The following is a 57301-nucleotide window of genomic DNA, read 5'->3' as shown; positions in this document are numbered from 1 at the left end:
GTCGGCCGTCATCACCGAACAGCACAACACGCGGCTCTCCGTCGAGGAGGCCTGCCAGGAACTGGCCGAGGTCCTGGAACACCTCACCGCGCACGACTCCCCGGCCGGGCGCGCCCCGCCGGAGGCGGCGGAACCGCGGGGCGAGCGCGGCACCCGGTGACCGACGCCCGGGGGACCGGGCGAGCAGCCCGGTCCCCCGTGGAAAAATGCCGGTCTGTGCTCAGACGGTGCCGCTCGCCGTGATCTGGACCTTGGCCTTGGGGCTACCGCTCTGGGAGCCGTAGCTCTCGATCTTGTCGACGATGTCCTGGCCCTCGACGACCTCACCGAAGACCACGTGCTTGCCGTCCAGCCAGGACGTCACGACGGTGGTGACGAAGAACTGCGAGCCGTTGGTGTTCCGGCCCGCGTTGGCCATGCTCAGCAGGTACGGACGGTCGTGCTTGAGGTTGAAGTTCTCGTCCTTGAACTTCTCGCCGTAGATGCTCTTGCCGCCGGTGCCGTCGCCGCGGGTGAAGTCACCGCCCTGGAGCATGAACTGCGGGATGATCCGGTGGAAGCCGGAACCGGCGAACCCGAAACCGTGCTGCCCGGTGGCGAGCTCGCGGAAGTTGCGGGCCGTGTCGGGCACCACGTCGTCGAACAGGCTGAACACGATCCGGCCGGCCGGCTCGTTGTTGATCGAGATGTCGAAATAAACGTTGTCGCTCATGCAGGTCAACCTATCGCGAACCGTCCCACGGGGCCGCACAGCCCGGGGTGTCGGGGCGACGGGAGGCCGCGCAGGGGCCCGCCAGGGTGTGCAGGAGCTCTTGGCCGACGGGCCAGTCACCGAGCCCGCTCGCGGAGTTGAGGTGCCCGTGCGCGCCGACGGAGCGCCACGGCGCCCGCCAGTCCGCTGCCAGCGCGGCGGAGGCCGTGGCATCGGCGTAGGGGTCGTCCTCGCTCGCCACCACCAGGGCGGGACCGGGCAGCGGACGGGCGGACAGCTCCCGGAACGTCGGCGCGGCCGTGGCCGGGAACGCCGGTCCCCGAGGATCGGGCGGAGCGGCCAGGAACGCCGGGACCCCCCGGGGCCGCGCCCGCGCCAGCCACTCGGTCGCCGCCCAGCAGCCGAGGCTGTGCGCCACCAGCGCCACCAGCGCCACCCGGCCGTCCGCCCCGCCGTCCCCCTCGCCGTCCACTGCGCCGTCCACCCGGCCCGTCCGCGCGGCGGCGACGTCGTAGGCGGCCTGCACCGCGGCCACCCAGTCCCGCAGCTCGGGCCGGGTCCACGACGCCGGGGCGATCCGCACCGCCGCGTCGCCCCAGGCCTGCTCCCACCGGCTCTGCCAGTGCCTGTCGTCCGACCCGTCGATCCCGGGGATGATGACGTACGCGACCACCGCCGACCGCCCTTTCCGTCGTGCCCCGGCGCCTGCCGGGTCCGTCCTGCGGGCGATTCTGGACGGACCAGTGGCGGCGGCGCGGCCCGGCAAGTGATCCAGAGGAAAGCGGGGACGAGGACGATGGAATCACTCGACGACATCGACCGGGCCATCCTGGAGCTGCTCCAGACCGAGGGCCGGCTCACCGGAGCCGAGGTCGGACGGCGTGTCGGACTCTCCCAGCCGGCCGCGGGCGCCCGGATCCAGCGGCTGGAGAAGAACGGTGTCATCACCGGCTACCGGGCCGTAGTCGCCCCCGCCGCGCTCGGGCTCAACATCCACGCCGTGGTCCGGCTGCGCACCACCCACGCGCGGCTGCCGATGGCGCTCGCCCTCGCCGCCCGGACCCCGGAGGTCGTCTCGACGCTCCGGGTGACCGGCGAGGACTGCCTGCTCTTCGACGTGCACTGCACCCACGCCGAACGCCTCGAGGAGATCGTGGACTCCCTGGCCCGGCACGGCCCGGTCACCACGTCCCTCGTCCTGCGCGGCTACCCGCCCAAGCCGCTGCCCGCGAACCCCTGAGCGGGGCCGGTTCGACAGCGCCCTGAAGGGGCGCGGGGCCGTATCCGGTATGCGGCTACCGCCGCGATGGGGGTCCCCCCGGTTCGAGCGAAGCCGAGACCTTGGGGGAGCGACCAGCCACGACGGCGCCGCAGCCGACCGACGGCACAGCGCGGCTCTTCCGGCGGAGCGCTCAGTGGCGCCGCTCCAGCCGCTCCAGCACGGCCTGGGCCATCGCCGCCTCGCCCTTGGCGTTGGGGTGGGCCGGGGCGGCCGGGGAGGTCGGCTGGAGGGGTTCGATCCAGCGGTCGGCGGGGGCCTTGCACATGTCGTGGCCGACGGTCGGGCCGTAGGTGTCCACGTACCGGGCGCCGTTCCAGGCGGCGACCATGCGCAGCATGAGGTTCAGCCGCTTCCCGGTGTCCCGGAGGTAGGGGAAGTCCTTGGCGGCGAACGGGACCGTCGGATAGCAGCCGCTGCCGTCGTCGGGCAGCAGGTCGGGGTAGCCGACGACCAGGATCCGGGCGTGCGGGGCGCGGGCGCGGATCGCCCGCAGCACCTTGTCGACCTTGGGCGCGGTCTGCGCGATGTCGACCGTCAGCTGATCGGTGCCGGACGCGTTGTAGTACTGCTGGCAGGGATTGCCCGTCAGGTCCTTGGAGCTGAGGGCCACGCAGGTGCCGATGATGGAGCTGAAGCCCACGTCGTTGCCGCCGATCTGGAGCGTCACCAGATCGGTGTCCCGCTGCACGGCGTCCAGCTGGGGCCCGTTGGTGCCCTGTGCCTTCCACATCTCCGCGGTCGTCGCACCGGAACAGCTCACGTCCTTGAACGCGCTCACGTGCCGGGCCGCCGCCACCAGCGAGGGGTAGTTGTGGTCGGAGCGGGCGCAGTTCGCGTCGACCTGTGTCGGGATGACCGGGCCCGAGGTGTAGGAGTCGCCGAGCGCCACATAGCTGGTGCCGCGGTCGTGGCCGGGGCCGGAGCCGCCGCCGTGCGCCGCGGCCGGTGTCGTGGACGCGGCCACCAGGGCGCAGCCGCCCAGCGCCGCCGCCACGGTGGCCTTCCGCCGGTGCCGTCTCGCCGAACCGTCGGACGGGATGCCGTACGCCATGGAGATCCCCCCAGGAACCAGGACGCGCACGGAACCGGTCCCGACGGGCGGCCCGCACGCGTGTGTCGGGGGTCTGTATACCGCCCGGTAGGAGTCCGTAGCCAGAGGTCGGACGCAAGGAACTGGATCGAGTAACCCGCCCTGCCCGTAAGGGCATCCGGTCCTGCCCGCGCCCGCCTGGCCCCCTCCGCGATTGAAGCTGGAAACCGATCGGTTTACGATGGGCGGGACCCGATGGAAACCGATCGGTTTTCCATCTCTTCGCATGCCTGGAGCGTGAGTGTCATGACCGCGATCAAAGACTCCGTCGTCCTCGTCACCGGCGGCAGCCGAGGCGTCGGAAAGGCGCTGGTGGAGGAGCTGTACGCGCGCGGCGCCGGCAAGGTCTACGCCACCGCCCGCGACCCGCGCACCGTCACCCACCCCGACGCCGTGGCGCTGGCTCTGGAGGTGACCGACCCCGCCTCCGTGGCCGCGGTCGCGGAGCAGGCCCAGGACGTCACCATCCTGGTCAACAACGCCGGGGTCGCCTCCGGAACCCGCTTCCTGACCTCCTCGCTGGACGACATCCGCAGCGAGTTCGAGACCAACTTCTACGGCCCGCTGCTGCTCGCCCGCGCCTTCGTGCCGGTCATCGAGCGCAACGGTGGCGGCCACATCCTGAACGTGCACTCGGTCCTGTCCTGGGTCGCCGAGGGCGGCGCCTACAGTGCCTCCAAGTCGGCGCTGTGGTCGCAGACCAACAGCCTGCGCCTGGCGCTCCAGCCGCGCGGCATCGGCGTCACCGGCCTGCACATGGGCTATGTCGACACCGACATGGCGGCCCACGCCGACGGCCCCAAGGCGAAGCCCGAGGACATCGCGGCGGCCGCCCTCGACGGCATCGAGTCGGACGCGTGGGAGGTGCTCGGCGACGACCTCACCCGCTGGGCCAAGGGCGCCCTGTCGGGCGACCTCGCCGCCATGTACCAGCAGCTCGCCCGGTGACGTGAACTCCGCATCCGAACGGCGCCGCTCCCCTCCGTCCCGGTCTCCGGGTGGGCGGCCCGTTCGGCGGAGGTTCGAGGCCGGTCGTTGAGAAATCCGCTTCCGAAGGGTTGTCGCCCGGTTGCCTCACCACTTAAATCAAATCCTGAACTAAGCAGTGGGGTGCGTCGGTTGGACGTGCCCCCTGCCCACCTCAGGGAGCCGCTGATGAGACTGAGATCCTTGGGCGTAGCGCTCGCTGCAATGGCAGCGCTGCTGGCCCTCCCCGTCGCGCACGCGCCGGCGGCGCAGGCCGCCGACACACCGTTGTCCCAGGGCAGGACCGCCACCGCCTCCTCGGAGGAGAACGCCGGGACCGCCGCCGGGAACGCGGTGGACGGCAACACCGGCACCCGCTGGTCGTCCGCCTTCACCGACGACCAGTGGCTCCAGGTCGACCTCGGCGCCACTGCCCAGGTCAGCCAGGTGGTCCTCAACTGGGAGACCGCCTACGGCAAGGACTACAAGGTCCAGATCTCCTCGGACGGCAGCAACTGGACCGACCTCCAGTCCGTGACCGGCGGCGACGGCGGCACCGACACCCTGTCCGTCTCCGGCCAGGGCCGCTACGTCCGGATGCTGGGCGTGCACCGCGCCACCCAGTGGGGCTACTCGCTCTGGGAGTTCCAGGTCTACGGCACCACCACCGGCACGCCCCCGGTGCAGGGCGGCGGCGACCTCGGCCCCAACGTGATCGTCGTCGACCCGTCCACGCCGAACCTCCAGGCGACGTTCGACTCCGTCTTCGCCCAGCAGGAGTCGGCGCAGTTCGGCACCGGCCGCTACCAGTTCCTGCTCAAGCCGGGCACCTACAACGGCATCAACGCCCAGATCGGCTTCTACACCTCGATCTCGGGCCTCGGCCTCAACCCCGACGACACCCAGATCAACGGTGACGTCACGGTCGACGCCGGCTGGTTCAACGGCAACGCCACCCAGAACTTCTGGCGCTCGGCGGAGAACTTCGCCATCACGCCGTCCAACGGCACCGACCGCTGGGCCGTGGCTCAGGCGGCCCCCTTCCGTCGGATCCACGTCAAGGGCGGCCTCAACCTCGCCCCGAACGGCTACGGCTGGGCCTCCGGCGGCTACATCGCCGACTCCAAGATCGACGGCACCGTCGGCCCGTACTCCCAGCAGCAGTGGTACACCCGCGACAGCTCGGTCGGCGGCTGGACCAACGGCGTGTGGAACATGACCTTCTCCGGAGTCGAGGGCGCACCCGCGACCAACTTCGACAGCGGCCCGTACACCACGCTGGACACCACCCCCGTCTCGCGGGAGAAGCCGTTCCTCTACCTGGACGGCAGCGCCTACAAGGTCTTCGTCCCGGCCAAGCGCACCAACGCCCGGGGCGTCTCCTGGCCGGCGAACGCGGGCACCTCGATCCCGCTGGACCAGTTCTACGTCGTCAAGCCCGGCGCCACGGCCGCCACCATCAACCAGGCCCTCGCCCAGGGCCTCAACCTCCTCTTCACCCCGGGCATCTACCACCTCGACCAGACCATCAATGTCACCCGCGCCAACACCGTGGTCCTCGGCCTGGGCCTCGCCACCCTGGTCCCGGACAACGGCGTCGACGCCATGCACGTCGCCGACGTCGACGGCGTCAAGCTCGCCGGGTTCCTCATCGACGCGGGCACCGTCAACTCCGACACCCTGTTGCGGATCGGCGACCCCGGCTCCACCGCCGACCACTCCGCGAACCCCACGTCCATGCAGGACGTGTTCGTCCGCATCGGCGGCGCCGGACCCGGCCTCGCCACCAACTCCGTGGTCGTCAACAGCAACAACGTGATCATCGACCACACCTGGCTCTGGCGCGCCGACCACGGCAGCGGAGTCGGCTGGACGACCAACCGCGCCGACTACGGCCTCAGAGTCAACGGCAACGACGTCCTCGCCACCGGCCTGTTCGTCGAGCACTTCAACAAGTACGACGTCTACTGGAACGGCGAACGCGGCCGCACGATCTTCTTCCAGAACGAGAAGGCGTACGACGCCCCGAACGCCGCCGCCATCACCCACGACGGCGTCGTCGGCTACGCGGCCTACAAGGTCGCCGACACCGTGACCACCCACGAGGCGTGGGGCCTGGGCAGCTACTGCAACTACACGGCCGATCCGACGATCGTGCAGTCGAACGGCTTCCAGGTGCCGACCGGTTCGGGGATCAAGATGCACGACCTGCTGGTGATCTCCCTCGGCGGCATGGGCCAGTACGCCCACGTCGTCAACACCACCGGATCACCGACCTCGGGGACCAGTACGACCCCGTCCAAGGTGACGCAGTTCCCGTAGCCGGTCAGGTCCGGCCAGATCCGGCTAGGCCGTCCGTCGCCGTGCCGTACGCCGTAGCAGCAGCTGTCGCGCGGGCCGTTCCACGCCTTCGTACAGGAGCCAGGACAGGCCCAGCGACACGGTGAACGCGACGGCGGCGACGGCCGCCCCGGTGAGCAGGTCGAAACGCGGGCGGGTGCCGAGCAGATGGGTGCCCGCCCGCAGCACCAGCAGATGGACCATGTAGAACGCGAACGACAGTTCGCCGAGCCGGACCAGCCGCCGACGCCGCCACAGCGACGGCAGGCCGTGCAGGTCGGCGAGGGCCGCCGCCGGGATGAGCAGCGCGAAGCCCGTGATGGTGCAGGCGGTCGCCGCGTACTCGGCGGTGACCTGCGGGACCAGGAAGTAGCCGATGACCGCCAGCGCCAGCGAGGCCTCAAGCCCCGGACCGCGCCACCGGCCGAGCAGCACCAGACGTGCGGTGGCCGCGCCCAGTACGAACTCCGGCAGCCGGGCGGCAGGGAAGGAACTGATCGGCTGCGTCCACCAGTGGTGCGCGTCCGTCCAGGCCAGCGCCAGCACCGTCAGCACGGACAGCGCGGCCAGCGCCGTGGCGCCCCGTCCGCCCAGCCGGCGCAGCACCAGCGCCAGCAGCGGGAACGCGGCGTAGAAGAACGCCTCGCAGGCCAGCGACCAGCTGACCGGGTCCAGCGTCTGCCACCACGGGCGCCACCAGGAGTGCACCAGGAAGACGTCGGCCAGGCCCTGCAGCAGGGTCGGCCTCGGCTGGCGGGGCAGCGTGCACACCATGACCAGCGCGACGGCGACGGTGACCAGGTGCACCGGGTAGACGCGGGCGATCCGCCGCCACCAGAAGCGCGTTGCCCGGTCGCCCGGCCGCGCGGACCACATCAGGACGAACCCGGAGAGGACGAAGAAGAACGACACCCCCGAGGCACCGGCCTCGAACCCCCAGGTCACGATGCGGCCGCCGGTACCGCCGAAATAGCGGAAGTTGTGCACGTGCAGCCCGAAGACCAGCACGGCGGCCATCCATCTCAGTCCGGTCAGGGAGGGCAGCGAAGGGGCGGGGGCGGACGGCAGGGTGCGGGCGGGTGGCGCGGCGGTCGGAGCGGTCGGAGCGGTCGGAGGGGCCTTGGTCGCCGTCGTCATCGAGTCACCTGCCGGAGGGTTCGCGCGTGGAGCATGAAACGGAGCGTTGCCCGTTCCACAGCTTTCATTCCGGCCTCGTACGAAACATCACACCAACGCCGAGGCGCGGCCTCCGCCATCCGGGCCGCGGCCCCCGCCGGGCTCCACATGCGCCGGAGTGGCGTCTTGACCCGCGCCTTTGGGACGCGGGCGGTGCGCCGGAAGACGGGGGCACGGACGGATGACACCGGCCGCCGCCGCGTTGACGCCGTCAGCGGGTCGGGCAGCGCCTCGCAGGGGCGCGGGGAACTGCGCGACCGGCCACGACGGCGCCGCGGACGATCGACGACATGACGCGGCACTACCCGCGGAGCGCTCAGCGGGCGGTCGCCGTGGCGACGGCGCTGGGCCGGTCCTCGGACGGGATGTCCCGTACCGCCGACGGGGTCGCGGACGGGGCCGCCGACGATTCCCGGGTGGGAGCCTGGGTGGTCTTCCGTCGTGTGGGCGCGACACTCGGGCTCGGACGGGGCGTGACCGGTGCAGGGGATCCCGAGGGGTGGTGCGGGGCGGTGGGGCTGACGGCCGGCGGTGCGAGGGGCAGCTGTGGAGTAGTCGGCGCCGCGGGGGCCGCCAGATGCAGTGACAGGGCGATGCAGGCGGCGACGGCGCAGGTCACCCCGGCTCCGGCCGCCGTGCGGACGAGCCTCCGGCGGCCTGCGGCCCGGCGGATCTCCTCGTAGCGGCCCGGCGGCGGACCGAGGTGCGCGGTCGGCGGACGGAGGATGACGGCCAGCGGGTCGTCGGGGCCGTCGAACTCGGGCTCGTCGTCAAAGCGTGTGGTCAAGGCTTCTCCTCAGATGGCCGCGGAGCAGTTCTCGGGCCGCGTGCAGATCGGCCTTGACGGTTCCTTCCTTGCGCCCGGTCAGCTCGGACACCTCCCGGATCGGCATGTCAGCGTAGTAGTGCAGCAGGATCGGCACCCGCAGCCGCTCGGGCAGCGACTGCACCAGCAGCCGTACCGAGGGATCCGCCTGCTCGGTGTGCGGCCGTGTCGCGGCCTCCGAGCCGGCGCGGCGCACCGCACGGCGCTCGCGCTCCAGCTTGCGCCAGTGGTCCCGGACGAGGTTGGCCGCGGTGACGTAGAGGAAACCGCGCGGCTCCTCCACCGACGTCCACCGGGCCCACAGCCGGGTGAAGGCCTCCGAGGCGATCTCGTGCGCCGTCTCGTCGTCGTCGACCAGACGGCGGCACCAGCCGGCCAGGCGCGGGTACAGGGCGGCGAAGAGCTCGGAGGCCGCCGTGTCACGGGACCGTTTCAACGTTCTCCAGGGTCGATGGGGCTCGCTCGTCGGGGAGGATGCGGGACCGGCGGCGTACGTTCCACCGGTCCCGCACCCGTTCCGGCGGGTCAGGGTTTCGTGCCGGTCGTCGTGCCGGTCAGCGTGGCGAAGACGATGACGTTGTCGAGGTAGCCGTCGCCGCCGCGCGGTCCGCCGCAGGTGATCAGCCGCAGCTCAGGCCGGTCCACGTCCCCGTACACGTCCTCGGTCGGGAACGCGGCCTTGGCGACCGTACGCACCTCGTCGACGGTGAACACCGCGGACCTGCCGTTCTCCAGGCGCACCACGGCCTGCTCGCCCCGGCGCAGCCCGGCCAGCCGGCGGAACACGCCGTCCCCGTAGGCGCCGACCGTGACATGGCCGAGGATCACCGACGGGCCGGTCTGTCCCGGGGTGGGGGAGTGGCGGTACCAGCCCGCACGGTCGTGCGCCGTGACCGGCGGCACCTGCACCGTGCCGTCGGCCGCGAGGCCCAGCCGCAGCAGCGGGGTGTCCACCCCGATCGCCGGGATGCGCAGCCGGACCGGCACGGAACGCCCGAGCGCGGCGGGCGTGGCGGACCCGGACGAGGACACGGACGAGGACGCCGACGTGGACGGCGAGGACGCCACCCGCCGGTGGGCGGCCGGTGCCGTCCGGTCCGGGGCCCGGCCCGCGCAGCCCGCCAGCAGCGAAGCCGTCGCGGCGGTGACGAAGGCGCGCCTGGAGAGCGGGGTCATGCCCCGGTCGCCCGGCGGCGGCGGACGGCGAAGACCGTCCCGCCCGCGGCGATCAGGGCCGCCGCACCTCCGCCGATCAGCGCGCCCTCGGCGCCGGAGTCCGAGGACGGCTCCGTCACACCGGTGTCGGGCGCACCCTGCGGCACCGCCGCGACCTGGTGCGAGTCCCGCGTCGGCGCGGGGGCCGCGGTCCGGCTGGGCACGGCGGACGGCGCCTCGGACGGGACGGCGGACGGTTCCGCCGAGGGGGCGGCGGACGGCGCCACGGTGGGGACCGGGCTCGGGGTGGTGCCGTCGGCGAACGCGGGCACGGTGCCCGCCAGGACGGCGGTGCAGGCGAGTGCCGTGGCGCTCAGGACAGTTCGGCGCATGAGGACGCTCTCTTTCGTCGGCCCGTCGTGGTCGGGGCGGGCTGAGTTACGGATCGAGCGGAGAGACGACCCGGCACCCGGACAGGTTGTAAAGGAATGGCAAAGTCGAGCGGCGGTGGCGAGTGGGGTGGGTGTTGTCCGGTTCGCCACCAGACTTGAGTGGTTTGTTTTCTTGAACCACTCGTGTTTAAGGCGATAGGTTGGCGCCATGACCGCATCCCAGCCCCCGACGACCGCCGCTGAGCTGCGTGGCGCCGGCCTGCGGGTGACGGCCGCCCGCGTCGCGCTGCTGGAGACCGTCCGCCACGGCGACCACCTCGACGTCGAGGCGATCGCCTCGGGCGTCCGTGAGCGCGTAGGCCACATATCACTTCAAGCCGTGTACGACGCGCTGCACGCGCTCACCACGGCAGGACTCATACGCCGCATCGAACCGGCCGGCAGCCCGGCCCGGTTCGAGGGACGCGTCGGCGACAACCACCACCACGTCCTGTGCCGGTCGTGCGGTGTCGTCGCCGACGTCGACTGTGCGGTCGGCGACGCTCCGTGCCTGACCGCTTCGGAGGACCACGGCTTCGCGATCGACGAGGCCGAGGTCATCTACTGGGGCCTGTGCCCCGCCTGTTCCACCGTCAGTATTTCCTGAGTACGTCCTGTATTTCCTGAGTACGTCCTGTAGTTCCCGAGTACGTGCAGTAGTTCCTGAGTACGTCGATCCGCCCATTCCGGAAGGATTTCCCCCATGTCTGAGACCCAGGAGAACGCCGCGGGCCAGTGCCCGGTCGCGCACGACCGCGCACCGCACCCCACCCAGGGCGGCGGCAACCGCCAGTGGTGGCCCGACGGGCTCAACCTGAAGATCCTTGCCAAGAACCCCGCCGTCGCGAACCCGCTCGACGAGGGTTTCGACTACGCCGAGGCGTTCCAGAACCTCGACCTCGCGGCCGTGAAACGTGACATCGCGGAGGTCCTCACCACCTCGCAGGACTGGTGGCCGGCCGACTTCGGCAACTACGGCCCGCTGATGATCCGGATGGCCTGGCACAGCGCGGGCACCTACCGCGTCTCCGACGGCCGCGGCGGCGCCGGCGCCGGCCAGCAGCGCTTCGCCCCGCTCAACAGCTGGCCGGACAACGGCAACCTCGACAAGGCGCGCCGTCTGCTGTGGCCGGTCAAGAAGAAGTACGGCCAGGCCATCTCCTGGGCCGACCTGATGATCCTCACCGGCAACGTGGCCCTGGAGTCGATGGGCTTCACGACCTTCGGCTTCGGCGGCGGCCGCGAGGACGTCTGGGAGCCGGAGGAGGACGTCTACTGGGGTCCCGAGAAGATCTGGCTCGACGACCGGCGCTACACCGGCGACCGTGACCTGGAGAACCCGCTCGGCGCCGTCCAGATGGGCCTGATCTACGTCAACCCGGAGGGCCCCAACGGCAACCCGGACCCGATCGCCGCGGCCCGCGACATCCGTGAGACGTTCCGCCGGATGGCGATGAACGACGAGGAGACCGTCGCGCTGATCGCCGGTGGCCACACCTTCGGCAAGACCCACGGCGCCGGCCCCGCCGAGAGCGTGGGCGCCGACCCCGAGGGCGCGCCGATCGAGCAGCAGGGCCTGGGCTGGAAGAGCACCTACGGCACCGGCAAGGGCGGCGACGCGATCACCAGCGGTCTGGAGGTCACCTGGACCACCAAGCCCACCCAGTGGAGCAACGACTTCTTCAGCATCCTCTTCGGCTACGAGTGGGAGCTGAGCGAGTCCCCGGCCGGCGCCAAGCAGTGGGTGGCCAAGGACGCCGAGGCGATCATCCCCGACGCGCACGACCCGTCGAAGAAGCGCCTGCCCACCATGCTCACCACCGACCTGTCGCTGCGCCTCGACCCGATCTACGAGCCGATCTCGCGCCGCTTCCACGAGAACCCCGACCAGTTCGCGGACGCCTTCGCCCGCGCCTGGTACAAGCTGACCCACCGTGACATGGGCCCGAAGTCCCTGTACCTCGGCCCGGAGGTACCGGAGGAGACCCTGCTGTGGCAGGACCCGCTGCCGCAGGCCGAGGGCGAGGCCGTCGACGCCGCCGACGTCACGGCCCTCAAGGCCAAGCTCCTCGACTCCGGCCTGACGGTCTCCCAGCTGGTCTCCACCGCCTGGGCGTCGGCCTCGACGTTCCGCGGCAGCGACAAGCGCGGCGGCGCCAACGGTGCCCGCATCCGCCTGGAGCCGCAGCGCGGCTGGGAGGCCAACGACCCCGACGAGCTCGCCCAGGTCCTGCGCGTCCTGGAGGGCGTCCAGCGGGACTTCAACACCGGCGCCAAGAAGGTCTCCCTGGCCGACCTGATCGTCCTCGGCGGTGCCGCCGCCGTGGAGAAGGCCGCCAAGGACGGCGGCGTCGACATCGAGGTGCCCTTCACCCCGGGCCGGGTCGACGCGACCGACGAGCACACGGACGCCGAGTCCTTCGCGGCCCTGGAGCCGACCTCGGACGGCTTCCGCAACTACCTCGGCAAGGGCAACCGCCTGCGCGCCGAGTACCTGCTCCTCGACCGCGCCAACCTGCTCGGCCTGAGCGCCCCCGAGCTGACCGTCCTCGTCGGCGGTCTGCGCGTCCTCGGCGCCAACCAGGGCGGCTCGAAGCACGGTGTCCTGACCGAGACCCCGGGCGTGCTGACGAACGACTTCTTCGTCAACCTGCTCGACTACGGCACGGAGTGGAAGTCGACCTCCGAGGACCAGACCACCTTCGAGGGCCGTGACCTGGCCACCGGCGCGGTCAAGTGGACCGGCACCCGTGCCGACCTGGTCTTCGGCTCCAACTCCGAGCTGCGCGCCGTCGCCGAGGTCTACGCGAGCGACGACGCCAGGCAGAAGTTCGTGAAGGACTTCGTCGCCGCCTGGACGAAGGTCGCCGACGCGGACCGCTTCGACCTGGTCTGACCTCCCGGCACCTGATGCCCGGGCCGGCTCCCCGCGAGTCGGCCCGGGCACTGCCGTCTTTACGGCCCCTTGGGCAACTCCCCACCGGGGCAAGGGCGTAGTGCGCTGCACATGATGCGTTCTTTACCCCACCATGACCTCGACTCCCGTTGTTCACGCGACCTTCGCAGACTCTGCACGTCCTGAGTCCCCCCGTACCGGCCGCCCACGGGAGTTCCGCACATGAGCCACGGTCACAGCCACGACCACGGTCACCCTCACCACCATCACCACCACGGGGACGGCGACGCCGCGTCGTCGCTGCCGCCCGCCCTCGACCTGTCCGTCCCCGACGCGGAGCTGACGCCCGGTCAGCTCTCCCGCCGCTCGATGCTGCGCCGCACCGGCCTGCTGGGCGCCGGCCTCGCGGCCGGCAGCGTCCTCGGCGGGGCCGGTCAGGCCGCCGCCGCGGTCTCCTCGGCCCACTCCCAGAGCGGCCGTTCCGGCGGCTACCTGTGGCTGGCCGGCGACCACCACATCCACACCCAGCACAGCTCCGACGCCAAGTACCGGGTCATCGACCACGTCCGGCAGGCCAACGCGCACGGCCTGGACTGGATGGTCATCACCGACCACGGCAGCGAGACCCACGCCAAGATCGGTGTCGAGAAGGTCAACCCGGACATCGTCGCCGCCCGTGACCAGATCGACGACACGCTGGTCTTCCAGGGCCTGGAGTGGAACATCCCGGCCGCCGAGCACGGCACGGTCTTCGTCCACCCCGGCAAGAACGAGGTCGCCGTCCTCAAGGAGTTCGAGAACTCCTTCGACGGCTCGGTGAAGGGCGCCTCCGCGAGCACCCCCGCCAACGAGGCGCTGGCCATCTCCGGCCTCAACTTCCTCGCCGAGCAGGTGCAGAGCCGCAAGGTCAAGGACGCGCTGTTCCTCGCCAACCACCCGGCGCGCAAGGGCATCGACTCCCCGCACGAGATACGCGCCTGGCGCGACGCCCAGCCGTCGATCGCCGTCGGCTTCGAGGGCGCCCCCGGCCACCAGGCGGGCGGCCTGCCCAAGCCGAACGGCCCCGGCTCGGCCCGCGGCATCTACGACAACAGCCCGAGTGCCGACTCCTTCGGCGGCTACCCGCTGGAGAGCTACCGCACCTGGGGCGGCTTCGACTGGATGACCGCCACCGTCGGCGGCCTGTGGGACAGCCTGCTCGCCGAGGGCAAGCCCTGGTGGATCACCGCCAACTCCGACTCCCACAACGTCTACGCCGACACGGCGGTACGCGGCCCGAACAGCGACTTCAACGCCAACGGCCGCTACAACGACCCGGTCTACGGCACCGGCATCAGCCTCACCGACACCGACTTCTGGCCCGGCCAGTACTCCCGCACCCATGTCGGCGCCGCCTCCTTCTCCTACAAGTCGGTCATGGACGGCATCCGCGCGGGCCGGGTCTGGGTGGACCACGGCGGCCTGATCAGCGGCCTCAACGCCCAGCTGGGCTCCGGCTCCCGCGCGGTGACCCTGGGCGGGGTGCTCCAGGTCCGCAAGGGCAGCAGGGTCGACCTCGTCATCGAGATCAGCCTCGCGGGCGGCCCCAACTGGGCGCAGTTCGTGCCCTCGCTGGCCCGTGTCGACGTCATCCAGGGCGATGTCACCGGCGCGGTCTCCGACAAGGACACGTTCGCCACGCCCGCCACCAAGGTCGTGAAGTCCTTCGAGGTCAACAAGGCGACCGGCTCGGTCAAGCTGACCTACTCCCTCGGCCGCCTCGACAAGCCGGTCTACGTCCGGCTGCGCGGCACCGACGGCAACCGCTCCGCGGTCGGCGTCAACGGTGCCGCCGTGGACCCGGCCGGCCCGGCCATCGACGTCCTCGGCGACGCCGACCCGTGGAAGGACCTGTGGTTCTACTCCAACCCGATGTGGGTTCTGCCCGCATGACCTCCCCGCACCACTCGTCCGGCGTTCACCCCGTCATCGGGGTGGACGCCGGTACGGCGACCCTGCGCGAGGCCGACCACCTGATCCACCGGGTGCTCGGCCGACTGGCGCTCACCGAGGATGTGTTCGCCTGCACCCACCTGTACCGCACCGGCGAACGCCGGGGTACGACGGTCTCGCTGGCCGTCCCGGAAGCGGACGTGGACGCGGTGTGGCCGGAGCTGCCCGGCATGCTCCCGGAAGGCACCGGCCTCGCCCTGGCCGGCCGCACCCACGGCCCGGACGACGCGGTGGACGCCGCCCGGCTGGCGGCCGCCGCGCCCCCCACCTCCGGCCGGGCGGTGTCCTACCCCGGCGTGGCGCAGCTGACCGGCACCGTCACCGTCGCGGACCTGCTCGACCACACCGCCATCGAGCACCTGGTGGTACTCGGCGCACCCGCCGCCGAACTCCCGCCCGCCGCAGAGGTCCTGACCCAGGACCACGTACGCCCGGAGTGGCGCGACGGTGTCCTCACCCTCACCCTGGTCCCCGCGGCGGGCGGCCTGCTGGCCCCCTTCGAGGTCCCCAACCCCACCCCCTGCTGCGCGGACCACCTCTGACGCGAGGGTAACCCCTTAGTGACATGCCTCGGTCAACTCTGTCAGGCTTCGAACTCGCACCTTCGTAACGCGTGACCTGTGGCCGCCCTCCGGCGCACCCCTGCCGGACGGGCGGCCTCCGAGCAGGCCGGAATCCCGGCCGGCGTAAAGGAGTTTCGTGTGAGATCGACCCCCCACAAGGCCTTCGCCACCAGCGCGTCGGTCATCGCGGCGCTCGCCGCGGCCCTGCTCCCCGGCAGTACGGCGTCGGCCGCCGAGCAGGCGGCCTGCACCCCCGCCCAGGTGGTCACCAACGGCGGCTTCGAGAGCGGCACCTCACCCTGGACCCAGTCCTCCACCAGCGTGATCACCAGCCGTTCCGGCCAGACCGCCCACGGCGGCTCCAGCTTCGCCTGGCTGGACGGCACCGGCTCCACCCACACCGACTCGCTCTCGCAGAGCGTCAGCATCCCCTCCGGATGCGCCGCGACGCTCACCTTCTGGCTGCACATCGACACCGCGGAGACGACCTCGTCCACGGCGTACGACAAGTTCACGGCGAAGATCGGCAGCACCACGCTGGCGACCTACTCCAACCTGGACAAGAACACCGGGTTCGTGAAGAAGTCGATCGACGTGTCCGCGTTCGCGGGGCAGACCGTGACCGTCGCCTTCAGCGGCACCGAGGACTCCAGCCTCCAGACCAGCTTCGTCCTGGACGACGTCGCCCTCGACACCTCGGCCGCCACCACCCCGGGCGACAGCACCCGCACCCCGGCCGCGCCGTCCTACACCGTCAGCCTGACCAGCAACTCCACCGGCACCGGCTGGACCGGCCACGAGAGCGTGACCTTCACCAACGCCTCCTCGACCGCGCTCAGCGAGATCTACCTCCGGCTGTGGGACAACTACCACGGCACCTGCTCGGCCCCGCCGATCACCGTCAGCAACGTCACCGGCGGCACCGCGGGCGCCCTCTCGGTCGCCTGCACCGCGCTGGAGATCGCCCTGCCGACCCCGCTGGCCCAGGGCCAGAGCACCACGGTCGGCTTCGACCTGGGCATCACCGTCCCCAGCGGCGCCGACCGCTTCGGCTACGACGGCTCCTTCAGCATGATCGGCAACGCGCTGCCCGTCCTCGCGGTCCAGGACGGCTCCGGCTGGCACCTGGACCCGTACACCAACAACGGCGAGTCCTTCTACTCCCTGGCCGCCGACTTCAAGGTGACCCTGGACCACCCCACCAGCATCCTGGTCCCGGCGACGGGCACGTCCACCGACACCCCGGGCTCCAGCGGCCGTACCGTCACCACCGCCACCGCCTCCAAGGTCCGTGACTTCGCCTGGGCGGCCGGGCCGTTCACCAAGATCTCCGGCACCTCACCCGGCGGGGTCCCGATCAACATCTACTCGGTGTCGGGCATCAGCTCCTCCAGCGCCCAGTCGATGCTCACCACCGCCAAGTCGGCCGTGGACGCGCACGCCGGACGCTTCGGGGCCTACCCGTACGGCGAGCTGGACGCGGTCATCGACAACAACTTCTGGTTCGGCGGCATGGAGTACCCCGGCTTCGTCCTCGACCTCGTCAGCACCACCGCGCTCACCCACGAGATCGGCCACCAGTGGTGGTACGGCATCGTCGGCGACGACGAGTACAACAGCCCCTGGCTGGACGAGGCGTTCACCGACTACGCCACCGACCTGGCGCTGGGCAGCACCGGTACGAACTGCTGGAACAGCGTCTCCTGGGCCTCCTCGGCGGAGAACATCACCAACTCGATGGCGTACTGGGACGCCCACTCCTCCCGCTACTCCACCGTCGTCTACGGCTACGGCAAGTGCGCCCTGCACGACCTGCGCCGCCTGATCGGCGACACCGCCATGACCAACCTCCTGAAGAGCTACGCCAGTGCGCACTGGTACGGCGTCTCGACCACCGCAGAGTTCAAGGCGGCGGCCCAGGCGGCCACCAGCACCGACCTGACGTCGTTCTGGACCACTCACCGAATCGTCGGCTGACACCTCCGGCCCGCAGGGCCGGACAGGCGCGGGACGGCCGCAGGCCAGGGCCGTCCCGCGCGTGTCGATGCCCGGAAGGGGCCGGGAATCTCCTCAACGGGCAAGTGTGCGCACCGCGCGAACTCTCCCGCTCCGTGCGGACACCGCCGTGTGGTACCTCTTGCGTCGTCCGTACGCCGACGAGCACCTGGTGTCCTTCACATGAGCAACTCCCGCCCCTTCGTACTGCGTCGCAGCGAGATCGTCGTGAGCCCCGAACGACTGTCGATGCTCGGCGACGCCGTCTTCGCCATCGCCATCACCCTGCTCGCCCTCGACATCACCGTCCCCGAGGGCCTGCACGACTCGGAGGTCCCGCACGCCCTGCGGGAACTGCTGCCCGCGATCGGCGCGTATCTGCTGAGCTTCGTCGTCATCGGCATCCTCTGGCTGACCCAGCACGCCCTGTTCCGGCGGATCGCGACCGTCGACCGCTCGCTGCTCTACCTGTACTTCGCCCTGCTCGCGGTCGTCGCGGCACTGCCCTTCCCGACCAAGCTGCTGAGCGAGTACGGCCAGACGGCGGCGGCCACGGCGTGCTACTCGGGCGCGATCGCGCTGTCCCTCGGATTCCTCTGCGCGATGTACCTGCGCCTGCTGGCCGCCCCCGCGCTGGCCGCCCCGGACGCGGACCCCGAGGAGCTGAGGAAGACGGTCCGCCGCAACATCCTGCACATCCTGGTCTTCGTCACCGCGATCCCGCTGGCGTTCTGGTCTCCCGGCCTCGCCAAGTACTGGTGGTTGCTGGTGATCCCGGTCCGCGCCGTCCACCGCACCCCCGCGCCGGCCGCACCGGCACCGGCCGGGGAACAGCCGGGGAACTGAGGGCAGCGGAAGGTCGACCCGGCCCGCGGGCTGCGGGCCGGGTCGGCGGTGTCAGGCGGTCAGCAGGTCGCCTGCACGGCGGACTCGATGAAGCGGGCCGTGGTCGAGGGATGACTGATCATCGGGACGTGGGAGGCGCCCGGTACCTCGATCACCCGACGGGAACCGGCGCGCTGGTAGAAGAAGCGCTCCAGGGCCGGCGGGATGGCCTTGTCCGCGCCGGCCACCAGGCCCCAGGACGGGATGGTGCGCCAGGCCGCGGCCTGGGTCACGTCGGTCAGGGACGAGGCGCTGAAGGGCCGCTGGGTGGCCTGCATGAGCCGCGCGGTGGCCTCGGGCAGGTCGGCGCAGAACGCGGCCCGGAACTTGTCCTGCGTCAGGTACAGGTCGGTCCCGGTGGAGCCGTCCGCGTTGCTGAAGGGGACACCCCGGGTGGACTCGCCGATCAGCGAGCCGGGATACGAGCCGAGCAGGACACCGAGCTGCTCGCCCTTGTCCGGGGCGAACGCGGCGATGTACACCAGCGCCTTGACGTCGGCGTTTCCGGCCGCCGCGTTGGTGATGACGGCACCGCCGTAGGAGTGCCCGGCCAGGACGATCGGACCGCTGATCGAGGCGAGGACACTGGCGAGGTAGGCCACGTCCGTGGGCAGACCGCGCAGCGGGTTGGCGGGCGCGATCGTCTCGTAACCTGCGTTCTGGAGGCGGCTGATGACATCGTTCCAGCCGGAGGCGTCGGCGAAGCCGCCGTGCACCAGCACGATCGTCGGCCTGGCGGCGGGCGTGCCGCGGTCGGCGGCCACGGCGGTGGCGGCGGTCCGGGTCGCGAGGGCGCTGGTCGCGGCGGCGGCCGCGCCGGTGACGAGCACTCTGCGGCGGGTGAAGGTGGCACGGTCGTGCATCGGATGGCTCCCGTGGACTCGGCTGGGCTGGGTGCGTCCCCGCCCGGGCGTAGGGGTCGCCCGGGCAGGGCGGTCGTACGGCGCGAAGCGCGTGGCCGTGGCTAGGGCTGTTCGGAGACGGCCTCGGCGGCTCGGGCGATGACGGCCGCCACCGAGGCCGGGCGGGAGACGTAGAGGGCGTGGCTGCCCGGGGTCTCCGTGACGGTCGCGCCCGCCCGCTCGGCCATGCTCCGCTGGACCGGCGGCGGGATCATCCGGTCGTCGGCGGCGACGAGATACCAGGACGGCCTGGTCCGCCAGGCCGGCTCGGACACCGTGCCGCCGAGTGCGTCGACGCCCCACGGAACCTGCGAGTCGGCCATGAACGCCGCCTGCGCGGCGGGCAGATCGGCGGCGAAGGACGCCGCGAACCTCTCCCGGTCCAGGGCCAGGAAGCCGTCGGCGGGCGGCAGGATCGGCGGAACCGGTGCGCCGGGCGCCGGGTCTGCGACCAGCGTGCCGACCGACTCGCCCTTGTCCGGGGCGAACGCGGCGATGTACACGAGCGCGGCGACTCCGGGATGGTGGCCCGCCTCCGTGATGACGGCGCCGCCGTAGGAGTGGCCGACCAGGACGGCGGGACCGTCCAGGCCGTCGAGGACCTGACGGGTGGCGGTGACGTCACCCGCCAGCGACAAGGTCGGATTCTGTACGACGGCCACCCGGTAGCCGTCGGCGGTCAACCGCTCGTGCACGCCCTGCCAGCCCGAACCGTCCACGAAACCACCGTGCACGAGCACGATGTTCCTGATTGTCGTCATGGTGCCCCTGACCTGGAGGGACAGGCCCGACGCCCGTCCGCTGCGGATCAGTCAAGCCGGGCCGCGGCGGCCGGACCACGCAGAACAGCACGCAGAAACACCGCACGTTCGGGCATCCGGCGGGGGTCAGGGCGCGGCGGTGGCCAGGGCCGCGCAACGGCGGTGCGCGTCGGCGTCGCCGAGCGTCTCGAACATGAGGGCCGCCCGCTCGTAGGCCAGGCGGCTCTCCGCGTCGCGGCCCTCCGCGGCCAGCAGCGCCGCCAGTTGCTCCAGGGCGTCGGCCTGCCAGTGGCCGGGATCGAGCCGCTCGCCCGGAGCGGTCGCCTCGGTGAGCGCCTCGACGGCCTCGGCCCGGCGGCCCAGCAGCGCCAGGGACCCGCCGAGCGGGGCGAGCGCGTGCCGCCGGACGAACGCCGCGGTGCCCGGGGCCATCCCCGAGCCCGGGTCGCCCGCCAGGGCGACCACTTCGCGGAAACTCTCCAGCGCCTCCTCGTGGCGCCCCTGGTCCCGCAGGCAGAGGCCGAGGTTGACGAGGCTCGAACAGTAGGCGCCGGTGTCACCGAGCCCCTTGAACATCTCCGCCGCCCGCGACGCCGACGCGGCGGCCTCGTCGAGCCGCCCGAGCAGCCGGTAGCCCGGTACGGCGTAGCAGTGCGCCCACGCGACCTGCGCCGTGGCGCCGCTTCGGGTGGCGAGGTCCATCGCCTCGGCCGTGCAGCGCAGGACGGCCTCCGCGTCCAGCGTCTGCACCCCGTGCACCCAGGCCACCTGGTTCAGCTGGGCCGCGTGCCGCCCACGGTCACCGAGGGCCGCGGCGGCCGTGGCGCCGAGAGTGAAGACCTCGTGCCAGTGCGGGCCGTGCGACCACCGGTCGGCGTACCACCCCATCGACTCGGCGCAGCCGAGCACCTCGGTGTGCCGCCCGCCCTCCGCCGCGAGCCGCAACGCACCCAGCCAGTTGTCCACACCGGCACGCAGCCACTCGTCCGCCTCCTCCGGGGACGCCAGGGGAGCGAGCCCCACGAGCCCCGCGTCGGGCACCTCCGGACGGCCGTCCGCGGGCCCGAACCACGCGCCGGCGGCCGTCGCCGTCCGCAGCAGCCACGACGTCGCCCGCTCGGCCAGCGCGGTGCGTTCGGCGGCCGTCTCCTCCTGCTGCAGCCGGTCCCGGGCGAAGAGCCGGACCAGGTCGTGGAAGCGGTAGCGGCCCTCGGCGGTGTCCTGCAGCAGACCCAGGTCGACCAGGTCGTCGAGCGCGTCCCAGGCCTCCTCGGCCGAGGTCCCGCCGGCCACCGCGGCGAGCGCGGCGTCGACGTCCCGGCCGGGCACGACGGCCAGCCTGCGGAAGATCCGCCGCGCGGCCGGCGCGAGTTGCTCGTACGACATCCCGAACGCATTGGCGATCTTGAGGTCGCCGGCCCTGAACTGTTCCAGGCGGCGCTCCTCGTCGGCCAGCCGGCGGGCGAGCTCGTCCGCGCCCCAGTCGGGCCGGCTCACCAGCCGGTTGCCGATGATCCGCAGCGCCAGCGGCAGCCCGCCGCACAGCTGCGCGAGCCGGGTGAGCGCCGGCTCCCCGTCGGCGGCGGACCGTTCGCCGAGGATGCCGGTCAGCAGTTCGGTGGCCTCCGGCAGCTGCAGCGGGCCGAGGACGAACCGGCGCACGCCCTCCAGCCCTGACAGCAGCCGTCGGCTGGTGACCAGCACCCTGGCCGCACCGCCGGCGGGCAGCAGCGGGCGCACCTGCTCCTCGGACGCGGCGTTGTCCAGCAGGACCAGGACCCGGTGCTCCCGCAGCAGCGAGCGGTACAGGGAGGCACGCCCGTGGGTGTCGGGCGGCACCTGCCGGGCGGCGACCCCGAGCGCGCCGAGGAGCAGCGCCAGCGCGTCGTCGACGGGCAGCGGCCGCTGGGACATGCCGAACAGGTCGACGAAGAACACCCCGTCGGGAAAGCCTGCCCGTACCGCGTGGGCGGCCCGGACGGCGAACGTGGTCTTCCCCAGCCCGGCCGAGCCGGTGACCAGGCCCACCACGGCGACCCCGGGGGCGAGGTCGCTGCGCACGAGCTGGTCGACCCAGGCCAGTTCGGCGGCGCGGCCGGTGAAGTCGTCGACGGAGCGCGGCAGTTCGCACAGCCCGGTGGGACGGGTCCAGTGGTCCCGCAGGCGGGCGCCCCGCGCCAGTCCCAGGAGTTGCCGACGGGCGTCGGCCCCCAGGGAGAGCGCGTCCGCCACGGCGGTGACGGTCCGCTCCTGGGGGCCCTTGCTCCGGCCGCGCTCGATGTCCGACAGGGTGCGGGCACTGACCCCCGAGGCCTCGGCGAGCTGCTCCAGGGTCAGGCGGGCCGCGCGCCGATGCCGGCGCAGCAGCTGCGCGAAGGTCGGATGCTCGTCGATCGGGCTGCTCCTTCTCGGCGGGTCGAGTGCGGCGATACGGGTAAGTCGACAGGGGTACTTGACCTGCTTCGATCAGCCGCAAGCCTACTCAGGCTCAGGGGATGGCCAGTTCGGCCCAGATGGTCTTCCCGGACCCGGTGTAGCGGGTGCCCCAGCGCTGGGACATCTGGGCGACGAGGAACAGGCCGCGGCCTCCCTCGTCGTCCCGGCGGGCCCGCCGCAGGTGCGGTGCCGTGTGCGCGTTGTCGGAGACCTCGCACAGCAGGCTGCGGTCCTTGATCAGCCTCAGCAGCACGGGCCCGGTGGCGTACCGGATGCTGTTGGTGACCAGCTCGCTCACCACCAGCTCCGCGGTGAACGCCAGCTCGGACAGGCCCCAGGTCTCCAGCTGGCGCTCGGTGTCCGTGCGGGCCCGGGCCACCATCGCCGGGTCCGGCGGCAGCTCCAGGTCCGCGACCTGGCCGGCGCCCAGCCGCCGGGTGCGCACCAGCAGCAGCGTGGCGTCGTCCGCCTGCGGACCCGGCGGCAGGGTCGACAGCGCCCGGTCGCACAGCTCCTCCAGCGGGCACCGCTGCCAGGTGAGCACATGGGCGAGGCGGTCGATACCGCTGTCGATGTCGGTGCGCCGGTCCTCCACGACGCCGTCGGTGAAGAACGCCACCACGCTGCCGCTGGACAGGCTCAGCTCGACGTTCTCGTAGGGCAGGCTGCCCAGCCCCAGGGGCGGTCCCGGCGCCAGCGCGGACAGCGCCACCGAGCCGCTCGCGTCGGCCACGATCGGCGGGGGATGGCCCGCGCTCGCCCAGACACAGCGGCCGCTGACCGGGTCGTAGATCGCGTACAGGCAGGTCACCCCGAGTGTCTCGTCGCCCAGTCCGTCGTCCGCGTGGGGTTCCGAGTCCTGCGCGACCAGGCCGTCGAGGCGGGTGAGCAGCTCGGCCGGGTCCAGGTCCAGCAGGGCCAGGGTCCGTACGGTGGCGCGCAGCCGGCCCATGGTCGCGGCCGCGTGCACACCGTGGCCGACCACGTCGCCCACGGTCAGGCCGACCCGGGCACCGGACAGCGGGATCAGGTCGAACCAGTCGCCGCCCACCCCCACCCGGCTGTCGGCGGGCAGATAGCGGTACGCCACGTCGACCGCGCTCTGCTCGGGCAGGTGCTGCGGCAGCAGGCTCCGCTGCAGCACCAGGGCCGCCGAGTGCTGGCTGGTGTACCGGCGGGCGTTGTCGATGCCGACGGCGGCGCGCTCGGTCAGCTCCACGGCGAGCGTCTGCTCCTCGGGCCCGAAGGGGTCCGGGTTGCTGCTGCGCCGGAAGGTGGCGAGTCCGAGGACCGCGTCCCGGGCGACCAGCGGGACGAACAGGCTGGAGCGCCGGTCGGCCGGTGCCGGCCCGTCCGCCGGCCCGTGCGGTACGGCGTCGACGACGGGGCGGCTGGTGGCCAGGCTCAGCGCCTGCGGCGACGACGGCGGATAGGAGACGGGAGTGGTCCGGAACTCCTCCGGGGTACGGCCGTGCATCCGCAGCAGACTGTGCCCCGGCGCCGATCCCGTCGGCGGCTGCCGGCCCTCGATGACCGCCGGCGGCAGGTCCACCAGCACCTCGTCGGCCAGCTGCGGCACCGCCACGTCGGCGAGCTCCGCGGCCGTACGGCGTACGTCCAGCGAGGCGCCGATGCGCTTCCCCGCCCGCACCAGCAGGGACAGCCGCTCCTGGGCGCGGTAGCGGTCGGTGATGTCCAGGGACTCCTCGAACAGCCCCAGCGGCTCGCCCCGGGCGTCCACCAGCCGGTGGTACGAGCAGGACCAGACGTGCTCGCGCACCGGGTCGGCGGGGGCCCGCCCGCGATAGTGCATGCCCATGATCGGCTCGCCCGTAGTGAGCACGTGCTCCATGATCTGGTCCTCGTCCGGAGGATGGTGGCGGGAGATGAACTCCCCCTCGGGAAAGAGGTCCGCGGCCGGACGGCCGACGTACTGGGCGATCCCCGCGAGCTCCAGATCGGTGGAGACGTTCCCCCATACGACGCGCATGTCCGTGTCGAAGATCGTCAGGCCCACGGAGGACTCCGTGGCCAGCCCCTGCAGCATGGCCAGCTGCGCCTCCCAGCCACGCAGCGCCTCCAGCTCCGCCGCGACCACGACGGTCGCGGCCATACCCTGGGGCGCGAGCGGGCTGAAGGTCACGGCCGCGCGCAGGGTGCGCCCGTCCCTGCAGGACAGGTCCAGTACCGTGCTGCGGGGCCGGTGCGCCGTGCAGAGCGCGGAGAGCCGCTGTCCCGGATCCGCCGCCAGCAGGCGGGCCGCCGGCCGGCCGAGCACGTCCTCGGGCGGATGTCCGAGGAGGCGCTGGGCCGAGGCGCCCCATCCCGAGATGCGGCCTTCGGCGTCCAGCACCGCGGCCGCGGCCTTGGTGAGGTCCAGGGGACTGTGGAAGTCGACGTTGGCCGCGTTCGGAAAACGATCCATGGGCACCGCTTCCCTCCGTGCTCCCTCAGCATCCCGTGCCACAGGACGGACGACAACCGCACGCACCGCCGGACGCACGGCCGCGACCGCAGCCCCCTCCGAGCTGCTGCCGATCGGCACCGCCGACACGCCGCCCCGGCCGGACGAGGCCGCCACCGCCCGCCTGGTCCGGTTCAGCACCGTCCCGCAGGCCGCCCGCGGCGGTCGGGCCTGCCTGCCGGAGAGGGCCGGTGACGGCATCCGCACGCTGATGGCCGGCCGGACCGCCGACTCGGGCGTGCCGGCACCCGGACCGCCGGAGCCGGACCGCCGGCACCCGCAATGCCGGATTCGGACCGCCGCCACCCGGACAGCCAGGAGTCGGCACGCGCCGCGTCGTGGGGTCAGTCGGTGTGGCCCTCGCCGTGGCCGCCGTGGGCCGTGCCGTGGTCGAACTTCATCGCCTCCTCGGGCATGACCACGAACGGCCGCATCATGCCCATGTCCTCGTGTTCGAGGAGATGGCAGTGGTACATGAAGCGTCCGTAGGCGCCGTCGAACCTCCCCATCACGCGCAGGACCTGCCCGCCCGGCACCCGGAAGACGTCCTTGTGGCCGAGCTCGTTCGGCGCCGGCGGAAGCTGCTTCGCCGCGTCGTAAGCGATCGGCTTGGCGGTGCCGCCCACCGCCGGGTCGAAGCCGGAGACGTCGTAGGCGTCGCGGCCCAGCAGCTGGAAGTCGGCCAGGTGGATGTGCATCGGGTGGACGATCGGCGCCAGGTTGAGGAAGCTCCACTGCTCGTAGGAGCCCTCGGCGATGGTGAAGCCCAGCGCGTCGTTGAAGGTCCGCGAGGTGCGCCGGTACGTCTTCGTCGTGCCGTCCGCCCCGGTCAGCTGGATGACGCCCTCGGCCGGGACCTGGACGGAGCCGGGGTCGGTGACCTCGGTCATCTCCCAGATCTCCGGGTGGCCGCCGGCGCCCTTGGTGGCCGGCGGGGTGAGCACGATCAGGCGGTGGCCGTGCGGGATGTCGTGCGTGAGCCGCCGGAAGGAGCCGGAGAGCACCTCGGGCAGCTCGAAGCCGTCCGCCGCGCCGCCGCAGCCGACCCGGAACTCCAGCACGGCGGGATAGCGCACGTCACCGGCCGGGTCGCTCACGCCCGGCGGCTGGTTGCGCCCCTTGTTGACCAGGCGCAGTTTCTTGCCCGCCAGGCCCCGGAAGTCGGCGAGCAGGTCGAATCGCTCGGCCGGGGCCGCGGTGAGCGTCGGCAGCGCGGCATCGAAGCCGACCGGGACCGGGCGGGGCAGCAGCCCGCCGTCGCTGCCGATCTGGTGCAGCACGCCGGGAACCGGGTTGTCGTCCTCGTCGACGAGGACGAGTTCGTAGATGCGCGCGTTGGACGCGTTGACGAGCCGGAGGCGGTACCAGCCGTCGGCCACCTCGGCGTACGGCCAGATGCGGCCGTTGACCGTGGTGTACGGGCCGGTGAACGGGGTGGAGACCGGCTTGCCCGTCTCCGGGTTCCGCTGCTGGACGACCACCGTCTTGTGCAGCAGCCGGCCGTTGAGACGGCCGTCCTCGTCGGTGTCCAGGTTCCGGTCGGCGAGCAGCAGCGGGATCTCCCGCTCCCCGCACGGCAGTTGGAGAGCGTCCTCCTCGTCGTCACGCACGAGGTAGGTGCCGTACAGGCCGGTGTGCACGTTCCACCGGGTCACGTTCATGGCGTGGTCGTGGTACCACCACTGGACCGCCTGGTGGTCGTTCGGATACTCGGAGAGCTGGGCGTCGCCGGAGCCGACGGCGTTGTCCGCCCAGCCGTCGTTGCCCCCGCCGGTCCGGGCGCCGTGCAGGTGGGTCACCGTCCAGGCGGGCAGGGCGGCGACGTCCTTGTCCGGCTCGACGCCCTCGCGGCCGGGCTCGGTGTTCGCCTGCGGACGGCCGTCGGTGCGCAGCGGCACCTGCACCGAAGTGACCGGGTACTCGCTGCCCTTGGGGATCCGGTTGGTCCAGGCGATGCGGACGCGCTGGCCGCGGCGGACCTCGATGGTCGGGCCCGGCACCTGCCCGTCGTACCCCCACATCAGGGTCGGCGGGAGCTGCGGGTGCAGGCGGACCCAGGTCGGGCGCAGCGCGATCTCCGTCTCGCGCAGGACGTCGCCGGTGCCGGGCCGCAGGACGGGCGGTACCGGCAGCGGCGTGACGTACGGCGTCAGTTCCTCCGGCGTCGGCTCCGCTTCCCCGGCGCCGCTCTCGGTGATCCTGTCGATGATGTCGGTCAAGGTCGAACACCCCCGTGTTCTGTGGCTCTTTCGTGTTCTGCGGTTCTTTTCCCCTCACTCACAGGACTCCCGAGCCGCGCCCGACGTTCCAGGAATGCCCCGTTCCACCCGAAAGGGTGAGTATTTCCGGCCAGCCGTGTTCCTGCGCCGAAAACGCCGATCGGCACGGTCCGGGGAGGAGGACCGTGCCGATCGGGGCGGGGCGGGGCGGGGGAGGGGTCAGGCGGCCGTGCGCTGCCTGCGGCGCAGCGTCAGGTACGTGCCCGTGGCGCCGACGGCCACCAGGGCGCCCACGCCGAGGCCGACCGGAAGGGCCGGGAACTGGCCGGAGTCGGTCGTCGCGGCCGTGTTCACCATCGCCGGGCCCGGGGTGATGTTGGTGCTCACCGCGGAGACGTGGCGGATCGGGCCGATGTGCTTGACGGAGCCGTCCGAGTTCAGCAGCACCTGCTTGTTGTTGGGGTGCTTGAAGTCGAACATGTTGGTCAGCGAGCCCGCGGTGGCGTCGAAGGAGTGGTCGCCGACGCGGCCGGTGTGCCAGTTGTCCTCGATGAAGCGGGTGATCGAGGACTGGTCGGTCTGGGTGTGGTCGACCTTGTTCACCTTGCTGTACGGCGAGACGACCAGCAGCGGCTGCCGGGTACCGGGGCCGCAGCGGTCGGCGTAGCCACCGGACGCGGCCGGGCCCGCCTGGCAGGCCGCGCTGTCCAGGGCCTTGCCGTTGGAGCCGACCGTGGAGTCCTTGGAGCCGTTGCGCGGCGTGGCGTAGGCGTGGTCGTACCAGCCGTCGGAGTCGTCGTACGCGATGACGATCGCGGTGGACTTCCACTGCGGCGAGCTCTGGACGGCGTTGATCTCGTCGACGAGGAAGTGCTGCTCGTCGGTCGGGTCCGAGTAGCCGGCGTGGCCGTCCTGGTACTCACCGGCCTTGAGGAAGCTGACGGCCGGGAGCTTGCCCGCCTTGGCGGCCGCGGTGAAGTCGGTCAGGTCGTAGTTGTGGTTCGCCTGGCCGCTGTGACCGATCTCGTTGACGTTCTTCGGCGCCACGTGGTGCGGGTTGGACGTCGACTTGTAGTACGAGAACGGGTTGTGGTGCGGGCTGTAGTCGACCACGGAGGCGCCGCCGACGTTGGTGTGCGTGGTGTCGCACTTGGCGTAGGAGCCGGACGTGCCGCTGTAGGCCGTGGACGGACGGAAGCCGCCCTGGAACCAGCCCCAGGTCACGTGCTTGGAGTTGAGCAGGTCGCCGATGTTCTTGCCCTGCAGCGAGGCCAGCGCGCTGGTGCTGGTGTGGTCCTTGTCGGAGCAGTCGTCGTAGGCCGGGTCGGGGTCGTTGACGACCGTGCCGACGCCCTTGGCGTCCGGCGACGCGATGGCGTACGAGTCGGGGGTCGACGTCTGCTTGCCGGTGACCGAGTCCACCGAGACCGCGCCGTGCGTCTGACCCGAGATCAGGTTGAGCGCGCCGGGCGTGGACGGGCCGTAGACCGAGCTGTAGGAACGGTCGTTGAGGGCGTACTGCTGGGCGTAGTTCCACAGACCGGTGACGGTGTTGCCGTCGTAGTAGTCCATCACCAGGCCCGGCTCGCCGAACAGGCCGCCGCTGCACTTGTCGACCTCGGTGTTCTGCACGAACTGGTCGGCCTTGCCGCCGTCGTAGGCCAGCTGCTCGGGCCCGTAGGAGTGGTTCTGGTCGCAGGTCATCGCCTGGGACGAGGAGAGCCGCTTGGGCGTGTACTGGTTCGGGTTCTTCGTCAGCAGCCCGGCGTGCGCGACGGTGTCGATGTCCTTCGGGGTCTTCTCGGACGCCGTGAACTTCGTGCCGTCGGTGTTCGCGGCCTTCGGGTAGGTCGCGAAGTAGTGGTCGAAGGAGATGTTCTCGTCGAACAGCACGACCACGTGCTTGATCGGGGTCGCGGTCGACGAGCCGCCGCTGTGCCCGGCGGGTACGGCGGCCCAGCTGGGCGCGGTGCTCCCGAGGACCGTGAGTGCGGCGGCCCCCGCGAGAGCGCCGAGGCTCCTCATCGCGGTTCGTCTTCCTGTGCTGGCCATGCTGGTTCCCCTCCGGGCATGAACGTCACTGCGTCGTACAGGCAGGGATGCTTCGCTCGTTCGCGGGCGCTCCGGCGGAGCCATGATGGCGGGTGAATGAACACCGGGTCAGGGATGCTGGGGCAAACCTTGACTGGGTATTGACCGTTCGGGCTAGGGAATTGCAATGGAGTTGTTCGAACAAGCTCAGGTGAGGAGAGCGCGCCCGAACCAGTCGTTCCGGTCCCGTACCCCGGGCAGGGCGAAGAAGTAGCCGCCGCCGAACGGAGAGACGTAGTCGACCAGCGGCTCCCCGGCCAGCCGCTTCTGCACGGTCTCGAACTGCCGGGCCAGGTCCTGCTGGTAGCAGCTGAACAGCAGGCCGATGTCGAGGTTGCCGTTGCTGTCCATGCCCCGGTCGTAGTTGTAGGCGCGGCGCAGGATCCGCTGGTCGGCGGTGGCTGTGGTGCGCGGGTTGGCCAGCCGGATGTGCGCGTCCAGGGGGATGACGTCGCCCTTCGGGTCATCGGCGTAGTCGGGCGTGTCGTGCTCGGCGTTCCCGTCCAGGGGCGCCCCGGACTCGCGGGACCGGCCGAACATCCGCTCCTGCTCGCTGAGCGAGACCCGGTCCCAGAACTCCACCAGCATCCGGATCAGCCGTACCACCTGATAGCTGCCGCCGACCGCCCACTCCGGTTCGCCGGCGTCCTTGCCGACCCACACCAGCCGGTCCATCTCCCGGGCGCTGGTGGTCTCCGGGTTGGCGGTGCCGTCCTTGAACCCCAGCAGGTTGCGCGGGGTGCCGGACGGGCGGGGCGGGCTGCTGAAGCCGTCCAGCCGCCAGCGGACCTGCATACCGCCCCGGGTGTGCCGGGCGATGTCGCGCAGTGCGTGCAGCACGGTGTCGGTGTCGTCCGCGTGCAACTGCAAACTGAGGTCGCCGTGGCACCACTCGGGCCGGAGATCGTCGTCCGGGAAGGCGGGCATCGTCGTCAGCCGGCGAGGCCTCAGTCTCCCGAGCCCGTACCGGTCGTCGAAGAGCGAGCCGCCGACGCCGACGGTCACCGCCAGCGCACCGGAGGGCAGTTGCTCACCGAGGACGCCCGAGTCGGCGGGCGGGCCGGTGACACCGACCGGGTCCGGGGTGCCGCCCGAGGTCAGGAAGCGGGCGCGGTCGGTGAGCGTGTGCAGCACCTCGGTCAGCTCGGCGCGGCTCTCGGCGGTGACGTCGAAGGACGTGAACACGGTCGTCCGGCGGGGCGCGGCGATCGCGGACCGCTGCCGGGCGCCGTGGAAGGGAGCGATCGTGCTGGAGGTCGTGGTGTCCTTGCCGGTGGTGTCCGTACCGGGGGCGGCCGCACCGCCTGCGGCCAGCCCGGCGCCCGCGAGGGCCGCGCCGCGCAGGAACCCGCGGCGGCCCACTCCGCCCTTGCCGGCCGTCTCGTCCGCGCTCATACCGTCCTCCGCGGATCGCACAGGGTCGCCACCGACGCCAGCCGCTCCACCAGGTCGCCGAGGACCGCGTCGACGTCCTCGCGCTGCCGGTGACCGAGCTTCCCCAGCGGGGTCCAGGTGCCGCCGTGCCCGAAGCCGTCGAGGGTCTCGCCTGCCCGCTTCAACTCGCTCTCAAGACCGGCCAGACCGGCGTACCGGGTGGCCAGCAACGGGTGCAGCCGGGACATGACCTGCACCGTGCCGTCCAGGTTGGCGCGGGCGGTGGCGAGGTTGCTGCCGCTGCCGTAGTCGGTACGGCCGGTCAGCTCGAACTGCACCGTGTTCTCCAGGATCTCGTGCGCCCGCAGCCCCAGCTGGGCGGGGTCCATCCGGGTCTGCGCCCAGTCGTCGCGCAGCGCGGTGACCGCCTTCACCAGGCCGGCCGCCGGGCCGCGCAGAGTGGCGGCGGACTCGCCGTGCCACAGGCCGTACTCGATCCGGTGGAAACCGGTGAAGTCCTTGTCGTGCACCCCGCCGGGCAGCCCCGCGTCCGTGCCGTTGATCGCGCCGTCGGCGTCACCGAAGGCGTCGTACGCCGCGCCCAGCCGCTCGTACTCCAGGTGCGCCGGCAGCCAGGCGGTGCGGGCGGCGGCGAGATCGCCGCGGTCGACCGCGTTCCGCAGCGTCGTCGTCAGCCGTACGACGTCGGACAGGCCGCCACCGACCCACTTCTGGTACGCCAGCGCGGGCGGGATCAGGTCGTGCTCGGTGACCGGGGCCGCGGCCGGACCGCTGCGGCCCTTGCTGATGCGGACCGTGGGCCCGGTGACGGCGTCGGCGTCGTCGGGCACGCACTTGAAGGCGTACGCGCCCTTGCCGAGCCGGACGGTCAGCTTCCGGGTCGTACCGGGCCCGATGTCCTCCACCTCGCCGTACACGGCCTGGCTCTTCGGGTCCTCCAGGAGGACCTCGGCGGCCCCGTCGGTCGGGTTGTGCAGGTCGAAGACCTGGACACCGGAGACCGGTGTGCTCCATCCCCGGCCGCAGCGGCTGGCGGACACCTCCACGGTGGTGTGCGGCAGCGCGGCCGGGTCGGCGGGTGCGGGGCGTGAGTCGTGCGTGAGCGCCAGTACCCCGGCCACCAGGCATACGACGGCGACACCGACGACCGCCCAGGGACGCAACGACCTCCAGCCGAGGCCGGACAACACCATCCCGAGCTCCCGGGGTTCGTACCGTTCGTGATCGCCTCATGTTAGGCAGCCCTTTGTACTCGAACGGCCGTCCAGGGAAACCCATGACCAAGAGTTCCCTGCCGGTTCACCGGACCTCCGGGCAAGCCGCTCAGTCGGTACCGGGCTGGACCATCCGGAAGAAGGCGCGGGCACCTGCGCGCCGCACGGACTGCCGCAGCCGCGCCGGGAACGGACGGGCGGGAGCCGGGGCGGGGATGCCGGCCGCCAGGCGTGGGAAGAGCGCCTCGGCGTTGCCGCGGTCGACGGCCGCGAGGGTGCCGGGGTCGACACCGCTGTCCAGCCCGTTGGCGAAGTACTGGCCCGCCGCGGCCGGCGCGAACGGCCAGTCGCTGCCGAACAGGACGTGCCCCGGCCGGGCGAAGGCGAGCAGCGTGGGCAGCGCGGCCGGGCTGGAGGACAGCGCGGTGTCGAAGTAGAAGCCGCGGAGGTCCTCCAGGATGTCCAGCGGGCTGCGCCCGGTGTCGGCGGCGAGGGCGACGGCCATGCGGTGGGAGGCGTACGGCACGAAGCCGCCCGCGTGGCTGAGGACGAACCGGATGTGCGGGTACCGGTGCACGACACCGTTGCGGACCAGGAGGTAGGCGGCGCGGGTGGTGTCGAGGAGGAAGTCGGCGGCGAACGGCGGGATCCCGTCCACCGCGGGCCCGGGCAGCTCGGCCGGGTGGACGAACGCGACGGCGCCGTGCTCGTCCAGGACCCGCCACAGGGCGTCCTGACCGGCGGCCCCGAGGTAGTCGCCGTCGGTGTTGGCGAGCAGGGTGACGCCGTCGGCGCCGAGCTCGGCGAGGGCGCGCTCGGCCTCCCGGGCGGCCGCGGCGGCGTCCGGCAGCGGCAGGGTGGCGAACCAGCCGAAGCGGCCGGGGTGTTCGGCGGCGAGCGCGGCGGAGAAGTCGTTCAGCCGGCGGGCCAGGGCGGCGGCCTCGCCGGGGTCGGTGAGGAAGCCGGTGCCCGGGGTGGAGACCGACAGGATCGCCGTCTCGGTGCCGAGCAGATCCATCAGCTCCAGCGCCGCCCCGGGACTCCACTCGGGCAGGGCGCGGCCGCCCGCCTCGGTGATCCCGTGCCCGGCGAGGGTGTCCCGGTAGAAGGGCGGGACCACGTGCTGGTGGACGTCGATCCGGCGCGAGGCGCTGGTCATGGGGCTGCTCTTCCCGTCGTGACGGCACCGGACCGCCTACTGACGGTCTGCTTACCGTAGCGCTGACTACAATTGGAGTAAACACTACATCAGTGGGTCGTGAGGGGGACGGAGCCGCGGAGAGCGGCTATGAGGTGGGGTGGGGGCGAACGGCCGTGGTCCGGGCGGATCGCCCGGTCCGGCGCCGTCGGCGACGTTACCGACGGTTACGATGCCCCTGGCGGCGGGGCAGAGGCCGACACCAGCGGCCTCCGCCTCTTGTCCCGCGACGGGTCGGCATGTTGTGGACGGGACGGGCACGAGAAGATCGTCCGTGACCCACGCGTCCACCCGATCCCGGAAGGAACCGACGAGATCATGCGCCTCATCGTGGCCCGCGGCCCGGCGGAGGTGTCCGGATGACCGGCGCCGAGGAACACGTCCTGCTGCACGTCGACGGACGGGCCGCGCACATCACGCTCAACCGGCCGAAGGCCATCAACGCGCTGTCGCACGCGATGGTGTGCCGCATCGACGAGGCGCTCACCGCCTGGGAGCACGACCCGGCCGTCCGGACCGTCGTCATCACCGGAGCGGGGGAGCGCGGCCTGTGCGCGGGCGGTGACATCCGCGCCGTCCACGACGACGCCCGCGACGGCGACGGATCGGCCGCGGCCGCGTTCTGGCGGGACGAGTACCGGCTCAACGCCCGCATCGCCCGGTACCCGAAGCCGTACGTCGCCGTGATGGACGGCATCGTGATGGGCGGCGGGGTCGGTGTCTCGGCCCATGGCCGCGTCCGGATCGCCACCGAGCGGTCGCGGATCGCCATGCCCGAGACCGGGATCGGCTTCGTGCCCGACGTCGGCGGCACCTACCTGCTCGGCCGCGCGCCCGGCGAACTCGGCACCCATCTCGCCCTGACCGGCGCCCAGATCGGAGCCGCCGACGCGATGCTGTGCGGACTCGCCGACCACTACATGCCCTCCGGCTCGCTCCCGGCGTTCGTCGCCGACCTCGCCACCCTGCCCGTGCCCGAGGCGCTCGCCCGGCAGGTCCGGCAGGCGCCGGACGGGGAGCTGGCCGGGCACCGTGCGTGGATCGACGCCTGCTACCGGGCCGACACGGTCGAGGAGATCGTCCAGCGGCTGCTCGCGCACGGCGACCCGGCGGCGAAGGAGGCGGCGGACACCCTGCTCACCAGGTCACCCACCGCCCTGAAGGTCACGTTGCAGGCGCTGCGCCGGGCCCGGCGACTCGGCTCGCTGGAGCGGGTCCTGGACCAGGAGTACCGCGTCTCCTGCGCGACCCTCGCGACCCACGACCTGGTGGAGGGCATCCGCGCCCAGGTCGTCGACAAGGACCGCACCCCGCGCTGGTCCCCGGGCACCCTCGCCGAGGTCACCGCCGCGGACGTCGACCGCTTCTTCGCCCCGCTCGGCGAGCGCGAACTGGGCCTCGCCCCACCCGTCTGAACCGCCCCACCAGCCGCCCACCAGGCCCGAGATGAAGATCACGCCTGGTGGTGCGGTCTTGGCCGTGCCCCTGACACGCGGTACGGTCTGTCCGATATCGACGACGGCGAGACGGAAGCCGGTGGAAATCCGGCACGGTCGCGCCACTGTATGCAAGAGCCCCAGGGCTGTTTGTGAGTCAGACCCGTGGCCGTCGTCCTGTGCACCACCGAGTTGGGACGCGAACTCCCAGAGGAGGTCCTGCCATGGCGCAGACCGTCGCTCCGCCGACAGCCAACACCCCCGCCGTTCCCGCCAAGCTGCCGCTGTCCGCGATAGCTCCCTGGGCGGTCTTCTTCGGCATCCTGATGCTGGTCCTGCTCTACTTCGTCGGCGCCGAACAGGGCGCCACCTCCGTGTTCAGCGGCACGGACGTCCACGAGTGGGTGCACGACGCCCGCCACCTGCTCGGCTTCCCCTGCCACTGACGCGAGGGGCGCCGTACCACCCATGAACTCCGCAACGGTCCGGAACCTCCTGGTGCGGGGCATGCTCGCCGGCCTGGCCGCCGGTCTGCTCGCCCTCGTCGTCGCCTACCTGCTCGGTGAGCCGAACGTCGACAAGGCCATCAGCTTCGAGGACGCCCACTCCCACGAGCACGAGATGGAGGTCGTCTCCCGCTCCCTGCAGTCCACCGCCGGCCTGGCCACCGGTGTCCTGGTCTACGGGGTCGCCTTCGGCGGCATCGCCGCCCTGGCCTACTCCTTCGCCCTCGGCCGCGTCGGCCGCTTCTCGCCGCGGGCGACCGCGCTGCTGCTGTCCGGCTGCGCGCTGACGGCCGTGTACGTGGTGCCGTTCCTGAAGTACCCGGCCAACCCGCCGTCGGTGGGCGACCCGGACACCATCGGCAAGCGGACCACGCTGTACTTCCTGATGATGCTGCTCAGCGTGCTCCTCGCGGTCGCCGCCACCATCCTCGGCAAGCGGCTCCAGCCGCGACTGGGCACCTGGTGGGCGACCGTGCTCGCAGTGGTCGCGTTCGGCGTCCTCATCGGGCTGGCGTACCAGTTCCTGCCGGTCGTAAACGAGGTGCCGAAGGACTTCCCGGCCACCCTGCTGTGGCGGTTCCGGCTCTCGGCGCTCGCCATCCAGGCGGTGCTGTGGGGCGGATTCGGCCTGCTGTTCGGCGAGTTGGCCGACCGCGTCCTCAACCCCAGGCCGGCGAAGACGCCGGCCGCCGCACGCACGGTGCCCGCTCCGCACTGACCGGGTCCGCGGCACACCGAACGACACGTGAGGGCCCCCGGAACCGTCCGGGGGCCCTCACGCGTTCGCCATCTGCCATCACCGCCCTCGGCCTCAGGAGCGGCCGGCCGGCCCCACCTTCACCGACAGCTCCGTCGAGCCCTTCAGCGGCAGCGAAAGGGTGCGGAAGCCGTTGGCCGGGTCGCGGATGTAGTCCAGGTAGTCGGGCTCGGCGTTGTCGTTCATCACCAGCGCGCCCTGGCGCAGTTGCGGTGCGACGGTCTCCATGACCTGGCGGGCCAGCGAGGGGCCCGAGTCCACCGGCCAGCCGTCGATGAGCGCGAAGTCGACGGGCCCGCCCAGGTCGCGCAGCGTCTCCCGGGCGTCCCCGATCCGGAGGTCGACCAGGTCGGCGAGACCGGCCTCGGCGAGGTTGCCCAGGGCGGCGGCCGCCTTCTCCGGGACGATCTCGGAGCCGATCACCGTGCCGCCGCCGTTGTCGCGGACCGCGGTGGCGAAGTAGAGCGTGGAGACTCCCAGGGAGGTGGCGAACTCCACGACGCGGGTGGCGCCGACGGCCCGGCACAGCAGATAGATCAGATCGCCCTGCGCGGGATCGATGGAGAAGCCGACGTCGGGGAAGGCGTGCGGGTCCCGGGTGCCGCTCCGTGGACCACCCCCGCCCGGGCGGCGGCGCGCGGCCTGGACCCGGTCCAGTACGGCCCGGACCCGGGGATCCTGCAGCGGACTGGTGGCGTGCTCGGTCGGCATCCCGAACCCTCGATTCCTGCGGTCAACATCATCGATACGGTCTGTGGAGTATCACGATATATCGATGCCGCTGTCCGTGGTCCCGTGCGGGTGCCGCCGTGCGCAATCAATGCCTGCGGGCCGCCGTATCCTTCGGGCCGTGACGGCGACTTATGTACTGGACGGCACCGAGATCAGGACCCTGGAGGACTTCTGGCGGGTGATCGGCGAGGCGGTCAACGGGCCCGGCGGCTACTTCGGCCGCAACCTCGACGCGTTCGTCGACTGTCTCAGGGGCGGCTTCGGCACGCCCGAGGACGGCGACTTCGTCTTCGAGTGGCGCGACCACGAGACGTCCCGGGCGCACCTGGGCCATGCGGAGACCGCCCGCCAACTGGAGCTCCGGCTCGCCCGCTGCCACCCGACCAACCGGGCGACCGTCGCGGCGCAGTTGGCCGAGGCCCGCGCGGGACGCGGCGCCACCGTCTTCGACTGGCTGGTCGGCATCTTCCAAGAGCAGGCTCCGGATGCGGTACGACTGCTGTGAACCCGCCGTGAACCCGCCGTGTCTTCGGCGCGCGACCGGTGCCGCACTCGCGCCCGCGGCCGCTGACAAGGAAAGATGGGCGGCGAGCGATCGATCAACGACTGCGGAGGAAGTGGACTCATGCCGCATGAGCGAGCGGGCCGGCCGGCGGCTCCGGAGGACCTCGTCGACGTGGCCCGGCTGGTCACGGCCTACTACGCGCTGCACCCCGACCCGTCCGACCCGGGCCAGCGGGTGGCGTTCGGCACCTCGGGACACCGCGGATCGTCGCTGACGACCGCGTTCAACGAGGACCACATCGCCGCCACCAGCCAGGCCATCTGCGAGTACCGCAGCGGCCAGGGCACCGACGGCCCCCTCTTCCTCGGAGCCGACACCCACGCCCTGTCCGAGCCCGCCAAGGTCACCGCCCTTGAGGTCTTCGCCGCCAACGGCGTCACCGTTCTCATCGACAGCGCCGACGGCTACACCCCCACCCCCGCCGTCTCGCACGCCATCCTCACCCACAACCTGGGCCGTACGACCGGCCTCGCGGACGGCGTCGTGGTCACCCCCTCGCACAACCCGCCCGCCGACGGCGGCTTCAAGTACAACCCGCCCAGCGGCGGCCCCGCCGCCTCCGACGCCACCTCCTGGATCCAGGACCGCGCCAACCAGATCATCGCGGGCGGGATGAAGGACGTACAGCGCATCCCGTACGAGCGCGCGCTCGCCGCGCCGACCACCGGCCGGTACGACTTCCTGGGCACCTACGTCGACGACCTGCCCAGCGTCCTCGACCTCGACGCGGTCCGGGCGTCCGGGCTGCGCATCGGAGCCGACCCGCTCGGCGGCGCCTCCGTGGCCTACTGGGGCCGGATCGCCGAACGGCACGGGCTCGACCTCACCGTGGTCAACCCGTACACCGACCCCACCTGGCGGTTCATGACGCTGGACTGGGACGGCAAGATCCGCATGGACTGCTCCTCGCCGTACGCGATGGCCTCACTGATCGAGAAGCGGGCCGAGTTCCGCGTCGCCACCGGCAACGACGCCGACGCCGACCGGCACGGCATCGTCACCCGCGACGCCGGGCTGATGAACCCCAACCACTACCTGGCCGTGGCCATCTCCTACCTGTACCGCCACCGCGACCGGTGGCCGGCGAGCACCGGCATCGGCAAGACCCTGGTCTCGTCCTCGATGATCGACCGGGTCGCCGCCGACCTCGGCCGTCAACTGGTCGAGGTCCCGGTCGGGTTCAAGTGGTTCGTGGACGGACTGGCCGGCGGCGCCATCGGGTTCGGCGGCGAGGAGTCGGCCGGCGCCTCCTTCCTGCGCCGGGACGGCTCGGTGTGGACCACCGACAAGGACGGCATCCTGCTCGCCCTGCTCGCCTCCGAGATCACGGCCGTGACGGACAGGACCCCGTCCGAGCACTACGCCGATCTCACCGCCCGCTTCGGCGAACCCGCATACGCCCGCATCGACGCCCCCGCCACCCGCGAGGAGAAGGCCCTGCTGGCCAAGCTCTCCCCGGCCCAGGTCACCGCCGAGACCCTGGCGGGGGAGCCGGTCACCGCCGTCCTCACCGAGGCGCCGGGCAACGGCGCGGCGATCGGCGGGATCAAGGTGACCACGGAGAACGCCTGGTTCGCGGCCCGCCCGTCCGGCACCGAGGACGTCTACAAGATCTACGCCGAGTCCTTCCAGGGCCCCGACCACCTGGCCCGGGTACAGCAGGAGGCCAAGGCGGTGGTGATGGCCGCACTCGGCGGCTGACGCCCCGGGCGGCCCGGTCAGGTCGCGAAGGTGCGGCGGCGTGCCCGGGCCTCGGCCAGGTCCGTCGCCGCCCGGCGGGCGTTCGCCGCGAGGTGGGCCGATCGCCAGGCGTGCGCGGTGCGTTCGGCCAGCGCGTAGCCCTCGGCCGCCGCCCGGTCCTCGCCGAGGAGCCGGTGCAGGTCGGCGAGGGCGTGCGCGAGCGGACGGCTCGCGTACACCGCGCCCGCCGCGCCCGCCAGCTGGTCCTGCAGCGGAAGCAGGTGCCCGAGCAGGGCGGCCGCCGAGTCGTGGTCTCGGTGGAGCACGGCGAGCTGGGCGCGGAAGTCGAGCTCCAGGCCGTAGAGATGGTCCTGCAGCGGCTCCGGGGACACGGGTACGGCCAGGGCCTCGTCGAGTCTGCCCAGCCGGGTCAGGACCAGTGCCCGGGCCACCGCGACCGGAGCTCCTGCGGACTCGTACACGGCACGGACCACGGGTTCGATCTCGGCCGCCCGGTCCTGGACGAGCCGTATGTTGATCAGCGCCAGTGTGCGCACACCGGTGGCGTGGTGGGCGCCCACCTGTTGGAGCAGTGCGTCCGCCTCGGCGTAGGCGGTCTCCGCAGCCTCGAAGCGTCCGGCAACGGTGGCCAGCATCGCGGAGGTCGCGGCGCTGAGCCCCTGGGCCCACACCATGCGGTAGCGGCGGGCGAGGACCAGACCCTCCGCAGTGTGCCGCTGCACGGTGGCGGGGTCGTTGCGGGCGGCGGCGGTCATCGCGTCCAGGTTCTCGCAGACCCAGCGATAGGCGGGCAGGTCGTGGGCGTGGGCGAGATCGCGCAGCTCGGCGGTGAGCGACGACCGGGTGCCGGTCCGGGTCTCGTGCGGCAGCAACCGCGCCGAGGTCATCAACGCGGCGGCCATCAGAGCGGGTTCGCCGTCGGCGCGGGCGAGCGCCAGCTGGTCGCGGGCCGCCTCCAGGGCCCGGGGCGGGTCCTCGGCGGCGAGCGCGTCCACGAGGGCCTGCAGGACCCGGGCCCGGGTCGGGCCGTCAAGGCCGGGATCGGCCGCGAGCCGTTCGAGGCGGGCCAGCGCGGTCCGGTCGTACCGTCCTTCGAGCCGGCTGCGCCAGGCCGCGGGCTCGGTCCACACTCCGTACACGGCTGCCACCAGGTCGCCCCGGTCGGCCTGTTCGGAGAGTTCCACCGCACGCTGCCGGGTGCGCCGGGCCGCGTCCGTGGCGCCGGTCCGCACCTGCGCGCCGAGCAGCCGTACCAGCAGCTCGATCAGCCGGTCGGGCGGGGCGTCGTCGCCGGTGGTCGCGGTATGGGTGTCGATCGCCTGCTGGATCAGGGTGACGGCGACGTCGTGGGCGTAGCGCCGTTCGGCGGCCTCGGCCGCCCGCAGCGCGTAGTCGACGGCGAGCGGTGCGTCGGCCGCGCTGCCGGAACGGGCGAAGTGGTGGGCCAGAGCGGCGAGTTCGGCCGGTCGGTGGTGGCGCAGGAGGCGCGCCACGCGGGCATGCAGCCGGGAGCGCCGGGCGCCGGACAGGTCGGCGTAGACGGTGTCGCGGACCAGGGCGTGCACGAACCGGACGCGGCCCGGCCCGGGTTCGGCGAGCAGACCGGCGGCCAGCGCGGCGTCCAGGCCCTCCAGTGCCTGTTCCTCGTCCGTCTCGGCGGCGTCGACGAGCAGCGCGACCTCGGCCTCCAGGCCCAGCACCGCGGTGAGCTGTACGACGGACCGGGCGGCGGCGGGCAGCAGGGCGAGGCGCCGGCGCAGCACGTCACGGACGCCCTGGGGGACCTCGGAGACCGCGACCAGGGCGCCTTCGCCGGCCAGGAGACGGGCGCTCTCCAGGACGTAGAACGGATTGCCGCCGGTGCGCTCGGCCAGCGCGGTCACGGTCGCCGGATCCACGGGCGACCCGCAGACGGCGTCGACGAGGGTGGCGGTGTCCTGTGGGGTCAGGCCGCCGAGCGTGATCCGGTGCGGGGCGGCCGGGGCGAGCTGGGCGAGGGTCTTGAGGAGATGCTCGCCGACCTCCGTGGGCCGGTAACCGGCGACGGTGAGCAGGGGCACCCCGGTGACGGCGGCCGCCGCCTCGACCAGGGCGAGGGTCTCGGCGTCCGCCCGGTGCAGGTCCTCCAGCAGGACGGCTAGGGGTGCCCGGGAGGCCGCGCCGCGCAGCCAGGCGGCGAAGGCGCGATGCATGCGGAAGCGGCCGGCGGTGGCCTCGGCCTGGGCCGTGCCGGCCGTGCTCTCCGGTTCCCGCAGCAGCACCGCCAGCTCCTCCGGGCGGGCCGGCGGCACCTCGCGGGCGAGCGCGCCGAGCGCCTCCACCCAGGCCCAGGCGGGCGGTGCGCCCTCGTACTCGGGGCAGCGCCCGATCACCACCCGCCAGCCCGCCTCCCGCAGCCGGGCGGCGGCCCGGTCGAGGAACGCGGACTTGCCCGCCCCGGCCGCGCCCGTGACCAGCACGAGGCCGCCCGCCTGCCGTGCGGCCCGGGCCGCCCCGTCCAGGCTGCGCAGTTCCGGGCCCCTGCCGACGAACAGACCGCGCCCGGTGCGCGCGGTGAGTTCGGCGGCGGGCTCGGCCTCGGGCACGGCCGCACGCAGCACGTCGAGCCGCCCGTTGAGCACGGCGTGCTCCAGCTCCCGCAGGGCGGGCCCGGGATCACAGCCGAGTTCGGCGCGCAGCACGGCGGTGGCGCGGCGCAACGCGGCGAGGGCGTCGGCCCGCCGGCTGCAGGCCCACTGGGCGAGGGCGAGCAGCCGCCAGCCCTCCTCGCGCAGGGGACTGTCCCGGACCAGCGACCCGGCGTCGGCCGCGGCCTGTGCCGCCCGGCCGGTGCGCAGGTCCGCGGCCACGGCGAGTTCCCGGGCCTCCGCGCGCAGCCCGGTCAGCCGGGCCACCTCGACGGCGGCCCACTCCTCGTCCGCGTGCTCGGCGAAGGCCGGTCCCTGCCACCAGCCCAGGGCCTCGGCGAGCAGCCGGCGGGCCTCCTCGGGCGAGGCGGTGCGGGCGCGCCCGACCCAGGTCTCGAACCGCCAGGCGTCCACCGCGTCCCCGGCCAGCCGCAGGGCGTATCCGGGGGCCGTGGTGACCAGGACGGTGGCCGGGGCCCGCGGCGGCCGCCCCGGCTCCAGCGTCCGACGCAGGTTGGACAGGTAGGCGTGCAGCGACACGGCGGCCTTGGCCGGCGGCTCGCCCCGCCACAGCGCGTCCGTCATCCGGTCGACCGGTACGACACCGCCGCGGGCCGCAACCAGCAGCCCCAGCACAGCACGCTGCCGCGGAGCACCCAACTCGACGGGTGTCCCGGCGACTTCGGCACCCAGCGGACCCAGGACTCGCAAACGCAGCACGGCGCGGGAATCTACCCGAGCGCTGCATCGATCCTGTCAACAGATGTTGAACGCGCGTTGTACGAGGCCGCCGAGCCGACCACCCGCCCGCCGCCAAGCCGGTCGCCAAGCGGACGCCAAGAGGGGTCGGTCACGGTCTGCGGCTGACGTACACACCAGATCGTTGGAGCAGGAAAGCGTGTCCCTCAACAGCAGTCACGGCGCCTCCGCCACCGCAGAGCGTCCTCATACCCACGAAATGGTCGTGGTCCACCGGGTCTTCCGCCGCGAGTCGGCGCTGCTGCCCCGGCTGGTCCGCGCCGTGCCCGACGGCGACCGCGCACGCGCGGCACAGGTGGCCGCCGCCCTGCGCGACTACACCCTCGGCCTGCACCACCATCACCACGCCGAGGACGAGCTGATCTGGCCGCTGCTGCGGGCCCGGGCCGCGCACGACGAGGCGCTGGTGGAGCGGATGACGGAGCAGCACGAGGCGATCGACCGCACCCTGGCGGCGGTCACCGAGTGGCTGCCCCTGTGGGAGCAGTCCGCAGACCCCATAACCGGCGAGGAACTGGCGCTGGCGCTGGACGCGCACCGGAGCGCGCTCCTGGATCACCTCGACGAGGAGGAGCGCTCGGTGCTGCCGCTGATCGCCGAGCATCTGACCGTCCCGGAATGGGAACTGGTCGGACAGCGCGGCCTGGAAGGGCTCCCGAAGAACAAGCGTCTGCTGGCCCTCGGCGCGATCCTGGAGGAGGCCACCCCCGAGGAGAGCGCCTTCTTCCTGGGCAGGGCCCCGCTGCTCGGCAGGCTGCTCTGGCAGGCCGTCGGCCGCCGCCAGTACGCCGCCTACTGCCGGACCATGCGTGCCCCGCTGGACGGCGAGTAGACCATGGCCCTCCTCGACTCCGCCCCGCTCGACGTCCTGGACGCCTACCGGACCTGCGAGTTCGTCACCCTGGGCCGGGACGGCACCCCGCTCGCCTGGCCGACGGCCGTGCGGCGGCGCCCGGACGGGACGCTGCTGCTCAGCACCTCCCTGGCGTTCGCGCAGAAGGCGCTGAACATCCGTCGGGACGGCCGCGTCGCCCTGCTCTTCTCCGACCCCACCGGCAGCGGCCTGGAGAAGGCTCCGCAGATATTCGTCGGCGGCCGCGCCGACTGCCCCGACGAGATCATGACCGGGCCGCAGGGCGCCGAGGACTACTGGCGGATGCTGTTCGAACGGCAGCCGCACAGCAGGTCGTACGTCTCGGCACCGATGCGGCTGGTGATGGACTGGTACTACCTGCGGCTGCTGATCACGGTGACGCCCCACCAGGTCGTCGTACGGCCGCCGTCGCCCGTGGCCGACCTGCCCGTGCCCGCGGCGGCGGCCGGTGACCTGGTGGGCGCCGCGCAGCTCGCCCGCTTCCCGACCGCGGTGCTCGCCGCGCGCGACGCCTCCGGGGCCCCGGTACTGGCCCGGACCCGGCCGGTGCCCACGGGCGAAGGGTTCGCCGTGGACGTACCGGCCGACTGCCCGGCCGCTCCGGGCCCCGCCGCCCTGCTGGTGCACCGGCACGACGAGCGCCTCAACCACATGCAGAACGCGCTCGTGCGCGGCGAACTGCGCGAGAGCGGCTCCGGACTGCTCCTGGTCCCCGCCAAGGTGGTGGAGCCGATGGGATCGGGCCGGGTCAGCGACGCGGTGAGCGTGCTCCGCAGCACGAGGCGGGCCACCGACCGCTATCTGCGCCGACGCGGTCTGACCCGGCCGCAGGTGGATTGGCGGGAGTTCAGGGCGCTCGCGCAGGAGGCGCGACGGCGCGACGGGGCCTGATCCCGGTGCGGTGCTCCGGGCCGTCTCCGCCGGGACGGCCCGGAGGCGTCCGTCAGTGCGGGGACGCGTCGCAGGTGACGTCCGTGGCCGGCAACCGCCCGGCTCGCGCACCCGGCGTGGACTTCACGGAAAACGTTGCCATGCGTCATCACGCCGGGCACGGCAGGCGCCGCGATCACTCCGGCGGGCCGCCGCATTCGAAGTGGGGGCAACCCCCGGCCGAAGCCTGCGGCGAACCCCCGCCGCCTACGCCGACCGGCACTCCGCGAGCCGCTTCTCCAGGAACCTGCGCTCCGCCGCGTTCTCCGCCAACTCCAGCGCCCGCTCGTACGACCGGGCCGCCTCCCGGGTACGTCCCATGCGGCGCAGCAGGTCGGCGCGGGTCGCGGGCAGCAGGTGGTAGCCGGCCAGGTCGTCCTCCGTCTCCAGCTCCGCCACCAGGGCGAGCCCCGCCTCCCCGCCCTCCGCCATGCCCACGGCGACCGCGCGGTTCAGCCGGACCACGGCCGAGGGGACGTACCGCTGGAGTTCGCCGTAGAGGCCGGCGATGTCGGCCCAGTCGGTGTCGGCGGCCGCCGGAGCGGCGGTGTGGCAGGCCGCGATGGCGGCCTGGATCTGGTACGGGCCGGGGCGGCCCCGGCGCAGCGCGCCGTCCAGGAGCGCGGTGCCCTCGTCGATCTCGGCGCGGTCCCAGGCCGTGCGGTCCTGGTCCTCCAGGGTCACCAGGTCGCCGGCCGCGTCCGCCCGGGTGTCCCGGCGGGCGTCGTGCAGCAGCAGAAGCGCGAGCAGCCCGACGACCTCCGGTTCGTCGGGCATCAGCCCGGCCAGCAGCCGGGCCAGCCGGATCGCCTCGGCGCACAGGCCGGTCCGCATCAGGTCGGCGCCGGCCGTGGCCGCGTACCCCTCGTTGAACAGGAGATACAGCACGCCGAGGACGCCTGTCGTGCGTTCGGGCAGCAGATGCGCGGGCGGCACCCGGTACGGGATGCCGGCGTTGCGGATCTTCCGCTTGGCCCGCACCAGCCGCTGCGCCATCGTCGCCTCGGGGACGAGGAACGCGCGGGCGATCTCGGGCGTGGTCAGCCCGGCGAGGGTGCGCAGCGTCAGTGCGACCCGGGCCTCGATCGGCAGCGCCGGGTGGCAGCAGGTGAAGAGCAGCCGCAGCCGGTCGTCCGCCACCCCGCTGTCGTCGCCGTCGTCGTCCGGGTCGTACGGTCCCTCGTCCCGTGCCGGCACCGCCGCCTCCCGCAGCTTCCTGGCCCCCACCGCCTCCCTGCGCAGCACGTCCAGGGCGCGGTTGCGGGCGGTCGTGGTCAGCCAGGCGCCGGGGCGGCCCGGCACGCCGTCGCGCCGCCACCGCTCCAGCGCCTGGGCGAAGGCGTCCTGCGCGCACTCCTCGGCGAGGTCCCAGTCGCCGGTCACCCGGATCAGGGTGGCGACGACCTGGGCCCACTCCGTGCGGAAGGCGGCGGCGACGGCCTCCGCGACCTCGTCCGTGGTGCTCACTCCCAGACCGGCCGTACCTCTACCGAGCCGCCGGCGAGCGCCGCGGGGTGCCGGGAGGCCAGCGCGATCGCCTCGTCGAGGTCGGCGACCTCGACGACGTCGAAGCCCGCGACGTACTCCTTGGTCTCGGCGAACGGCCCGTCGCTCAGCAGCACTTCGGCACCCTGGACACGGACGGTCGTCGCGTCGGCGGCGGGCCGCAGCCGGGCGCCGCCCTTGACGACGCCCCGGGTACGGACCTCCTGGATGTACGAGGTGAAGCGCGGGTCCTCGGCGATCTCGGCGGGGCTGAGCTCCTCGCCGCCGACCGGGGTGCAGATGAACATGACGTACTTCATGACGGCTTCGCCTCCAGGGGCACCGAGACGTGTTCGTGCGCGATCAGCCAGCTGAAACCGGTGTCCCGGTAGCCGGTGGTCGCACGCATCACCCGGTCCAGGGGCTCCCCGGTCACACGGGTGCCGTGGATCCGGACGAGGGCGTGACTGAAGGTGCTGCCCTCCCCGGGACGCACGCGGAGTTCCAGTACCTCGCGGTGCACGGGCCCGCTCAGCGTCGCGAACCACGCCTCGACCGTCTTGCGCAGCGCGCCGATTCCCGACTGCGTCTCAGCACCGGCGGGCCCGAAGACCTCCACGTCGGGTGCGTAGCAGGCCGTCATCCGGTCGATGTCCCGGTGACGGGCGGCCTCCGTCAGTTCCGCGTCGATCCGGCGTACGGCCGTCTCGGCGTCCTCCATGAGCCCCTCGTCCCAGAACGGGCGCACCTCCATGGCCCCGATGGTGGCCACCGGGTGCCCGGCGGCGACCCGTACGGCCTCCTCCAGGCTGTCGCAGTCGACGACGTCGAACCCGGCCACGTACTCCTTCGTCTCCGCGAACGGCCCGTCGGTCCGCAGCACCTCCCCGTCCCGCACCCGCACGGTGACCGCCCGGTCCGGCAGCTCCAGCCGGTGGCCGTACAACCGGGTCCCGCGCCGGACACCGTGCTCCTCCACCCAGGGTTCGACCGGCGCCATCCCGGATGCGTCGGCGGTGTCGTCGCCGCAGACCAGCAACATGTACTTCATGGTTCCTCCCGGTGCTCAAGAGCTTCCTGCATCCCACCGACGAACGGAGCCGGCCGGAATCGACACCCCGGCGGAACCCGATGCCGACGTTCCGGTCCGCTCCCGCCTCATGACGGTCCCCACAGGCCGTGCCCCCGGCCCAGGATGCCGTGCGGGTCGTGGACGCTCTTGGCCTCGGCCAGGGTGCTCCACCGGCTGCCGTAGTGCTCCCGCCAGTCGCCGGGGGACATGGGCAGCGCGTTGGCCGGGTAGGCGATCGCGCCCTTCGCCCGCGCGTACTCGTACGCCGTGCGGTTGGCGGCCACCATCGGGTCCGCCGCGCCGGGGGCGGCGGTGCGCAACAGGGCGAGCAGATGGACGACCTCGCCGCGCGGGTGGCGGAACAGCGGGGCCCGCAGGGTGCGGGTGAGCAGGGGATAGAGCAGGACCAGGCCGCCCGCGCGCAGGTCCCGGAAGCCGGGGTCGGCGAGGATGCCGGTCACGACGGACGCGGCGGTGTCCTCGGGGAGCAGCAGGTTCAGCCAGGGGTGCGGGTACAGCCACTCGCCGGTCGCGCGCAGGATCTCCTCGTCGGTGGCGACCCGGTTCGCGAACTCGGCGTATGCGAGGTCCGTGCTCTCCGAAGCGGTGAAGGAGAGGCCGCCGAGGAGGGTCCCGTCGTCGGGCGGGGTCGTCCCCCGGTGGGCGGTCACGGCCTCGACCATGTAGGTCCAGTCGCCTGCGGTGTCCTCGGTGGGGCGGGCCTGGCCTTCGAGGTGGTCGAAGCGCCGGTCCGTCGCCAGCAGGTGCTGGTCGGCCAGGTAGGCGTCGAGGCCGGGGTAGTACAGGCAGTAGCGGCGCACCAGGGCGGGTGCGGGGGACAGGCGCAGGGTGGCCCGGACGATGACGGCCACCTGTCCCAGGCCGGCCAGGACCGCGTGGAAGAGGGCGCCGTGGTGTTCCGGCGAGCAGACCAGGTGCTCGCCGGCACCGGTCACCACCTCCAGCTCCAGCACCGAGTCCGCGACCAGGCCGTGCCGGTGGCTGGCGCCGCCCAGCCCGCCCACGCTCAGCACACCGCCGACGCCGGCACCGAGGTAGTCGGTGAGCACGGGCGGGGCGAGCCCGTACGGCAGGGTGGCCGCGAGCACGTCCCGCCACAGCGCCCCCGCCCGGACCTCCACCCGGTCCCCGGCCACCGGCCCGACCGCGCTCAGCTCACAGAGGTCCAGGACGATCCCGCCGCGGGCCTGCCCCTGGCCGTACATCGAATGACCGCCGGCCCGCGCCGCCACCGGGATCCCGCGCGGCCCGGCATACGCCAGCACGTCCCTGACCTCGGCCGCCGACCGGGGCCGCAGCACGCCCAGCGGCGGTGCGCTCACCAGGTGGCCGAAGTCCTCGGCGGCTGCCCGCAGGGTCTCCGGGCGGGTGTCCAGCAGTTCCACGAATCGTGCGGATACACGGTCCGACGACGTCACGCGGCACGCTCCAAAGAGGCATCGACCGACACGGGCGGAACCATTTTCGTGCCCTGGCGCATCGGACGGATCTCGTTTCCGCCTTTGCACCTGAACACGATGGCTGGTTTACTCCGCCGGAATCCGGAGAGCAGCGTGACCGGAGTCGTGCCCGCGTCGCTCCCCGGAGCGCATGTCCTGTGAGGTGTTCTGGTCTGTCAGGCTCCCGTGAGACAGCAACCGCAGTAGACCGCAGTGGTCCACCGGCCGCACGCCGCGACGCCTACTTCGACAACGCGAAGTACCTGGCGATCGTGCTCGTGGCCGTCGGGCACGCCTGGGAGCCGCTGCGCTCGGACAGCCGTACCGTCACCGCGCTCTACACGTTCGTGTACGCCTTCCACATGCCGGCGTTCATCGTCGTCTCCGGGTACTTCTCCCGCGGCTTCGACGCGAGCCCGGCCCGGATCAGACGGCTGGTCACCGGGGTCGCCGTGCCCTACGTGGTGTTCGAGGTCGCCTACACCCTCTTCACCCGCTGGAGCGACCACGCCCCGGACCGCGAGATCAGCCTGCTGGACCCGCTGTACCTGACCTGGTTCCTGGCGGCCCTGTTCATCTGGCGGCTGACGACGCCCGTCTGGCGGCTGCTGCGGTGGCCGCTGCCCGTCGCGCTCGCGATCGCCATGCTCGCGAGCCTGTCGTCGTCCATCGGAAACGACCTCGACCTGCAGCGGGTCCTGCAGTTCCTGCCGTACTTCGTGCTCGGTCTGTGTCTGCGGCCGGAGCACTTCGGCCTGCTGCGCCGCCCGCGCGTGCGGGTGGCCGCCGTGCCCGTCGTAGGCTGCGCCCTCGCCGTGGCCTACTGGGCGGTGCCGCACCAGGGCTACCGCTGGTTCTTCCACCGGTACAGCGCCGAGCAGCTCGGCGTGCCCGCCTGGTACGGGCCCGTCATGACCCTTGTCACCTTCGGCTGTTCCCTGGTGCTGGCCGCCTGCTTCCTCGCCTGGGTACCGGGCCGCCGCACCTGGTTCACCGCCCTCGGCGCGGGCACGCTGTACGGCTACCTGCTGCACGGCTTCGTCGCCCAGGGCGCCAAGCCCGCCCACTGGTACGGCCCCGCCTGGATGCACGGCCCGCTGGGCGCGCTGACCGCCACCCTCGTCGCCGCCGTGGTGGTGACGCTGCTGTGCACCCCGCCGGTGCGCCGGGTCTTCCGGTGCGTGATGGAGCCCAGGATGGAGTGGGCGTTCCGGATGGAGGAGGGGCGCCCTGAACGGGCGGGGGAGGGCCGCCCGGCGCAGGACGGCCGGCGAAACGCCGCACGGGTCCTTTCCGGGAGCCGCTGAAGCGGCAAATATGCCGCACCATGGACATTCTGCTCGTCGCGAGCGCGTTCAACAGCCTGTCCCAGCGGGTCTACGCCGAACTGTCCGACCTCGGCCACCGGGTGGACGTCGTCCTCGCCGGGCGGGGCCCCGACACCGTCCGCCGCGCCGTACGGGACCGGCGCCCGGAGCTGATCGTCGCACCGATGCTGAAGACGGCACTCCCCGAGGACGTCTGGCAGGAGCACACCTGCCTGATCGTCCACCCGGGACCGCTCGGCGACCGCGGCCCTTCCTCCCTCGACTGGGCCATCGCCGGCGAGGCGGACCGGTGGGGAGTGACCGTGCTCCAGGCCGAGGCGGCCATGGACGCGGGCGCGGTCTGGGCGAGCGAGCCGTTCCCGGTGGCGCCGGTCGGCAAGAGCGACCTCTACCGCAACGAGACCGCCGACGCCGCCCTCACCGCCGTCCACCGGGCCGTACGACGGTACGCGGACGGCTCGTACAAACCGCGGCCGCAGAGCGACCCCGCCATCCACGGGCAGGTCGTCTGGCGTGACGTCTTCCGGCAGCAGCGGCGGCGGATCGACTGGGCGGCCGACGACACCGCGACGGTGCTGCGCAAGCTGCGCGGGGCCGACTCGCAGCCCGGGGTGCTGGACGAACTCCTCGGCCGCGAGGTGTTCCTGCACGGCGGCCACCCCGAGGACGGACTGCGCGGAGCACCCGGTGAACTGCTCGCGACCCGGGCGGGCGCGGTCTGCCGGGCCACCCGCGACGGCGCCGTCTGGATCCCCGAGCTGCGCCCCCGCAAGAACTCCGGCGACCCGGCCCCGTTCCGCCGCCCCGCCACCGACGTCCTCGCCGACCCCGCCCTCCCCGAGAGCCCCGCCCCGCTCGAACTGCCCCCGGACCGCCGCACCTGGACCGACATCCGCTACCGGCAGCACGGCGACGTCGGCCTCGTCGCCTTCTCCTTCCCCGGCGGCGCGATGAGCACCGACCACTGCCGGCGCCTGCTCGCCGCCTACCGGTACGCCCTCGACCGGCCCACCCGGGTCCTGGTGCTCGGCGGCCGGCGCGACTTCTTCTCGAACGGCATCCACCTCAACGTCATCGAGGCCGCCCCGGACCCCGCCGAGGAGTCCCGGGCCAACCTCGACGCCATGGACGACCTGGTCGAGGCCGTGCTGCGGACCACCGACCGGCTCGTCGTGGCCGCGCTCGGCGGGAATGCGGCGGCCGGCGGTGCCATGCTCGCCCTCGCCGCCGACGAGGTCTGGTGCCGGGCCGGCACCGTCCTCAACCCGCACTACCGGCGGATGGGCCTGTACGGCTCGGAGTTCTGGACGTACTCGCTGCCGCGCCGCGTCGGCGCGGACACCGCCCGGCGGCTGACGGAGCAGGCCCAGCCGGTGAGCGCCGCGACGGCCGCCCGGACCGGGCTCGTCGACCGGCTGCTGCCGGTCCCCGCACAGGGCTTCACCGCCGAGGCCGAACGACTGGCGGCCGAGCTCGTCCGCACTCCGGACCTCGACCGCCGGATCGCCGCCAAGGCCGCGGCGCGCCGGGCCGACGAGGCGGAACGGCCGCTCGCCGAGTACCGGCGGGACGAACTCGCCCGGATGCACGCCGTGTTCTTCGACCCGGGCGCCGCCTACCACTCGCTGCGTTCCGACTTCGTCCGCAAGGTCCCGGGCGGTGCCCGGTGACGCGGCTGCTGGTGGCGGGCGTCGGCAACATCTTCCTCGGTGACGACGCCTTCGGCCCGGAGGTGATCCGCGCCCTCGACGCGCGTCCGCTGCCACCCGGAGTACGGGTCCGGGACTACGGCATCCGGGGCATGGACCTCGCCTGCACCCTGCTCGACGGCTGGTCGGTGGTCGTGCTCGTGGACGCGGCCGCACGCGGCGAACACCCCGGCACCCTGTCCCTCGTCGAGCCCGAACTCCCCGACGGCCGCTCGGCCGCCCCGCCCGAGGCGCACGGCATGGACCCGGCGAAGGTGCTCGCGCTCGCCGCCCACCTCGGCGACGAACCCCTGCCCCGCGTCCTCGTCCTCGCCTGTGAGCCAGGGGAGCTGCCGCGCGGCGACGAGGACATCGCCCCGGGACTGAGCGCACCCGTCCGGGACGCGGTCGGACGGGCCGTCGCGGCGCTGCACACCCTGGTCCCGGCGCTGCTGGCCGATCCCCTGGTCACGCCCGCGTTGGACCGCCCGGAGGAATCCACGGCCCCCGCCGCGGCCGGTCGCCCGCCGACAGCCGCCACCGGCGCGGAGGATCGCTGAGCGGACCTGGTGAAGTCGGCTGCGGAACCGCGCCCCGTCAGGGGCGCGGGGCTGAGCCGATGTGCGGCCACCGCCGCGTGGGCGCGACCAGCCCCCACCGGCCCGCGGTAAACGAACGGCATCACCAGCGAAGCGCTCAGCGGACCAGGACGCGGACCCATCCGCTCCGAAGGTTCTGCCCGAGCCCAGCGACCGAGGAGCGGAGTACCCATGTGTCAGTCGGAGGAGGTCACCCGGGCCGTCCTGGCCAGGAACGACGGCCTGGCCGCGAGCCTGCGCAGCGATCTGGCGGCGCGCGGGGTGAGCGTGGTGAACCTGCTCTCCAGCCCCGGCAGCGGCAAGACCGAGCTGCTCGGCCGGGTGCTGGCCCGGGCGGGGGAGCGGGGCGTGCCCGTCGCCGCCTTCACCGCCGACCTCGCCACCGAGAACGACGCGAGACGCCTGGCCCGTTCCGGGGCGCCGGTCAAGCAGCTGCTCACCGACGGGCTGTGCCACCTGGAGGCACGGCAGGTCCGCGGCCATCTGGAGGGCTGGCTGCCGCCGGAGACCGCGCTGCTGTTCGTGGAGAACGTCGGCAACCTGGTCTGCCCGGCCTCCTACGACCTCGGCGAGCACCTGCGGATCGTGCTGATGGCGGTGACCGAGGGCGAGGACAAGCCCTCGAAGTACCCGACCGCCTTCGGCTCCGCGCATCTGGTCGTGCTCACCAAGACCGACCTCGCCGGGCCCGCCGGCTTCGACGAGACCGACTTCGCCGACCACGTCCGGCGGGTCAACCCCGGGGTGGAGATCATCCGCACCTGCGCCCGCACCGGGGAGGGCGTCGACACGGTCCTCGACCGGGTGCTCGCCGTACGCGACGGCGCCCCCGTGCACACACCGCCCCTCGCCCCGCACCCGCACGGTCACGTCCACGCTCCCACCGCCTCGTGACGGCGCCCACCACGACGGCCGCCGTCCGCCGGCGCATCACCGTGCGCGGGACCGTACAGGGCGTGGGGTTCCGCCCCTACGTCCACCGCCTGGCCGCCGAACTCGCGCTCACCGGGTTCGTCGGCAACACGGCGAGCGGGGTGCTCATCGAGGTCGAGGGGGCGGCGGCCGGCGTCGCACGGTTCTGCGAGCGGCTCACCGGAGAACCGCCGCCGCTGGCCACCGTGACCGCCGTGGGCGTCGAGGAGGTACCGGCCACCGGGGCGGACCCCGGCTTCACCATCCGCGCCACCGATCAGTCGGCCCCGGGCCGCACCCACCTCCCGCCCGACACCGCCACCTGCCCCGAGTGCCTGCGCGAACTGGCCGATCCGGCCGACCGCCGGCACCGCCACCCCTTCATCACCTGCACCCACTGCGGGCCCCGCTTCACCATCGCCACCGGAATGCCGTACGACCGCGTGGTCACCACGATGTCCGGCTTCCCCATGTGTCCCGCCTGTGCCGGCGAGTACGACGCCCCGGCCGACCGCCGCTTCCACGCCCAGCCCGTGGCCTGCCCGGACTGCGGTCCCCGGCTGCGGCTGGTGCCCGCCGCGGGCAGCGGAGTGAGAGCCGCTCTCGACGGTGATGCCCTCTCACGGGCACGAGAACTTCTCGCCACCGGGCAGATCATCGCCGTGAAGGGTATCGGCGGCTACCACCTGGCCTGCGACGCCTCCGACGCCCGGGCCGTCGACACCCTGCGCACCCGCAAGGCGCGCGGCGACAAGCCGTTCGCGGTGATGTGCGCCGACCTCGGGGAGGCGGAGCGGATCGCCGAGGTCGGGACGGCCGAGCGGGCCGCGCTCACCAGCCCCCGGCGCCCCATCGTCCTCCTCCGCCCCCGCCCCGCCGCCCGGCTCGCGCCCGGCGTCTGCCCCGGCAGCCCGCACCTCGGCGTGCTGCTGCCCTACACCCCCGTCCACACCCTCCTCTTCGGCCTCCCCGGCGACCCGCCCGGCCCCCGCGTCCTGGTCATGACCAGCGGCAACCGCTCGGGCGAGCCCATCGTCACGGACGACGAGGAGGCGCTGACCCGGCTGTTCGGGCTCGCCGACGCCTGGCTGGCCCACGACCGGCCCATCGCCTCGCCGTGCGACGACTCCCTGCTGCGGGTCCGTGCCGACGGCACCGAGCAGGTTCTGCGCCGCTCCCGTGGATACGCGCCGCGCCCGCTGCGCCTGCCGGTCCCGGTGCGGCCCGCGCTGGCAGTGGGCGGCGACCTCAAGAACGCGCTGTGCGCCGGCGAGGGCGACCTGGCCTGGTTCGGGCCGCACATCGGCGACATGGGCGACCTGGCCACCCTGGAGGCGGCCGTCAGGGCGGAACGGCACGTGTACCGGCTGACCGGGGTCCGCCCCGAACTGGTCGCCGCCGACCGCCACCCGGGCTACCACTCGGCAGCCTGGGCCCGCCGCCGCGCCACCCGACTCGCCCTGGGCAAGCCGGTGTTCGTCCAGCACCACCACGCCCATATCGCCTCGGCGATGGCCCAGGCAGGCCTCGACGGCACCACACCCGTCATCGGCGTCGCCTTCGACGGCACCGGCTACGGCGACGACGGCACCGTCTGGGGCGGCGAGGTGCTCGTCGCCGACTACACCGGCTACCGGCGGCTCGCCCACCTCGCCCCGGCCCCGCTGCCCGGCGGGGACGCGGGTGTCGCCAACCCGTGCCGGACCGCACTGGCCCGGCTGTGGGCGGCCGGACTGCCCTGGGACCCCGACCTGCCCAGTGTCGCCGCCTGCTCCCGCGAGGAGCTCAGGCTGCTGGCACGGCAGTTGCCGAGCCAGGTCGGCTGTGTCGCCACCTCCAGCATGGGGCGCCTCTTCGACGCCGTGTCCTCCCTCGCGGGCGTGTGCCACCGCGCCGGGTACGAGGCCCAGGCCGCCCTGGAGCTGGAGGCACAGGCCTGCGCGGCCTGGGGCGTGGACACGGCCGGGTACCCCTTCGGCGACGGTTTCGACCCGGCCCCCGCGCTGCGCGCGATCATCGCCGACCTGCGGCGCGGCACCCCGGTGCCGGTGATCGCGGCCCGCTTCCACCGCGGGGTCGGCCGGGCGGTCCTCGACCTCTGCGCCGACGCGCGCCGGGCCACCGGGCTGACCACGGTCGCCCTCACCGGAGGCGTGTTCGCCAACGCGCTCCTCGAGGACGCGAGCGCGGGCCTGCTGCACGGCGCCGGATTCACGGTCCTGCGGCACGGCGAAGTCCCGCCGAACGACGGCGGACTGGCCCTCGGGCAACTGGTGGTCGCGGCCCACCGGAGACGACCCGACGACGACCGATCCACGGCAGTCACCGACGAGACGGAGTGACCCATGTGTTTGGCAGTGCCCGGCAGAGTCGTGAGCATCGACCACACCGCCGATCCGCTCACCGGCCTGATCGACTTCGGCGGGGTGCAGAAGCAGGCGTGTCTGGAGTACGTGTCGGACGTCGAGGTCGGCGAGTACGTCATCGTCCACGTGGGCTTCGCCCTGCAGCGACTTGACGAGGAGTCGGCCCTGGCCTCCCTCAAGCTCTTCGAGGAACTAGGGCTCCTGGAGGAGGAGTTCGGCGACGCCTGGCAGCAGGCGGCCCGGCAGTCCGAGTCCGAGGGGAGCGAGGCCCGGTGAAGTACCTCGACGAGTTCAACGACCCCCAGCTGGCCCGCCGGCTCCTGGACGAGATCAGGGCCACCGCCACCCGGCCCTGGGCCCTGATGGAGGTGTGCGGCGGCCAGACCCACTCGATCATCCGGCACGGCATCGACCAACTCCTGCCGGAAGAGGTGGAGTTGATCCACGGCCCGGGCTGCCCGGTCTGTGTCACCCCCCTGGAGTGCATCGACAAGGCACTGGAGATCGCCGCCCGCCCCGACGTGATCTTCTGCTCGTTCGGCGACATGCTCCGCGTCCCGGGCACCGACCGGGACCTGTTCCGGGTCAGGGGCGCGGGCGGTGACGTCCGCGTGGTCTACTCACCGCTCGACGCGCTCCAGCTCGCCCGGCGCCACCCGGACAAGCAGGTGGTGTTCTTCGCCATCGGCTTCGAGACCACCGCCCCCGCCAACGCCATGGCCGTCCACCAGGCCAAGCGCCTCGGCCTGGCCAACTTCACCCTCCTGGTCTCCCATGTCCGGGTCCCCCCGGCCATCGAGGCCATCATGACCGCCCCTGCCTGCCGGGTGCAGGGCTTCCTGGCCGCCGGGCACGTGTGCAGCGTGATGGGCATGGCCGAGTACCCCGAACTCGCCGAACGGCACCGGGTCCCCATCGTCGTCACCGGCTTCGAACCGCTCGACATCCTGGAGGGCATCCGCCGCACGGTGGGCCAGCTGGAGCGCGGCGAGCACCGGGTGGAGAACGCCTACGCCCGTGCCGTGCGCGCCGACGGCAACCCGGCCGCGATCCGCATGATCGAGGAGGTCTTCGAGGTCACCGACCGGGCCTGGCGCGGCATCGGCCGCATCCCCGGCAGCGGCTGGCGGCTGAGCGAGGCCTACCGCGCGTTCGACGCCGAACACCGCTTCGACGTCAGCGACATCCGCACCGAGGAACCCGCCGAGTGCCGCGCCGGCGAAGTCCTGCAGGGGCTCATCAAACCCACCGACTGCGCGGCCTTCGGCACCACCTGCACCCCGCGCACCCCGCTCGGCGCCACCATGGTCTCCAGCGAGGGCGCCTGCGCCGCCTACTACCTGTACCGCCGGATGTCCGAACCGGCGCTCCCGCGCGAGGAGATGAACCCCGTTGGCTGAGCAGACCGTCGTCGACCCCGCGAACTGGACCTGCCCGGCGCCGATCCGCGACCAGCCGGTCGTGGTCATGGGCCACGGCGGAGGCGGCGCCCTCTCCGCCGAACTGATCGAGCAGATCTTCGCCCCCGCCTACGGCAACGCCCTCCTCGCCGGGATGACCGACTCCGCCGTCCTCCACCTCGGCGGCGCCCGGCTGGCCCTCTCCACCGACTCCTACGTCGTACGGCCGCTGTTCTTCCCCGGCGGCTGCCTCGGCGACCTCGCCGTCAACGGCACCGTCAACGACCTGGCGATGAGCGGCGCCCGGCCCGCCTACCTCTCCGCCGCCTTCGTCCTGGAGGAGGGCGTCGAGCTGACCGTCGTCGAACGCATCGCGCAGGCCATGGGCGCGGCGGCCGAGACGGCCGGTGTCACGATCGCCACCGGCGACACCAAGGTGGTCGAGAGCGGCCACGGGGACGGGGTGTACGTCACCACCGCCGGCGTCGGCCTGGTCCCCGAGCGCGTCGACATCCGGCCGCAGCGGGCCCGGCCCGGGGACGCCGTCATCGTCAGCGGGCCCATCGGGCTGCACGGTGTCGCCGTGCTCAGCGTGCGTGAGGGGCTGGAGTTCGGCGTCGAGATCGCGAGCGACACCGCGCCGCTGGCCGACCTGGTCGCGACCATGCTGGATGTCACCCCCGACATCCACGTCCTGCGCGACCCGACCCGCGGCGGTCTGGCCGCGTCGCTCAACGAGATCGCCCGCGCCTCGGGAACCGGGGTACGGCTGGCCGAACGGGCCGTCCCGGTCCCGGACGCGGTCGCCGGCGCCTGCGGTTTCCTCGGCCTGGACCCGCTCTACGTCGCCAACGAGGGGCGGCTGGTCGCCTTCGTCCCGCCGACGGAGGCCGAGGCCGTCCTCGCGGCGATGCGCACCCATCCGCAGGGAACGGGTGCGGCGGTCATCGGCCAGTGCGTGACCGAGCACCCCGGCATGGTGGTGGCGGCGACCGGCCTGGGCGGCACCCGGGTCGTGGACCTGCCGCTCGGGGAGCAACTGCCGCGCATCTGCTGACGACAGGGCGATGACCCCGCGGGTGGCCGCGGCCCGGCCGGCGGGGTGGGGGATTAAC

Annotated in this window: 48 protein-coding genes, 1 pseudogene and 1 riboswitch (1 of these 50 cut by a window edge); of the genes and pseudogenes, 26 read left to right on the top strand and 23 right to left on the bottom strand. The window is 72.9% G+C overall.

What is annotated here, in order from left to right:
* Positions 1–160, top strand: the final stretch of a protein-coding gene (locus tag ACFWPS_RS23860) for an MASE1 domain-containing protein (protein ID WP_383708169.1). 854 nt of this gene lie to the left of the window's left edge; the window shows 160 of its 1014 coding nt (coding positions 855–1014); its start codon lies off the left edge, out of view; its stop codon occupies positions 158–160.
* A gap of 60 nt (positions 161–220) precedes the next feature.
* On the opposite strand, the gene ACFWPS_RS23855 is transcribed toward ACFWPS_RS23860, so the two are convergent.
* Complete coding sequence (locus ACFWPS_RS23855; RefSeq protein WP_383708168.1) at positions 221–712, bottom strand: peptidylprolyl isomerase; 492 nt, start codon at positions 710–712, stop codon at positions 221–223.
* Positions 713–722: 10 nt separating this feature from the next.
* Positions 723–1385, bottom strand: coding sequence for an RBBP9/YdeN family alpha/beta hydrolase (locus tag ACFWPS_RS23850; RefSeq protein ID WP_383708167.1), 663 nt, complete (start codon positions 1383–1385; stop codon positions 723–725).
* A 123-nt stretch (positions 1386–1508) separates the two neighbouring features.
* On the opposite strand from ACFWPS_RS23850, the gene ACFWPS_RS23845 reads away from it, so the two are divergent.
* Complete coding sequence (locus ACFWPS_RS23845; RefSeq protein WP_383708166.1) at positions 1509–1952, top strand: Lrp/AsnC family transcriptional regulator; 444 nt, start codon at positions 1509–1511, stop codon at positions 1950–1952.
* Positions 1953–2124: 172 nt separating this feature from the next.
* Here ACFWPS_RS23845 and ACFWPS_RS23840 read toward each other — a convergent pair whose 3' ends face one another.
* Positions 2125–3045 (bottom strand): SGNH/GDSL hydrolase family protein, encoded by a 921-nt coding sequence (locus ACFWPS_RS23840; protein ID WP_383708165.1) that lies wholly within the window; start codon positions 3043–3045, stop codon positions 2125–2127.
* Between the two features lie 285 nt (positions 3046–3330).
* On the opposite strand from ACFWPS_RS23840, the gene ACFWPS_RS23835 reads away from it, so the two are divergent.
* Complete coding sequence (locus ACFWPS_RS23835; RefSeq protein ID WP_383708164.1) at positions 3331–4032, top strand: SDR family oxidoreductase; 702 nt, start codon at positions 3331–3333, stop codon at positions 4030–4032.
* A gap of 207 nt (positions 4033–4239) precedes the next feature.
* Entirely contained in the window at positions 4240–6372 is a 2133-nt protein-coding gene (locus ACFWPS_RS23830) for a discoidin domain-containing protein (RefSeq protein ID WP_383708163.1), read from the top strand.
* A 24-nt stretch (positions 6373–6396) separates the two neighbouring features.
* Here the strand turns inward: ACFWPS_RS23830 and ACFWPS_RS23825 are convergent, their stop codons facing one another.
* From ACFWPS_RS23825 to ACFWPS_RS23805, 5 genes are all read right to left on the bottom strand, one after another.
* Positions 6397–7527, bottom strand: coding sequence for an acyltransferase family protein (locus ACFWPS_RS23825; RefSeq protein ID WP_383708162.1), 1131 nt, complete (start codon positions 7525–7527; stop codon positions 6397–6399).
* Between the two features lie 355 nt (positions 7528–7882).
* The gene (locus tag ACFWPS_RS23820) at positions 7883–8353 is read right to left on the bottom strand and encodes a hypothetical protein (protein ID WP_383708161.1); all 471 of its coding nucleotides are present in this window, start codon (positions 8351–8353) and stop codon (positions 7883–7885) included.
* Entirely contained in the window at positions 8337–8828 is a 492-nt protein-coding gene (locus ACFWPS_RS23815; RefSeq protein ID WP_217544929.1) for an RNA polymerase sigma factor, read from the bottom strand. The genes ACFWPS_RS23820 and ACFWPS_RS23815 overlap by 17 nt, the downstream gene beginning before the upstream one ends.
* An 89-nt stretch (positions 8829–8917) precedes the next feature.
* Positions 8918–9568, bottom strand: a complete 651-nt coding sequence (locus tag ACFWPS_RS23810) for a class F sortase (protein WP_383708160.1) — start codon at positions 9566–9568, stop codon at positions 8918–8920.
* Positions 9565–9939, bottom strand: coding sequence for a sortase-dependent protein (locus ACFWPS_RS23805; RefSeq protein ID WP_383708159.1), 375 nt, complete (start codon positions 9937–9939; stop codon positions 9565–9567). The genes ACFWPS_RS23810 and ACFWPS_RS23805 overlap by 4 nt, the downstream gene beginning before the upstream one ends.
* 208 nt (positions 9940–10147) lie before the next feature.
* On the opposite strand from ACFWPS_RS23805, the gene ACFWPS_RS23800 reads away from it, so the two are divergent.
* The 6 genes from ACFWPS_RS23800 to ACFWPS_RS23775 all read left to right on the top strand — a co-directional run bounded on the left by ACFWPS_RS23800 (position 10148) and on the right by ACFWPS_RS23775 (position 18270).
* Positions 10148–10585, top strand: a complete 438-nt coding sequence (locus ACFWPS_RS23800; RefSeq protein ID WP_383708158.1) for a Fur family transcriptional regulator — start codon at positions 10148–10150, stop codon at positions 10583–10585.
* A 96-nt stretch (positions 10586–10681) separates the two neighbouring features.
* Positions 10682–12874, top strand: coding sequence for a catalase/peroxidase HPI (katG, locus tag ACFWPS_RS23795; protein WP_383708157.1), 2193 nt, complete (start codon positions 10682–10684; stop codon positions 12872–12874).
* 222 nt (positions 12875–13096) lie between these two features.
* Positions 13097–14806, top strand: coding sequence for a PHP domain-containing protein (locus ACFWPS_RS23790; protein WP_383708156.1), 1710 nt, complete (start codon positions 13097–13099; stop codon positions 14804–14806).
* Entirely contained in the window at positions 14803–15408 is a 606-nt protein-coding gene (locus ACFWPS_RS23785) for a hypothetical protein (protein ID WP_383708155.1), read from the top strand. Before ACFWPS_RS23790 ends, ACFWPS_RS23785 begins: the two co-directional genes overlap by 4 nt.
* Positions 15409–15567: 159 nt before the next feature.
* Entirely contained in the window at positions 15568–17406 is a 1839-nt protein-coding gene (locus ACFWPS_RS23780; RefSeq protein WP_383708154.1) for a M1 family aminopeptidase, read from the top strand.
* Between the two features lie 201 nt (positions 17407–17607).
* Positions 17608–18270: a TMEM175 family protein gene (locus ACFWPS_RS23775; RefSeq protein WP_383708153.1), complete on the top strand. Its 663-nt coding sequence runs from the start codon at positions 17608–17610 to the stop codon at positions 18268–18270.
* A gap of 59 nt (positions 18271–18329) precedes the next feature.
* Here ACFWPS_RS23775 and ACFWPS_RS23770 read toward each other — a convergent pair whose 3' ends face one another.
* The 9 genes from ACFWPS_RS23770 to ACFWPS_RS23730 form a co-directional block, all read right to left on the bottom strand.
* Positions 18330–19172 (bottom strand): alpha/beta fold hydrolase, encoded by an 843-nt coding sequence (locus ACFWPS_RS23770; protein WP_383708152.1) that lies wholly within the window; start codon positions 19170–19172, stop codon positions 18330–18332.
* Positions 19173–19273: 101 nt separating this feature from the next.
* Positions 19274–19972 (bottom strand): alpha/beta fold hydrolase, encoded by a 699-nt coding sequence (locus ACFWPS_RS23765; RefSeq protein WP_383708151.1) that lies wholly within the window; start codon positions 19970–19972, stop codon positions 19274–19276.
* Positions 19973–20098: 126 nt separating this feature from the next.
* The gene (locus ACFWPS_RS23760) at positions 20099–22336 is read right to left on the bottom strand and encodes a tetratricopeptide repeat protein (RefSeq protein WP_383708215.1); all 2238 of its coding nucleotides are present in this window, start codon (positions 22334–22336) and stop codon (positions 20099–20101) included.
* Between the two features lie 124 nt (positions 22337–22460).
* A complete protein-coding gene (locus tag ACFWPS_RS23755; RefSeq protein ID WP_383708150.1) occupies positions 22461–24833 on the bottom strand; it encodes a SpoIIE family protein phosphatase in 2373 nt (790 codons plus the stop codon).
* 383 nt (positions 24834–25216) lie between these two features.
* The gene (gene phsA, locus ACFWPS_RS23750) at positions 25217–27091 is read right to left on the bottom strand and encodes an O-aminophenol oxidase PhsA (protein ID WP_383708149.1); all 1875 of its coding nucleotides are present in this window, start codon (positions 27089–27091) and stop codon (positions 25217–25219) included.
* Between the two features lie 219 nt (positions 27092–27310).
* Positions 27311–29143 carry a phospholipase C gene (locus ACFWPS_RS23745; RefSeq protein WP_383708148.1) on the bottom strand — a complete coding sequence of 611 codons (1833 nt, stop codon included), beginning with the start codon at positions 29141–29143 and terminating at the stop codon, positions 27311–27313.
* Positions 29144–29329: 186 nt separating this feature from the next.
* Entirely contained in the window at positions 29330–30577 is a 1248-nt protein-coding gene (gene efeB / locus ACFWPS_RS23740) for an iron uptake transporter deferrochelatase/peroxidase subunit (protein WP_383708147.1), read from the bottom strand.
* Positions 30574–31770 (bottom strand): EfeM/EfeO family lipoprotein, encoded by a 1197-nt coding sequence (locus ACFWPS_RS23735; RefSeq protein ID WP_383708146.1) that lies wholly within the window; start codon positions 31768–31770, stop codon positions 30574–30576. The genes efeB and ACFWPS_RS23735 overlap by 4 nt, the downstream gene beginning before the upstream one ends.
* A gap of 130 nt (positions 31771–31900) precedes the next feature.
* The gene (locus tag ACFWPS_RS23730; protein WP_383708145.1) at positions 31901–32950 is read right to left on the bottom strand and encodes an amidohydrolase family protein; all 1050 of its coding nucleotides are present in this window, start codon (positions 32948–32950) and stop codon (positions 31901–31903) included.
* A gap of 294 nt (positions 32951–33244) precedes the next feature.
* Between ACFWPS_RS23730 and ACFWPS_RS23725 the strand changes: the two are divergent.
* The 4 genes and pseudogenes from ACFWPS_RS23725 to ACFWPS_RS23710 all read left to right on the top strand — a co-directional run.
* Positions 33245–33352 (top strand): annotated as a pseudogene (locus tag ACFWPS_RS23725) (acyl-CoA dehydrogenase family protein); the annotation flags it as partial.
* Positions 33349–34404: an enoyl-CoA hydratase/isomerase family protein gene (locus ACFWPS_RS23720; RefSeq protein ID WP_383708144.1), complete on the top strand. Its 1056-nt coding sequence runs from the start codon at positions 33349–33351 to the stop codon at positions 34402–34404. The pseudogene ACFWPS_RS23725 and the gene ACFWPS_RS23720, both read left to right, overlap by 4 nt.
* A gap of 67 nt (positions 34405–34471) precedes the next feature.
* Positions 34472–34613: riboswitch (cobalamin riboswitch) on the top strand.
* A 36-nt stretch (positions 34614–34649) separates the two neighbouring features.
* Entirely contained in the window at positions 34650–34871 is a 222-nt protein-coding gene (locus tag ACFWPS_RS23715; protein ID WP_351960613.1) for a CbtB-domain containing protein, read from the top strand.
* Between the two features lie 22 nt (positions 34872–34893).
* Positions 34894–35649 (top strand): CbtA family protein, encoded by a 756-nt coding sequence (locus ACFWPS_RS23710; protein ID WP_383708143.1) that lies wholly within the window; start codon positions 34894–34896, stop codon positions 35647–35649.
* Positions 35650–35742: 93 nt separating this feature from the next.
* Here ACFWPS_RS23710 and ACFWPS_RS23705 read toward each other — a convergent pair whose 3' ends face one another.
* Positions 35743–36399 carry an O-methyltransferase gene (locus tag ACFWPS_RS23705; RefSeq protein WP_383708142.1) on the bottom strand — a complete coding sequence of 219 codons (657 nt, stop codon included), beginning with the start codon at positions 36397–36399 and terminating at the stop codon, positions 35743–35745.
* Between the two features lie 139 nt (positions 36400–36538).
* On the opposite strand from ACFWPS_RS23705, the gene ACFWPS_RS23700 reads away from it, so the two are divergent.
* Together ACFWPS_RS23700 and pgm are read left to right on the top strand one after the other, a co-directional pair.
* The gene (locus ACFWPS_RS23700) at positions 36539–36925 is read left to right on the top strand and encodes a barstar family protein (protein ID WP_383708141.1); all 387 of its coding nucleotides are present in this window, start codon (positions 36539–36541) and stop codon (positions 36923–36925) included.
* Positions 36926–37045: 120 nt separating this feature from the next.
* On the top strand, positions 37046–38686 hold the full coding sequence (pgm, locus tag ACFWPS_RS23695; protein WP_383708140.1) for a phosphoglucomutase (alpha-D-glucose-1,6-bisphosphate-dependent): 1641 nt from the start codon (positions 37046–37048) through the stop codon (positions 38684–38686).
* Between the two features lie 17 nt (positions 38687–38703).
* Here pgm and ACFWPS_RS23690 read toward each other — a convergent pair whose 3' ends face one another.
* Positions 38704–42033, bottom strand: a complete 3330-nt coding sequence (locus ACFWPS_RS23690; protein WP_383708139.1) for a BTAD domain-containing putative transcriptional regulator — start codon at positions 42031–42033, stop codon at positions 38704–38706.
* A gap of 163 nt (positions 42034–42196) precedes the next feature.
* On the opposite strand from ACFWPS_RS23690, the gene ACFWPS_RS23685 reads away from it, so the two are divergent.
* A complete protein-coding gene (locus tag ACFWPS_RS23685; protein ID WP_383708138.1) occupies positions 42197–42904 on the top strand; it encodes a hemerythrin domain-containing protein in 708 nt (235 codons plus the stop codon).
* A gap of 3 nt (positions 42905–42907) precedes the next feature.
* Positions 42908–43837 (top strand): pyridoxamine 5'-phosphate oxidase family protein, encoded by a 930-nt coding sequence (locus ACFWPS_RS23680; RefSeq protein ID WP_383708137.1) that lies wholly within the window; start codon positions 42908–42910, stop codon positions 43835–43837.
* A gap of 246 nt (positions 43838–44083) precedes the next feature.
* Here the strand turns inward: ACFWPS_RS23680 and ACFWPS_RS23675 are convergent, their stop codons facing one another.
* From ACFWPS_RS23675 to ACFWPS_RS23660, 4 genes are all read right to left on the bottom strand, one after another.
* Positions 44084–45343: an RNA polymerase sigma factor gene (locus ACFWPS_RS23675; RefSeq protein WP_383708136.1), complete on the bottom strand. Its 1260-nt coding sequence runs from the start codon at positions 45341–45343 to the stop codon at positions 44084–44086.
* Complete coding sequence (locus ACFWPS_RS23670) at positions 45340–45681, bottom strand: YciI family protein (RefSeq protein WP_383708135.1); 342 nt, start codon at positions 45679–45681, stop codon at positions 45340–45342. Before ACFWPS_RS23670 ends, ACFWPS_RS23675 begins: the two co-directional genes overlap by 4 nt.
* Positions 45678–46412: a nuclear transport factor 2 family protein gene (locus tag ACFWPS_RS23665; RefSeq protein ID WP_383708134.1), complete on the bottom strand. Its 735-nt coding sequence runs from the start codon at positions 46410–46412 to the stop codon at positions 45678–45680. The genes ACFWPS_RS23670 and ACFWPS_RS23665 overlap by 4 nt, the downstream gene beginning before the upstream one ends.
* 107 nt (positions 46413–46519) lie before the next feature.
* Complete coding sequence (locus ACFWPS_RS23660) at positions 46520–47839, bottom strand: FAD-binding protein (protein WP_383708133.1); 1320 nt, start codon at positions 47837–47839, stop codon at positions 46520–46522.
* Positions 47840–48066: 227 nt separating this feature from the next.
* On the opposite strand from ACFWPS_RS23660, the gene ACFWPS_RS23655 reads away from it, so the two are divergent.
* The 8 genes from ACFWPS_RS23655 to hypE all read left to right on the top strand — a co-directional run bounded on the left by ACFWPS_RS23655 (position 48067) and on the right by hypE (position 57243).
* Entirely contained in the window at positions 48067–49200 is a 1134-nt protein-coding gene (locus ACFWPS_RS23655) for an acyltransferase family protein (protein WP_383708214.1), read from the top strand.
* A 20-nt stretch (positions 49201–49220) separates the two neighbouring features.
* Complete coding sequence (locus tag ACFWPS_RS23650) at positions 49221–50891, top strand: hydrogenase maturation protein (RefSeq protein WP_383708132.1); 1671 nt, start codon at positions 49221–49223, stop codon at positions 50889–50891.
* Positions 50888–51469, top strand: coding sequence for a hydrogenase maturation protease (locus tag ACFWPS_RS23645; protein ID WP_383708131.1), 582 nt, complete (start codon positions 50888–50890; stop codon positions 51467–51469). The genes ACFWPS_RS23650 and ACFWPS_RS23645 overlap by 4 nt, the downstream gene beginning before the upstream one ends.
* Positions 51470–51679: 210 nt before the next feature.
* Positions 51680–52402, top strand: a complete 723-nt coding sequence (gene hypB / locus ACFWPS_RS23640; RefSeq protein WP_383708130.1) for a hydrogenase nickel incorporation protein HypB — start codon at positions 51680–51682, stop codon at positions 52400–52402.
* A complete protein-coding gene (gene hypF, locus ACFWPS_RS23635) occupies positions 52399–54762 on the top strand; it encodes a carbamoyltransferase HypF (protein ID WP_383708129.1) in 2364 nt (787 codons plus the stop codon). Before hypB ends, hypF begins: the two co-directional genes overlap by 4 nt.
* A 3-nt stretch (positions 54763–54765) precedes the next feature.
* Positions 54766–55062, top strand: coding sequence for a HypC/HybG/HupF family hydrogenase formation chaperone (locus tag ACFWPS_RS23630; RefSeq protein ID WP_383708128.1), 297 nt, complete (start codon positions 54766–54768; stop codon positions 55060–55062).
* Positions 55059–56186, top strand: coding sequence for a hydrogenase formation protein HypD (gene hypD, locus ACFWPS_RS23625; protein ID WP_383708127.1), 1128 nt, complete (start codon positions 55059–55061; stop codon positions 56184–56186). Before ACFWPS_RS23630 ends, hypD begins: the two co-directional genes overlap by 4 nt.
* Positions 56187–56253: 67 nt before the next feature.
* Positions 56254–57243, top strand: a complete 990-nt coding sequence (hypE, locus tag ACFWPS_RS23620) for a hydrogenase expression/formation protein HypE (protein ID WP_383708213.1) — start codon at positions 56254–56256, stop codon at positions 57241–57243.
* Positions 57244–57301: the final 58 nt, after the last annotated feature.

The organism is Streptomyces sp. NPDC058457 (assembly GCF_042720695.1).
Lineage (GTDB): Bacteria > Actinomycetota > Actinomycetes > Streptomycetales > Streptomycetaceae > Streptomyces.
Note: the sequence above shows the minus strand (reverse complement) of the source record. Positions and strands in the feature narration are given on the sequence as shown.

Bases quoted from the DNA above. Each gene is read 5' to 3' on its own strand.
- ACFWPS_RS23730 (WP_383708145.1), bottom strand. From the start codon at position 32,950: ATGACCAGCGCCTCGCGCCGGATCGACGTCCACCAGCACGTGGTCCCG.
- ACFWPS_RS23720 (WP_383708144.1), top strand. From the start codon at position 33,349: ATGACCGGCGCCGAGGAACACGTCCTGCTGCACGTCGACGGACGGGCC.
- efeB (WP_383708147.1), bottom strand. From the start codon at position 30,577: ATGAGCGCGGACGAGACGGCCGGCAAGGGCGGAGTGGGCCGCCGCGGG.
- ACFWPS_RS23810 (WP_383708160.1), bottom strand. From the start codon at position 9,568: ATGACCCCGCTCTCCAGGCGCGCCTTCGTCACCGCCGCGACGGCTTCG.
- ACFWPS_RS23715 (WP_351960613.1), top strand. From the start codon at position 34,650: ATGGCGCAGACCGTCGCTCCGCCGACAGCCAACACCCCCGCCGTTCCC.
- ACFWPS_RS23800 (WP_383708158.1), top strand. From the start codon at position 10,148: ATGACCGCATCCCAGCCCCCGACGACCGCCGCTGAGCTGCGTGGCGCC.
- ACFWPS_RS23665 (WP_383708134.1), bottom strand. From the start codon at position 46,412: ATGAAGTACATGTTGCTGGTCTGCGGCGACGACACCGCCGACGCATCC.
- ACFWPS_RS23680 (WP_383708137.1), top strand. From the start codon at position 42,908: ATGGCCCTCCTCGACTCCGCCCCGCTCGACGTCCTGGACGCCTACCGG.
- ACFWPS_RS23855 (WP_383708168.1), bottom strand. From the start codon at position 712: ATGAGCGACAACGTTTATTTCGACATCTCGATCAACAACGAGCCGGCC.
- ACFWPS_RS23735 (WP_383708146.1), bottom strand. From the start codon at position 31,770: ATGGTGTTGTCCGGCCTCGGCTGGAGGTCGTTGCGTCCCTGGGCGGTC.
- ACFWPS_RS23630 (WP_383708128.1), top strand. From the start codon at position 54,766: ATGTGTTTGGCAGTGCCCGGCAGAGTCGTGAGCATCGACCACACCGCC.
- ACFWPS_RS23825 (WP_383708162.1), bottom strand. From the start codon at position 7,527: ATGACGACGGCGACCAAGGCCCCTCCGACCGCTCCGACCGCTCCGACC.
- hypB (WP_383708130.1), top strand. From the start codon at position 51,680: ATGTGTCAGTCGGAGGAGGTCACCCGGGCCGTCCTGGCCAGGAACGAC.
- ACFWPS_RS23785 (WP_383708155.1), top strand. From the start codon at position 14,803: ATGACCTCCCCGCACCACTCGTCCGGCGTTCACCCCGTCATCGGGGTG.
- hypE (WP_383708213.1), top strand. From the start codon at position 56,254: ATGGGCCACGGCGGAGGCGGCGCCCTCTCCGCCGAACTGATCGAGCAG.
- ACFWPS_RS23670 (WP_383708135.1), bottom strand. From the start codon at position 45,681: ATGAAGTACGTCATGTTCATCTGCACCCCGGTCGGCGGCGAGGAGCTC.
- ACFWPS_RS23745 (WP_383708148.1), bottom strand. From the start codon at position 29,143: ATGGCCAGCACAGGAAGACGAACCGCGATGAGGAGCCTCGGCGCTCTC.
- ACFWPS_RS23790 (WP_383708156.1), top strand. From the start codon at position 13,097: ATGAGCCACGGTCACAGCCACGACCACGGTCACCCTCACCACCATCAC.
- ACFWPS_RS23705 (WP_383708142.1), bottom strand. From the start codon at position 36,399: ATGCCGACCGAGCACGCCACCAGTCCGCTGCAGGATCCCCGGGTCCGG.
- ACFWPS_RS23835 (WP_383708164.1), top strand. From the start codon at position 3,331: ATGACCGCGATCAAAGACTCCGTCGTCCTCGTCACCGGCGGCAGCCGA.
- pgm (WP_383708140.1), top strand. From the start codon at position 37,046: ATGCCGCATGAGCGAGCGGGCCGGCCGGCGGCTCCGGAGGACCTCGTC.
- ACFWPS_RS23845 (WP_383708166.1), top strand. From the start codon at position 1,509: ATGGAATCACTCGACGACATCGACCGGGCCATCCTGGAGCTGCTCCAG.
- ACFWPS_RS23755 (WP_383708150.1), bottom strand. From the start codon at position 24,833: ATGGATCGTTTTCCGAACGCGGCCAACGTCGACTTCCACAGTCCCCTG.
- ACFWPS_RS23710 (WP_383708143.1), top strand. From the start codon at position 34,894: ATGAACTCCGCAACGGTCCGGAACCTCCTGGTGCGGGGCATGCTCGCC.
- ACFWPS_RS23805 (WP_383708159.1), bottom strand. From the start codon at position 9,939: ATGCGCCGAACTGTCCTGAGCGCCACGGCACTCGCCTGCACCGCCGTC.
- ACFWPS_RS23650 (WP_383708132.1), top strand. From the start codon at position 49,221: ATGGACATTCTGCTCGTCGCGAGCGCGTTCAACAGCCTGTCCCAGCGG.
- katG (WP_383708157.1), top strand. From the start codon at position 10,682: ATGTCTGAGACCCAGGAGAACGCCGCGGGCCAGTGCCCGGTCGCGCAC.
- ACFWPS_RS23840 (WP_383708165.1), bottom strand. From the start codon at position 3,045: ATGGCGTACGGCATCCCGTCCGACGGTTCGGCGAGACGGCACCGGCGG.
- ACFWPS_RS23830 (WP_383708163.1), top strand. From the start codon at position 4,240: ATGAGACTGAGATCCTTGGGCGTAGCGCTCGCTGCAATGGCAGCGCTG.
- ACFWPS_RS23775 (WP_383708153.1), top strand. From the start codon at position 17,608: ATGAGCAACTCCCGCCCCTTCGTACTGCGTCGCAGCGAGATCGTCGTG.
- ACFWPS_RS23765 (WP_383708151.1), bottom strand. From the start codon at position 19,972: ATGACGACAATCAGGAACATCGTGCTCGTGCACGGTGGTTTCGTGGAC.
- ACFWPS_RS23770 (WP_383708152.1), bottom strand. From the start codon at position 19,172: ATGCACGACCGTGCCACCTTCACCCGCCGCAGAGTGCTCGTCACCGGC.